The organism is Bradyrhizobium jicamae (assembly GCF_018130215.1).
Classification (GTDB): domain Bacteria; phylum Pseudomonadota; class Alphaproteobacteria; order Rhizobiales; family Xanthobacteraceae; genus Bradyrhizobium; species Bradyrhizobium jicamae_A.
Map to the genome: position 1 here is coordinate 55,437 of NZ_JAFCKQ010000024.1, position 52,647 is coordinate 108,083.

Genomic DNA, 52,647 nt, shown 5'->3' on the forward strand with positions numbered 1-52,647 from the left:
CGCCGCAATGATGCCGGCAGACTGACTCGTAGAGAACTCCCCCTCACCCGGATTGCATCTGGCGATGCAATCCGGCCTCTCCCCGCACGCGGGGCGAGGCGAAGCGGCGCTCACTGCCTCAGTTCGCGCTCACGACGAGAAATCGCGCGGGGTGAAGTCGAGATCGAGCACCTTCCATTCGCCGTAGCGATCCCGTGGCAGCATCGCGTAGGGCTGGCACGACTTCAGCGCGCTGATCGCGCTCTGGATCAACAACGGTCCCTTCGCCGATGCGGTCGCCTCGATCAGCTGCGGCGGGGCCGCGAGCTTGCCGTCGGTCGTCATGAACACCCTGAGCTTGATCTTGACGTCGTCGCCGCTGCTGACCGTGTCCGGAAGCTTCAGGCATGTCTTCAGGTGCCGGCGAAACTCGGCGACGACGCCGGAGCCGACCTTGGCCTCCTCGGTCGCCGCCGCATCGAAATTGTCCGTTCCCCCCTCGGTGGCTGCGTGCGGAGCGTTGGACGCCGTCGCGGACAAGTCCGGCGGCAGGCCCAGGATCACGCCGTATTTCACCGACAGATCCGGTTGCGGCTGCAGATAGGCCTGCTGCTGCTGCGGCGGCGCCGGCTGTTGCGGCTGTGACGTCTGTGGCTGTGGCTGTGGCTGCGGCTGTGGTTGTGGCGCCGGAGGCGGCTCGGCCTTGGCAGCATGTTGCGGGGTCGAGGTCGGCTGTGGCGCGGGCGTCGGCTTCTGTGCAGCCTGCTTCTGGACCGGCGGCTTCTGCGCAGGCTCCTTTTGTTCAGGCTGCTTCTCGGCAGGCTGGGGAACAGGCGCCTGCGAGGCCTCGGGCGTGGGCGGCTTGTCGAACGACGGCAGCTCCAGCTGCGGCGTAGGCGCGGGGCTCGGCGTCGGCTCAGGGGTGCTTTCTGCCATCTCCTGCGGCGTCACGATGTCGACCGGCACCGTGTCGGCGGCGACCTGATCGAACTGATGCACCTCCGAGAACAGGAAAATCAGCGCAAGCACCAGCACGTGCGCAAGCACCGACACCGTCAGGTCCGCATTTGGCCGGAACGTCATTCCATCAAATCAAGTCGTGATCTCACCCCGCCCCTTAGCATACCGGCCCGCCTTGCCTCGCCTCAATCCCAATTCGGGGCGAAACCGAAATCGGTCAGCCGGCCACCGGGGCTCGCCATCGCGGAGATCTCGCGCATATCCGGCTCGAACAGCTCGAAATCGAAGATGTTCATGTTCTCCTGCAGGCGCTCGAGCTTCGAGGTGCGCGGAATCGCGGAAACATTTTGTTGCACCAGCCAGCGCAGGCAGATCTGCGCCGCGGTCTTGCGATGGCGGTCGCCGATCCGCGCCAGCGCGCGGTCGTTCCTGATCCGGCCCTTCGCGATCGGGCTGTAGGCGACGAGCGCGAGGCCGTGGCGGGCGCAGGCTTCCATCACCCTGGCCTGGTCGAGATAGGGATGGTACTCGACCTGGTTGCAGGCGAGCGGCTCGGGGCACGCCGCCACCGCCTCCTCGATCAGCGCCACGGTGAAGTTCGAGACGCCGATATGGCGCGCCAGTCCCGCCTGCTTGACCCGCGCCAGCGCGCCGAGCGTATCCGCCAGCGGCACCTGCGGGTTGGGCCAGTGCAGCAGCAGCAGATCGACCTCGGTGAGGCGCAGCCGCGCCAGGCTCTCCCTGGCCGAGCGCTCCAGATCCTTCGGCAGGAACTGGCTGGGCCAGACCTTGGTGGTCAGGAACACCTCGTCGCGCTTGACGCCGGAGGCGCGCAGGCCGTCGCCGACCTCGCGCTCGTTCTCGTAGATCTGGGCGGTGTCGATATGGCGATAGCCGAGCCGCAGTGCCTGCTCGACGATGCGCGCGCAGGTGCGTCCGCGCAATTCCCAGGTGCCGAGCCCGATCGCCGGGATTTTCGCACCATTGCCTTGGATTGAAATCATCTGCCCATTATGGGCCGCCGGACCGGCGCTGCCAACTCACGCCGGCGTGGCCCGGCCAGCGAGATCGCGCCGGCTCAAGGTTCCGGATGGTAGCCGTCCGTCAGCGTCTTCAGGAAGGCGATGATGTCGGCCTCATCCTGTGCCGTCATCGCCGGCGTATCGCCGGCATGGCGGTCGAACGGCGGATCGCTGACGTCGACATTGCCGTGATACTTCGCCGGCAGGTCGTCGTATTTCCGCACCGTCCCGTCGGCCCCGCGCGGAAAGACCTTCTCCGGATTGATGTCGCGGAAATTATAGAAATCTAGCACCTCTTCGAGGCTGCGGAAGACACCGTTGTGGAAGAAGGCGCGGCGGGTCGCGCTGTTGCGCAAGGTCGGCGTCAGGAACATGCCGCAATATTGCGTCTGCTCCGACATGTCGGTGCGCTGCGGGCCGCAGACCCCGAGATCGAAATGATCGGGATCGCCGTTGCTCGCGAGCGCGGCGTTGCGCGGCGCGCCGAGCGCCTCATACTGATGGTCGGTGAACAGCGGCGGCAGGCCGTCACGGGTCGGCGCCGAGGTATGGCAGCCGGCGCAATTGGCCTTGTCGGGATCGTTGAACACGAGCAGGCCGCGCAGCTCGCTCTCGCTCAGGCGCGCCTTGCCCTCCAGCCAGTAGTCGTACTTGCTGGTATAGGGATGGAAGCTCGCCTCTTCCACCTGATAGCGCGCGACCGCGAACATCGCCTCCGCGACCAGCAGGCGCGAATTGTCGAAGATGCCGGCGCCGAACAGCTCGGCGAAGCGCGGGGCGTAGGACGCGTGCCGCAGCTTCTCGACCACCACCTCCACGCTGCCGCCATCCATCTCGCTGGGATCGAGCAGCGGGAACAGCGCCTGGTCCTGCAACGTGTCGGCGCGGCCGTCCCAGAACAGGCCGCCCTGCGGCACGATGTTCGCCGCGGCCGCGGCGGTCCCGGTCGCGATCTTCTTCGCGCGCGCCGTCTGCTGGCCGAGCGCAGCCATCTGCGCGAGGCTGACGACGTTGTCGTCGTCGTCCTTCTCGGGCCCGATGCTGAAATTCGGGTGGCGCTCGAGATAGGTCAGCGACGGAACGGCGCGCGCGCCCTGCCGTTTCAACGTGGCGCCGCCGAGCATGACCGGTCCGTCATTGGGCGGGCCGTAGGCGTGATCCGGGCTGTGGCAGGACGCACAGGACAGCGCGCCCGACGAGGACAGCGAGGCGTCATAGAAGATCAGCTTGCCGAGCTGCGCCATCGACGAGAGCGGCGCAACCGCGGGGCGCATCAAGTGGACCGGGTGCGGATTTGCATCCCCGAGCCGCCTGGCGTCGGCGAGTCCTTGATCAAGTCGCTGGGTTTCCACCGCCGCGACAGCGCCGGCCATGCAGAGCAGGCCGGCGCCGAGGAGCCACAGGATGCGGCCGTTCATGTTCGCTCGAACGGTTCAGTGACGAGAGTCCGGCGGACTGACGATCACGGTGCCGGCGGTCGGATCGAGGAACAGCCTGCTCTGCTGATCGTCGCGATCGTGACCGTGATCGAAGTCGAACATGTCCATGATCGACTCGACGCTGTCGTCGAACGAACCGCCGCCGAGGCGCTGGCCGTGCAGCCAGTTGTCCTCGATGAAGCGCACCACGGACGCCTGCGAAATGCGCGTGTGGCTGACGAAGTTCTTCTTCGCGAAGGGCGAGATCACGATGAAGGGCACGCGCGTGCCGGGACCGCAGCGGCCGTTCACCGGCAGATCGTTCAGCCCCTTCGGCTGCGGCTGCTTCGAAGCGCCGAGGCCGCACTGGCCGGGACCGTTGACCTGGTCGGCGGTTGGATCATAGGAGGCGCTGGTCGGCGTGGCGTAGGCGTGATCGTACCAGCCGTCGGAGTCGTCATACGTGATGATGATGGCGGTGTCGTGCCACTCCGGCTGCTTCTGGATGAAGTTGATCAGCTCGACATTGCCTGCCTGCTCGTCGAGCGGGTCGGAATAGCCGGCATGACCGTCCTGATAGGCCGGCATCTTGATGTAGGAGACGGCCGGGAAATTGCCGGCTTTGACCGCGGCGTAGAAGTCCTCCAGATCATAGGCGTGGTTGGCCGGGTCGACGGTCTTGCCGCCTTCGACATAGCTGTGGCCGATCGCTGCGACCGAGCTCGGCCGCGCATGGGTCGGGTTGGCGGTCGTCTTGTAATACTGGAACCAGGCGTGGTGCGGGATATAGTCCGCGGTGCTGGCGCCTACCACGCTTGTGAACGTGCTGCGGAGGCACTTCGTCGTGCCGTTGGTATTCGTGAGCGTGAGGTCGAACCCGCCCATGAAGCTGCCCCAGCTGATATGTTCGGCGTTGAGCAGGTCACCGATGTTCTTGCTGGTCATCAGCACCGTGCTTGTCGTGCTCGAGCACTGATCGTAGGCCGGATCGGTATCACCGTTCAGCGTCAGCCCGCCATGCCCGTCCGGGACCGTCGAGGAGGTGCCGACGATGTTGACGGCACCGTTGGTCTGGCCGGAGACCACCTCGAGCGCGCCCGGCGTCGACGGACCGTAGGTGTCGGTGTAGGCGTTGTCGTTCATCGCGAAGTTCTGGGCGTAATTCCAGAACCCGGTGACGGTGTTGCCATCGAAATAGCCCATCACCTGCCCGTTGGTGCCGAAGGCGCCGACGGTGCCGGCGGTGCCGCGGCCGGTGTATTTCGGAAACAGGTCGGCCTTGCCGTTGTCATAGGCCTGCTGCTCGGGCGTGTAGGCGTGGTTCTGCGACTTGGTGTTGGCCTGGGTGCGGTCGAGCCGGAACGGATTGGTGGCGCCGGTGCCGTTGGCCGGGTTGAGGTTGGGGTTGTTGGTCAGGAGGTTGGCGTTGGCGAGGTTGTTGACCTTCGGCGTATGCGGCTTCGGAACGAAAGGAATCGAGCCCGACGGGTTGCCCGCGTTCGGATAGGTCGCGAAATAATGATCGAACGAGCGGTTCTCGTTGAAGATCACGACGAGATGCTTGATCGGCGTATCCGTGTGGAAATGCTGATGATGATCCCGATCATTGTCGGCCTGGGCGACCACGCTGTACGCGGCAGCAGCAATCACGCAGATTCCGACAGTCGAAAGTAATTTGGCTTTCACCGTAATGCCCCCTGCTTTTGCAGATTTATGACGTCGACCCGCGACTAGTTAGCCGCCGCCGGTAACAGACTTGTGTCGGTTTTATGCAGGCGATGAAGAAGCGTGAGAGATCACGCGATCGGTTCGCGCGTCGGTTGCAGCTCGCGAACCTGGATGCTCGGTTCAATGCACAGCGGCAGGACGTCACGCAGCGGCGCGTGTTCGAAACACGATGATTGGAGGGCACAAACCGCGGCAACCGACGCAACGCATGAACGCGGGCCGCGTTCCTGCGTACACCGAGATTGACACTGCAGACGACAGGGTCTTTAATTCAGACTTCGGGGAAAGCGATCTCCCCGCGAGGCGACATGCCCAAGTATCGCGTCCTGTTTCACCAAGGGCGCAGCATGTCATCATACACCTCGATCTCATCCGAAAAACTCCTTCGTCTCATCGGTACAGCCAACGCGCCGTCGCTCATCGATGTGCGCATCGATGAGGATTTCGCCGCCGATCCGCGGTTGATTCCCGGCGCGGTGCGCCGCTCCCATCTCGACGTGCAGGACTGGGCCTCGCGCCTCACCGGTCAGTCCGCTGTCGTCATCTGCCAAAAAGGCCAGAAGCTCAGCGAGGGCACCGCGGCGTGGCTGCGCTGCGGCAGCGTCGCCGCCGAAGTCCTCGAAGGCGGCCATCTCGGCTGGACGGAAGCCGAACTGCCGACCGTGCCTGCCGACAAGATCCCAAAGCGTGACGGGCGCGGCCGCACCGTCTGGGTCACGCGCTCGCGTCCCAAGATCGACCGCATCGCGTGTCCTTGGCTAATCCGCCGCTTCGTCGATCCTGCGGCCGTCTTCCTGTTCGTCACGTCGGCCGAGGTCGAGGCGGTGGCCGAACGCTTCGCGGCGACGCCGTTCGACATCGAAAACGTGTTCTGGAGCCATCGCGGCGAACTCTGCACGTTCGACGTGATGGTCAGGGAGTTCGGCCTCTCGACGCCGGCGCTGCAACGCCTCGCCACCATGGTGCGCGCCGCCGACACTGCGCGGCTCGACCTCTCGCCGGAGGCGCCGGGCCTGCTTGCCGCCTCGCTCGGCCTGTCGCGGATGTACGACGACGACCTCGAACAGCTGAGCGCCGGCATGCTGCTGTACGACGCGTTCTACCGCTGGTGCCGCGACGCGACCAAGGAGACGCACAACTGGCCCACCAACAAGGCGAAGCCGTGAGCATCCGGAACGCGGGCATCGCCTGAGCGCGCGACCTGACCTGGGGCTGGGACAACACCAGGAGCCAACAGACATGATGATGAGATCGACGATGATTGCATTGGCGATCATCCTCTTGCCCACGGCCGTGGCCGCATCGCCCGCCCACGTCGACGAGCGGGCGCCTGAAAGCCGAAACGCCGCGCTGCTGAGCCAGGGCATCGCGGTCACCGGCTCGCCCGCGATCGAGACGCTGCGTGGTGTCATCGACAGCGTGGATCAGCGCGCCGACAGCATCGACATCCGTCTCTCCTCAAACCGGACGGAGCGATTCAGGGTGCAAGACGGGCTGATCTTCGATGCGGTCCGCTTCGGCGAGCCGGTCGAGATCTCGGTGCAGAACATCTCCGGCGCCCGGACCATCGTGCGCCTGCTGGAGGAGTAGGACGCAGGGTCAGGACAATCCACCGCGAACGCGACCACGAGACGTCATTCAACATCTGGAGAGCCCCGATGACCATCAACAACGAGCGTCGAAACTTCATCGCTGCGGCCGGCGCGGTCGCAGCATCAACCGTCATGGTCGGCGGCAACCAGGCGCTTGCCGAAACCAACCAACCGACAGGAGCAAGGGTGATGCCCTATCAGGCCAAACCGATGCCGTTCGATCCGAAAACGATCAGCGGCATCTCGGAAAAGATACTCGTCAGCCACTATGAGAACAATTACGTCGGCGCCGTGAAGCGGCTCAACGCGATTGGCACCCAGCTCGCCGAGCTGGATTTCGCCAAGGCACCGAACTTCATGATCAACGGGCTGAAGCGCGAAGAATTGATCGCGTCGAACTCTATGATCCTGCACGAGATCTATTTCGACGGGCTCGGCGGTGCCGGCAAGCCGGGCGGCGCGCTCGCCGAGGCTATCGTGCGCGACTTCGGCAGCATGGAGCGCTGGCGGACTGAATTCGCCGCCATGGGCAAGGCGGAAGGCGGCGGTTCGGGCTGGGTGATTCTGGCCTATTCGCCCCGCGACAAGCGGCTCGTCAATCAATGGGCCGCCGATCACACGACCACGCTCGCCGGCGGCCGTCCGGTCCTCGTGCTCGACATGTACGAGCACGCCTATCACATGGACTTCGGCGCTGCGGCCGCGCGCTATGTCGACATCTACATGGAGGCCATCCGCTGGCAGAACGCCGCCAAACTGTATGAGCAGTATTCGAAGGAAGCCTGAGCAGGGACGAAACGAGTGCGATGAGGCGGTGCGGACAGGCGAGCGTATTGAAGGGGTGCCATCCGGGCTGAGCTCGCAATCGACGGGATCGTCAAGCCCGGGGAGCAATCAAGGGGGAGACTGTGACGACCACAACGACCAGCGAGCGCGGCGGAATGGGCGAACTCGTGCGCTATTTCCTCAAACTCGGCTTCCTCGGCTTCGGCGGACCGGTCGCGCTCGTTGGCCAGATGGAGCGCGAGCTCGTCGACGGCAAGAAGTGGCTCTCCAAGGAGCAGATGCGCGAGGTCATCGCCATCTGCCAGTCGCTCCCCGGACCGCTCGCGATCCAGGTCGGCATCTACATTGCCTATCTGCGTTGCGGCTTCTGGGGGGCGTGGGCCGGCGGCTGGGCCTTCATCCTGCCGAACTTCGTCATCGTCGCCGCCCTTGGCGCGCTCTATGTCTATCTCGGAGACCTGCAACCGGTCACCAGCATCTTCTACGGCGTCAGCCCCGCCGTGATCGCCCTGATCCTGCATTCCTGCTACCGGCTCGCCAGGCTCGGCATGGAGGACTGGCTGCAGTGGATCATCGCGGGAATCTGCCTCGTCGTCACCGTCATCCTGCAAGCCGAGGTGGCACTGTTGTTCATCGGCGCCGGCATCGTCGGCATTGTCTATTACGGCAACGTCAGGCGCCCTCCCGTTGCGATGCAGCTTGCGGTGATACCGGCGGCGGCGCCCGCGGTCGCGCCTGCCGCCACCGGCTCGACGTTGGGCAAGCTGCTGCTGTTCTTTCTCAAGGCGGGCTCGCTGACCTTCGGCAGCGGCCTCGTCATCGTTCCCTTCCTCGAGCAGGGGCTGGTGCAGCAATATGGCTGGCTCAACGAGCGTGAATTCCTGGTCGCGGTCGCGATCGGCATGATGAGCCCGGGGCCGGTGGTGATCACGGCCACCTTCGTCGGCTACCTGGTGGCGGGGTTCTGGGGCTCGCTCGTCTCCACCATCGGCATCTTCCTGCCGTCTTTCCTGCTCGTGCTGATCGTCGCGCCCCTCCTGGCACGGCACCGCAAGAATCCCAACGTGCAGGGCTTTGTGAAAGGCGCTTATGCCGCGGCAATCGGAACCATTCTGGGTGCCTGCATCCTGCTCGGCAGGATCGCTGTCGGCGACTGGCTGACAGCGCTGGTGGCCGTCGTGTCGCTGGCCGTGCTGTTCCGCTGGAAGGTCAGCAATCCCCTGCTCATCGCCGTCACGGCAGTGATCGGGCTCATAGCCTATCCGATCCTGCAGCCGGCATGGGTGCTCACCGGGCTCAAATGAGGAGCGACAATGCGCACGCCGTTCAGGAATGAACTGCCGGGGCCGCGACTTGCGGCGACCGTTTTCATCGCCGCAAACCCGGCGCCCCCATTCTATCCAGATGGCCTATTGGTGATTCCGGCTCTTCGGATGAGCGCGCCAGTCGCGGCCGACGGTTTGGTGGTCGTCGTTCGGCGCGGCCTGGGCAGCGTGATGGCTCTTGCCGCCTTGCGCCCTCCAGTCGCGCCCGATCGTGACGTCGTCCGCACGGCCGCGATCCTGCCCGCGCGATTGTTCCGACTGCTGATGCGACTGAACTTGTTGGACGGAGCTGGACTGCGCCAGTGCCGCACCTCCACCGAACGTGAGAGCCAGTGCGAAAGTGGATAACAGGGCAACGGATGCGGAATTTCTCATGATGGTCTTCCTTCCTCGCTGGGCCTCTGCACCAACTCGCCGTGACCGGCTTTGTTCGTAGAGAATGCACATTTGCTTGCGCGAGCAGCGCAAGGAACCGAGGAGTTTTGTGCACGATTCATCGCCATGCATGAGGGAAGTGACGGTCCCATGGCCGTAGCGAACGCTACTACCTCGGGAAAGCTCTGCAAATTCTGGGGATCCGCGACCTCCCCACCAGATGGGTATCCATCCAAGCGCTCGCCTGCCTCGTTCGGGGGAACGCCCTATGGATGGACTTGTCTTTGCGGTATTTGCTCTCGCCGCTCTTGTCGGCGGTTTCGTCAGCGGATTTTCCGGATTTGCGATGGGCCTCGTCGTATCGGGCGTATGGCTGCACATCATCACTCCGATGCAGACCGCGACACTTATCGCCGGTTACGGCCTGCTGACGCAGGGCTACGGCATCTTCAAGCTCCGGCATGCTCTCGATCTGAGAAAGGCCTGGCCACTTGCACTTGGGACCGTCATCGGCATTCCCTTTGGCGTGAGCATCCTCACGTATCTGAACCCGACCTATCTCCGGTTCGGCGTAGCCTGCTTTTGATGATCTACTCGATCTACGGGCTTGCGCGTCCCGTGTTCGCCCCAGTGAAGATCGGAACCGGAGCCGACATCGCGATCGGTATCTCGAACGGCATGCTCGGCGGGTTGACCGGGCTGGGCGGCGTGATCTCCACCATCTCGTGCCAATGGCGCGGCTGGCCCAAGGACGTGCAACGCGCCGTGTTTCAGCCGGTGCTGTTTGTCGCATTCGTCGTAATCTCGATAACGCAGGCCATTGCCGGCAGCATCACCAGGGACACGCTGACGCTCTATGCGTGGGGCGTTCCTTTCATGGCCGCCGGTCTTTGGTCCGGCTTCAGGCTGTTCGGGAAAATCGATGACGAGACGTTCCGCAAGACAGTGCTGGTGCTGCTGCTTGCGGGAATGTCCCTGATCTTCACCGCGCCGACCGCGGCGGCTGATAGCCCCAATCACTGATTTGCCCGACGGCGCAAGTCCCCGTCACAAAAATAATTCGGTTTATCGTAACGACAAATCAGTGTATAGAATTTCCCGTCTCACCCGCTCGAGGGGCGCTCGCGATCGTCACGAACGTGGTGGTGGGATGCGGTGGACGCTGCATGCGTGACTGACGAGAGCGCATGAGGCGGACGGCGAAATCGTGCAGGCCTGACGCCCTAGTGGCAGGTGTCTCCCGCGAGATGCGAAAGCATCTTCGCGAGACGGTGACAAAAAAGCCCAGTCTCACCGGGGAGAGCACGTATAAGCCGTAACCCATCGCGCAGGGAAAGCCGGGTTGCTCCGGTTACACCTGTGGTCCTACCCCGGTGCTTTTTTGTTGCACCGGGCCCATGGGTGCGATCGGCACCCGGCTTTCCCTGCGCCCTCTTCACACAGAGCGGCGAAACGAGATGCAAGACTCGGACGATTCATGTCGCGAGAATGTAGAGTTGCGTCCGTAAGAGAAAGAGGGTCGTGCCGCCTCACGCCGGCGTCGGCGCGCTCGACAATGCGGCGAACACCGTCTCGGGCGAATGGGCGATGACGGCGAGCAGCGCACGGGCGGGGCCGCGTGGCGCGCGCTTGCCCTGCTCCCAGTTGCGGATGGTCTCGACGGGCACGCCGAGCCTGGCGGCGAATTCGGTCTGGGTCAGTTGCGCGCGGCGGCGCAGGTCACGCACGGCCGGCTTGACCGGGGCCGCCGTTGCCATCACGGGCAACGCCAGCGGGATTTCCTGGCCATCGCGAAGTTCGACGATCCGTCCGTCCGCCTTGAGCCGCAAGCGCTGCATGCTGTCCCCCTCTTGGGAATGGCAGCATCATCGGTGAAGGCGATTAAGGCCCGATTAAAGACAGGGCTCGCGCCCGACGCGCGCTCCTCGCGCGACATGCGGACTGGTTCGGCCGATCTATTTCAGGCCGAACCAGAGCGTGGCGATGCCGAGGAAGGAGAAGAAGCCGACCACGTCGGTGACGGTCGTGACGAAGGTGCCGGAGGCGACAGCAGGATCGGCCCGCACCCGCTCCAGCACGATCGGGATCAGGATGCCGCCCAGCGCGCCGGCGACCAGGTTGCAGATGATCGCAAGCCCGATCACCATGCCGAGGCCGGGGATCTTGAACCAGGCGAACGCGGCAATGCCGGTGATGATCGCAAAGGCAATGCCGTTCACCAGCCCGACCATGGTCTCGCGCAGCACCACCCGCAGCGCATTGAACGAGCCGAGTTCGCGGGTGGCGAGCGCACGTACCGCCACCGTCATGGTCTGGGTCGCCGCATTGCCGCCCTGGCTCGCCACGATCGGCGCCAGCACCGCGAGCGCCACCATCTTCTCGAGCTGGCCCTCGAACAGGCCGAGCACCGACGAGGCGAGGAAGGCGGTCGCGAGATTGACGAGCAGCCAGTTGAAGCGGCCGCGGGCGATGGTCCAGACCGTGTCGGAGAGTTCTTCCGGATGGGTGACGCCGCCGAGCGCCTTGAGGTCCTCGTCGGCCTCCTCCTCGATGACGTCGACGACGTCGTCGATCGTGATCACGCCGACCAGCCGGTCGGTGGTGTCGACCACGGGAGCTGCGACCAGATTGTACTTGCCGAACATCCGCGCGACCTGCTCCTGGTCCTCAAGCGCGGAGACGCGGCGGCGGTCCTCGTCGACGAGGTCGGTGATCGGCACCGGGCGGCGCGCGCGCAGGAGCACGTCCAGCGCGACCGCGCCGAGCCAATGCCGGTCGGCGTCGACCACGTAGATTTCGTAGAAGCGATCCGGCAAATCGGGGGTGTCGCGCATGTAGTCGATCGCCTGCCCGACGGTCCAGCCCGGCGTCACGGCGATGAACTCGGTCTGCATCCGCCGGCCGGCGGAGTTTTCCGGATAAAGCAGGCTGCGCTCGATGTCCTCACGCTCGGCCGGCGGCAGCTTCTCCAGGATCTCTTCCTGGTCCTCCTCGTCGAGACTCTCCAGCAGCTCGACGGCGTCGTCGGATTCGAGCTCGCGAACACCTTCAGCCACCGTCTCCGGCTCGAGTTCCTCGAGGATTTCCTCGCGGACCGCCTCGTCGACCTCGTTGAGGGCCGAGAAGTCGAAATCCGTGCCCGTGATCTCGACGAGGTTGACGCGGTCCTCGGGTGCCAGCGCCGCGATGAGGTCACCGAGATCGGCCTCGTGCAGTTCCGCCACCACCTCACACAGCAGCGGCCGGTCGGCAGCATGGATGGCGCGGGTCATCTCCTCGACAAATTCGGGGCGCAGCTGGCCCTCCTCGTCCCGCATCGGCACACGGTCCAGGAGCTCTGTCCCGGCCGGTCGGGCCACGTCGATTTCCTCGGCCATGCCGTATCTCGCCGGTTTGACAGGATTGGAGAATTGGTCTGAGTTGTAAGCAACGGAATACCCAACCGGCAACGGCTTGTGCAATGAGAAATATGTTCAACGGACGATCGGTCCGGAGTGCCGTTGCAATGCTCGCCGCGATCGCGCTTGCGCAGGTCGCCCTGACCGCGTCGGCGCGCGCTGCCGACTGCCCGCGCAAGGATGCGCTCGGCACCTCGCGCGTGCTGGAAGTGGATCCTGCGACCTACCCGCGCGTGGGCCTGAAGAGCTTTCCGCAGACCCTGCCGCTCGAGGACCACGAGGTCGTGCTGACCTTCGACGACGGGCCGACGCCGGGGAAGACGGACAAGGTGCTGACGGCTCTTGCCGCCGAATGCGTACGGGCCACCTTCTTCATGGTCGGCCTTAACGCGACCGAGTATCCCGACATGGTGCGCAAGGTCGCGCGCCTTGGCCATACCATCGGCTACCACAGCTGGGACCATCCGCACCTCAACAAGCCGACGACGGACGAGGCCGAAGCCAATATCAACCGCGGCATCGCGGCGGTCGAAAAGGCGCTGAATGGAACCGCGAGCACGATTCCGAGCACGCCGTTCTTCCGTTTCCCCTACTTCGAGCAGACCCCTCAGCTGCTGGACCGGCTGCAAAAGCGCGGAATCGCGGTGTTCGGGGCGGATTTCTGGGCCAGCGACTGGGTCAAGATGACCCCCGAGGAGGAGTTGAAACTGCTGACCGGGCGGCTCGAAGTCGCCCGCAAGGGAATTCTCCTGCTGCATGACCCGCAGCAGCGAACCGATGACATGCTGCCGGCCTTTTTGCGGTACCTGCACGATCACAATTATCGGATCGTCCACATCGTGCCGGCGTCGATGAAAACCGTGTCCGAACGGACACATTGAACCCGAGCCCGCAGCTGATTACAGACCGTTAAGGTGGCATTCATGGCGTCGCCGTTAAGGATTTTTCAGTGAATTTGAAATGCGGCCGAGGTTCCATGTTTGCCAGCGTTTTGGTTGACACCCGCAAGCGGTCCCGCGCCGTCATCGGCACGGCGCTGCTGGGCTGGGCGATGTTCCTGGGCAGCACCGCGCAGCCGGCCCGTGCCGCAGAATGCCCGGGCAATCCGAACGCGCTCGGTACCTCGCGCACCCTCGTCGTCGATCCGACCGAGCATCCGCGGATCGGCACCATGCAGTACCGGGAGACCCTTCCACTCGCCGATCATGAGGTGGTGCTGACCTTCGACGACGGCCCGCTGCCGAAATACAGCAACCAGGTGCTGGCTATTCTCGCCAGCCAGTGCATCAAGGCGACCTTCTTCACGATCGGCAACCAGGCCAGGGCCAACCCGGAGGGCGTGCGCAAGCTCGCGGCCGCCGGGCATACCATCGGCACGCATACCCAGACCCATCCGCTGACCATGAACAAGATGCCGATCGAGCGGGCGAGGCAGGAGATCGACGACGGCATCGCCTCGACCCTGGCCGCGCTGAACGGCGACAGGAGCAAGCTTGCGCCGTTCTTCCGGATTCCCGGATTGATGCGCGCCGAGGGCGTCGAGAATTACCTGGCCTCACGGGGCATCCAGACCTGGAGCGCCGACTTCCCGGCCGATGACTGGCGCCACATTTCGCCGCAGCGGGTCTACGACCTCGCGATCCAGCGCATCGAGGCGCATCACAAGGGCATCCTGCTGCTGCATGACATCCAGCCGCGCACGGTCGCGGCGCTGCCGCGGATCCTGAACGAATTGAAGGCGCGCGGCTACCGCATCGTCCATGTCGTGCCCGCGACGCCGGATCGCCCGGCAACGCCGACCGAGCCGCAGCAATGGTTCATGCATCCGCCGTCCGAGACGATCGCGGTCTCGCGCTGGCCGAGAATTCCGAACTTCGTCTACACCGCGCGTAAAACGCTGCCGGCTCCGGTGTTCTCGGCCCTCGACTGGCGCGACGCCGAGGCGCTCGATCACGCGCAGCGCGCCCGCATCGGCCAGCCCCATCAGGCGCTGTGGCCGCAGCCGCATGTCGCGCAGGGCAATCCTGTCTCGACCCTGGCAGTTCCGGCGGCGAGCGTGTTCCGGATTCCTGAAGGGGAAAGCCTGACGTTGCTCGCGACCAGGTCGCACGCCAATCACGGCGTCGCGCAGGCCGCGACAGCAACCGCGCGCCAGGCCAAGGGCGCCAGGCGAACCGCGCATCTGCCGCCGGGCGCAGGCCGCGGCAAGGCTCGCCCGGCACCTCAGCATGCCGAGCCGTCCGACAGGAGCGCAGGTGCGGTCCGCCTCGCCAGCCTGAAGAAACGCGCGCCGCGCGCCGAGGCCACGGCGATCCCCAAACGGGTGCCGGATTAGGGCATGACCCGAAAGAGGAGTGGCCGATTCTCCGAGCGAATCATGCCGCTCTCTAACTGGTCACGATCTTGGCTATGCAGAGCAGAATCACCAGTGCGAGGAAGAACAGATCGATATAGGCCTTGATCTCGCCGGCGTGGCGCAACTCGGTGACGTCGCCGAAGGCATGCATCGCGGCATAGACAAGGACAAGGATCGCGACCGTCGCGCGCTGCTCGTACCGCTCCAGGAAGTTGAGGCTGAAATAGACCAGGCCGAGGAACACGAAGTTGGAGGCGATACGGTAGGCGTAACTCAACAACGTCATCAGGCGCTCCGCCGAACGGGCATGACGCATCCGCTCCCGGCAGCGGCCGGGCAAGCCGAAATCGTGCTGTATGGCTGGTGCGCTCGGAGGGACTCGAACCCCCACGATGTTACTCACTGCCACCTCAAGGCAGCGCGTCTACCAATTCCGCCACGAGCGCTTGGGATACCGGGTGGAACCCATGGGGCGCCGCCGGATCGACGGCGCCATGTAACAAATCACGGATGCAGGGACAAGGCGCTTGGTGAGCGAATTAACTACCTGACATCGGGAGATTTCGGCAGCATTTGCTTGACCTCGACCGCAATCCGGTTGCGATCGACCAGAACGACGCCGCTGGCGACCGGGAGGTTGTTGGCGAGGATCTTGACCTCGTCGGCCTCGGTCGCGTCCAGCTCGATGATGGCACCGCGGGACAGCCGCATGACCTGGTGGATGGGCATGGTGGTCGTGCCGAGGACCACCATGAGATCAACGCTGACTTTATCGAGGGTGGCCACTTCTGAACCGCCGAACTGGAACTAAATTGTGGATTCACCTGACCACGTTAGAGTTAGCCAATGGTTAATGACCGCCAAAGCCTTGATTTGACGACCTTTGCCCTGCCCGCAGGCGTTGACGCGGTCGAATGGCGGATTTCGGACACCCCGGTCCCCTACCCCGATTCTGTTGCCGAGATGGATGCGCGCGTGACGGCGATCGCCGCGGGCTCGGCGCCGGAGCTGGTCTGGCTGCTCGAGCACCCGCCGCTCTATACCTCGGGAACGAGCGGTAAGGCCGGTGACCTGCTCGACCCGCGGTTTCCGACCTTCCAGACCGGCCGCGGCGGCCAGGTCACCTATCACGGCCCCGGCCAGCGGGTTGCCTATGTGATGCTCGACCTGAAGCGGCGCCGCCCTGATGTGCGCGCCTATGTCGCCTCGCTGGAAGAGTGGATCATCCGCACCCTCGCGGCCTTCAACGTTCGTGGCGAGCGCCGCGAGGACCGCGTCGGGGTCTGGGTCAGGCGCCCCGACAAGGGGCCGGGCTTCGAGGACAAGATCGCCGCAATCGGCGTCCGGCTGCGGCGCTGGGTCTCGTTCCACGGCATCGCCGTCAATGTCGAGCCGGACCTCTCGCATTTCCAGGCGATCGTCCCCTGCGGCGTGGTCGATCCCCGCTACGGCGTCACCTCGCTGGTCGACCTCGGGCTGCCCGTCACGATGGCTGACGTCGACGTTGCGCTGAGGCAGGCCTTCTCCGAGGTATTCGGGGCGGCGGCTGCGGGGACGCCGCACGAACAGCCCGCGCTTTGAGCTGATGCGAAAGCGTGCCCTGATCGCTATTGTCATCCTGGTCGTAGCCGGATTGTCATTTCACATGCTGGACACATCGATTGCCGAACGACGCGAAAGCGAGATCCTCCAGCACGTCAAGGATTTCATGGCGCAGCGGGGCGGTGAAAGACCGGTCGTGTTCGTCGGCGACAGCATCGTCCAGGACGCGCACTTCTCGCCGACCCTGTGTGGCCGGCCGGTGATCAATGCCGCCTATGGCGGCGCGGTCGCCGGCGGCGTGCTGCGGCTCGTCGAAGCGTTCGGGGACATCCGTCTAGCCCCGGCGGTTCTCGTGATCTCGGTCGGCGTCAACAACAGCATCCGCACCGACCACCGTCCGTTTGCCGAAACCTATCCGGAGATCGTGCGGCGCGCCGCGGGACTTGGCAGCAAGGTCTTCGTGGTCTCGCTGGCGCCGGTCGCAGCAAGCGGTGTGATGGCCGACGAGATCGACCGGGCACGCTTTTCGGATATCGACCGGGTGATCCGGCAGGCCGCCCGCGACGGATCCGCCGCGCTGATCGACGTCGGCACGCTGCAGACGAAGACCAGCCCGGTGGTCCCGGACGGCGTCCATCTGAGTGCCGATGGATACGCCGCCTGGACTGCCACGATCGAGGGCGCCATCAATGCGCAGTGCCCGTGAGCTTCGCGCCCGCCGCGGTCATGCGGCGGCCCGCTGTGGCGAGACCTCGAGCTTGCCGGCGATATAGCGGCGTTCCTGGGTCAGGCCGCCGAAGCCATAGGCGTCGCCCCTGACCTCGTCGACATGGGCATAGCTCTCGGTGTGCAGCGGACCGAGCAGTTCGCCCATCCGCCTGAACAGCGCGGCGAGATAGGCCGCCTTCTCGTCCTTGGTGTTGGTGCCTTCGGTGACGTGGATGTCGAGCCAGTAGCTCGCGAGATTCTGCTCGGCGAGCGACTTGCCGCCCGCGAACCAGTCGGCCGCATCGGCCGATTTGACGATGACAGCGGTGACCCTGGGATCCTTGTGCAGAATCCCTGCGGTGAGTTCCGACACCGCCGCCGCGATGTCCGCCTTCAGCGTCGGCGTCTGGCGGGAGGTGGCGTAGGTAATGGTGATGAGGGGCATGATCGTTCTCCTTGAAATTCCGTTGGCGCGAGCAGCCGCGCCTCCCCTAGCTAGACCTTCCCCCATCATATTGGTATCTTATCTATATCAATAGCAATGATAACCAACCTTGATCATGACCACGCTCGACATCGATACCGTGCAGGCCTTCCTCCTCGTGGCGGAATTGCAGGGCTTCACCCGCGCCGCCGAAGCGCTCGGCACCACGCAGGCGGCCGTCAGCATGAAATTGCAGCGGCTGGAAACGCTGCTCGGCAAGCGGCTGGTCGAACGATCACCGCGGGCCGTGCGGCTCACCGCCGACGGCTCGGCCTTCCTGCACCATGCCCGCGCGCTGATGGAGGCGCATGATCGCGCGCTGTCGGGCGAGAGGCCGGCGCGCCAGCGGCTCACGCTCGGGATCAGCGATCACGCCGCCGGCCCTGAACTGGTGCCGCTGCTGGAGCGGCTGCATGCGATGGCCTCGCGGCTGGCGCTCGCCGTGACCATCGGCTTCTCGCGCGAGGTGCTCGATGGCTATGATGCCGGCGAATTCGACGCCGTCATCGTGCGCCAGGAAGGCAGCCGGCGCGGCGGCGAGAAACTCGCGGAGGACGAGTTCGGCTGGTTCGCCACCAAGCGCTTCGTGTGGCGGCGCGGCGACGCGCTCCCGCTCGCCAGCCTCGCACCGCCCTGCGGCGTCCGCGCGCAGGTCGTGCGTGCGCTCGACAAGGCTGGCATCACCTGGACCGAAGGCTTCGTCGGCGGCGGCGTCACGGCGGTGGCCGCAGCTGCGCTCGCCGGCCTTGCGGTCGCGCCCCTCGCCCGCCGGATCGCGCCGCCGGGGTTGATCGACATCGGGCCAGCGCACAATCTGCCGCGGCTCGGCGCATCAAAGGTGATGCTGCATTCGAAAGTCGGCGATCCCGCCAAGCTGGCAGCGCTGCGCACGCTCGCCGCAACATTCCGGAGCGTCGCCGCAGCGGCGTGACACGACGCTCACAAGATCGCCTCGAACGCACTGCGCAGGGTCTCGTGGCGGAACACGAAGCCGTTGCTGAGCGCCTTGTTCGGCAGCACGCGCTGGCCGCCGAGCAGCAGTTCGTCGGCGAAGTCGCCACCGACCACGCGCAGCAGCACGGCGGGAACGCGGAAGATTGCAGGCCGATGCAGGCGGCGTCCGAGTTCCTCGGTGAACCTGGTGTTGGTCACCGGGATCGGCGCCGTCGCATTGATCGGCCCTGACAGTTCAGGCCTGGCGATGACATGCGCGATCAGGCGGACGAGATCGTCGCGCTCGATCCAGGACATCCACTGCTTGCCTGACCCGAGTGGACCGCCGAGACCGAACTCGAACGGGGTCAGCATCCGCGTGATGAAGCCACCGTCGGTCCCGATCACCAGGCCGATCCGCAGACAGGCCACGCGCACGCCATAATCGCCGGCGAGACGTGTCGCCCTCTCCCAGGCTTCGCAGAGCTCATGGCTGAAGCACGCGTGGGACTTGGCGGACTCGGTGAGCACCTGGTCCTGCCAGAGCCCGTACCATCCGATCGCCGAGCCGTTCACCAGCACGGAAGGCTTGCGGTCGAGCCGCGCGATCAGCCTGACCACGTCGCCGGTCATGTTGATGCGCGACGCCAGGATCTTGCGGCGCTTGGTTTCGGTCCACAGGCCGTTGCCGATCGGCTCGCCCGCCAGATTCACGATTGCGTCGATCCGCGCCTCGGCCGGCAGCTGGTCGAGGCTGGTGATCAGCGTGATCGGCTGCGGCAGCAGCTCGGCCTTGGCCGGATTGCGGATCAGCGCAATCACCTGATGACCCGATGCCACAAGTCCTGCCACCAACCGACTGCCGATGAAGCCGGTCGCGCCGGTCACGAGCACGGTCTGTCGCGCCGGCACCCTGTCGACGAGCGATCCCGCGTGCACGCTGGTCATCCGCCCGAGCCGCGCCGCGGCGGCAAGGTCACGCACGCCGCACAGCGCAGCACCGGCCGCCGAGGCGGCTGCGACGATGCTGAGCCATCCGGCATAAGCCAACGCAATCCCGGTCGGCCGCACCGCCCACCCGGTCAGGACCGGCAGCAACAGCACGAGGATCGCGCCATAATTGAGCGCGAGCAGCGTGTGATTGATGCGCTCGCTCGGCGGCAGCTTGCGGCTCAGATCCTCCTCGACGAAATCCATCAGCGTGACGACGACCTCGATCACCAGCACCGCGATGATCGCGATCGCGAAGATGCCGTGCACCTCGAGCCAGCCGAGCAACAGGAACAACAGCGCATAGAGCATGTTGCGCACGCCGTGCAGCCTGAGCTCGTAGCGTTGCGAGGGACGCCAGGCCAGCCGTTCGGTGAATTCGTGATGATAGAAGGTGTCGAACACGCCCATCGCGATCTGAATGGCGATCAGCGTCCAAAGCAGCGGCGTCATGACGAGGCCTCCCTGAACACGACCGACTGGCGGATCAGCCGGCCAAAACGCGGGTGGATGATCTCGAGCGTGAAGCGGAAGGCATCGCCGCCGAGATCGGAATGCGTGACGGTGAGATCGCCCGGTGACAGCCAGTCGGGCAGCCGCAATCGCAGCCGCCCGAGCTGCAGCGCATAGCCGACGCTGTGGAACGCCAGTGCCTCATGCTCGACCGCGATCCGCAGCGCCATGCTGACGCCGCAGCCGACATATTCCTCGAGCCCGGTCGGACCGGCAAAACGCTTGGCGGAGTGAATGACCTGAGGAAAACCGCCGCGCCGCGCACAGATTCGGGTCCAGATCTGGCCGCCGCTGGCCGTGTCCTCAGTGACCGTCACGATCATCGGCACGCCGGTGTCGCTGCCCGTCGGAAGCGGTCCGCCGACCAGGCGCGCCACCTGTGCCAACCACCAGCCGATCCGGCTGAAAGCGACCTCGTCCACCGCGCCGACATAGACGACGGTGCTGCCGTCCGCAAAGCGCTTGGTGAAGCGTCGCCAGATCGCGATCGGCAGGCGGCCCCAATCCTCGTCCGAGAGCAACGCGCGGAAGCGATGATCGTCGAGCAGTTTCGTGTTGGAAGCCGGCGATGTCCTGGATGTCCTTGCTGACGCCATCGCATACTCCCGTTACACCCTGCCCCTATTTGGCTCGGCCTGTAGGCAGGAAACTCACGATCTTCTCGCCGAGCTTGATCAGCGCGACCAGGCGCGGCCGCGGCACGTTCAGCATCTGCACGTACCAGCGGTCGACCAGTTCGGTGAACGCGAGCATCTCCTTCAGCCGCTTGCTCGCGACCGCACTGATGCTCGGATCATCGGCAGCGTCGGTGACGCAGGCGCGCAGCGCCGCGACCGCGGGATCGATCTCGCGCTCCTTGCGGCCGGCGGCGATCTTGGCCGCCACCTCCCAGATGTCGGTCTCGGCCTCGAAATGATCGCGGCGGTCGCCGAGGATCGGCACGCGCCGGATCAATCCCCAGGACAGCAATTCCTTGATCGAGTTGGAGACGTTGGAGCGCGCCATCCCGAGCGTGTCGGCGATGTCCTCGGCCGTCATCGGCGCTTCCGCCAGATAGAGCAGCCCGTGGATCTGGCTGACCGAGCGGTTCACGCCCCATTGGTCGCCCATGTCGCCCCAATGCAGGATGAAGCGCTCGACCACGGCGGGGAGTTTCTTCTTGGCGGTTATTTCTGTCATGACAGAAATATCAGATATTTCGGACTGGAAGTCAAGGACTGCTGCCGCACTTACGACAGCGGGGCTGCCGCGCGCTATTCGACGCATTGGCAGGGGTCGACCATCGGTTCATGCTTCGGGGACAGCCTTAGCCCGCGGCGGCCAGGATCGGCCACTCGCTCTTCGCAAAAGGAACGCATCATGACGGCGCCCTCCTCCGACAAGGTCTTCGCCGGATCGGTCCCGCAGCTTTACGACCGCCTCATGGTGCCGATGATCTTTGCGCCCTATGCCAGCGACCTCGCGCTGCGCATCAAGGGCCATCGGCCGCGCGACCTGCTGGAGATCGCGGCCGGCACCGGGGCCGTCACGACGGTGCTGGCCACCGAATTGCCCGAGACGCACATCACTGCGACCGATCTCAACGAGCCGATGCTGGCGCAGGCCAAGACCCATCTCGCGGGCAAGACGAACATCTCGTGGCAGCAGGCTGACGCACTATCGCTGCCCTTTGGTAATGCAAGGTTCGACGCGGTCGCCTGCCAGTTCGGCGCGATGTTCTTCCCCGACCGCGTCAAAGGTTATGTCGAGGCACGGCGCGTGCTCAGGCCCGGCGGGCGCTTCCTTTTCAACGTCTGGGATAAAATCGAGGAGAACGATTTCGCCGACGTCATGCAGCAGACGATGCACCTGGTGTTTCCCGGCGATCCGCCGCAATTCATGGCGCGGACGCCGCATGGCTATCACGATCCGGTCCGTATCCGCGACGACCTGACGGCCGCGGGCTTTCGCGACATTGACATCGAGACGGTCACTCACCGAAGTCCCGCGGCCTCGGCGCAGGACGCCGCCATCGCCTACTGCCAGGGCACGCCGATGCGCGGTGAGATCGAGGCGCGGGGTGAGCCGGGTCTCGAAGTCGCAACCCACCGCGTGGTAGAAGCGTTGGCGCGCCGCTTCGGCAACGGTCCTATCGATGGGAAGATTCAGGCTCTCGTGATCTCGGCGGCATAGGTCGCGTCAGACCGTCGGCAGAAATGCGAAGCGGTCGCCTGCCCCGCGCAGGCTCAACATGTCGGACGTACCAGCGTCCACCTGCACATTGTCGACGCGTGCCGATGACGGTCCGCGCCGGCAGGCGACGATCATCCCGGATACGGTATCTTCCGGTCCTGAAAACACCGCCTCGACGCTGCCGTCGCGGCGATTGCGGACCCAGCCTTCGAGGCCGAGCGACGTCGCCTGCGCCTCGACCCAGGCACGATAGCCGACGCCCTGCACGCGGCCGCTGATCATGACGTGGCGGATGACCTCGCTCACGTCTTGATGCCCAGCAACTCCGCGGTGCGCGCCTTGGTCTCTGCCTCGCGCATCACACAACTGGTGAGCTCGGAGGATGCGATCCCCTTGAGGCTCTTCGGCGAGGCACCCTCGCGCAACGCCTTCAGTGTCTCATAGACGGCCTGGGTCGCGGCCGCGAACGGCGCATGGCCCTGCAGCGCCACCCTGACGCGCTGACTTGCCAGGTAGTCCGGCGCAGTCATCTCCTCCGGCGCGCCGCCGAGCACGATCGGCAGTTTCGTTGCGGCCGAGAGGGCCTCCAGCTCGCCGCGCGACTTGATCCCGGTGAAGAACAGCCCGTCGACGCCGACCGCCTCATAGGCCCGGGCTCGCGCGACCGCATCGTCGAGACCCGAGATCGAGACGGCCCCAGTACGTCCCAGGATCACGAGCGAGGGATCACCGCGGCCATCGAGCGCGGCCTTCATCTTGCCGACGCCCTCCTCGAGCGGGATCAATTGCGTCTTCGCCTGGCCGAACGCCTGCGGCAGCAGCGTGTCCTCGATCGTCAGCCCCGCTGCGCCTGCAGCCTCGAGCTCTTGTACGGTACGACGGACGTTGAGCGCGTTGCCGTAACCATGGTCGGCATCGACAAGGAAAGGGAGCGCCGAGGCGCGCGACATCCGGCGCACCTGCTCGGCAAGCTCGGTCAGCGTGATCAGTGCGATGTCGGGATCGCCAAGCACCGCGAGCGACGCCACCGAGCCGCCGAACATGCCGAGCTCGAAGCCGAGATCCTCCGCGATCCGTATCGAGGTCGCATCGTAGACAGAGCCCGGGCGGATGCAGGTCGATCCGGACAGGATCGCCCGCAATGTTTCGCGACGTTTGCGGTAAGCCATGGTGCTACTCCATCCGCGTCATTGCGAGGAGCAAAGCGGCGAAGCCGTCCATTCTTCCTTCCAGGCGGCAAGATGGATTGCTTCGCTCCGCTCGCAATGACGAAGCTTTTTTACGCGAACTCCAGGATCAGCGCATCGACCGCGAGCGTGGCGCCGGCGGCGGCGTGGATCTTCTTCACGGTGCCGTCGCGCTCGGCGCGCAGCACGTTCTGCATCTTCATGGCTTCGATCACGGCCAGCGTCTCGCCGGCCTTGACCTCCTGACCTTCGGTCACCGCGATCGAAACCACGAGGCCGGGCATCGGGCACAGCAGCTTCTTGCCGGTGTCGGCCGCCGAGACCACCGGCATCAGCCGGGCCGAAGCCGCCTCGGTCTCGGTGAAGACGTAGACCGGAACCTCGAAACCCTGATGCGCGAGGCGGAAGCCATTGTTGATCGCGCGCACCTGCAACGCGACGAAGTTGCCGTCGATCGTACCCTGCCAGACCGCCTCGCCCGGCGCCCAGCTCGAGACCAGATTGTGCGGATTGCCCGGCAGGCCGTCGGCGCCGATGAAGCGCACCGCGATGGCGTCGGCCTCGCGCGCGACGTCGAGCGCGATCTCCTCGCGATCGAGCCACACCGCGCGGCGGCGCTCGCGCTGCACGACGCGGCCACCCATCTGGCCGGAAATCTGTCGCTTGCGCTCGCCCAGCACGTGATCAATGGCGGCGCCGACCGCCGCCAGCCGCCGTGCGATCTCGCCCTCCGGGGGACGCGCGGAAAATCCCTTCGGGAATTCCTCCGCAATGAAGCCGGTCGAGAGCCGTCCCTCGCGCCAGCGCGGATGGTTCATCAGAGCCGACAGGAACGGAATGTTGTGCCTGATGCCATCGACATAGAACGCGTCGAGCGCGGTGGCCTGCGCCTCGATCGCCGAGGCGCGCGACGGCCCGTGGGTGACGAGCTTGGCGATCATCGGATCATAGTAGATCGAGATCTCGCCACCCTCCTGCACGCCGGTGTCGTTGCGGATTGTAATGCCGTCATGGTTGGCTTCGGCGGGCGGCCGATACTTCACCAGGCGCCCGATCGACGGCAGGAAGTTGCGGAACGGATCCTCGGCATAGACGCGCGATTCGACCGCCCATCCGGTCAGGGTCACGTCCTTCTGCGTGATCGACAGCTTCTCGCCGGCTGCAACGCGGATCATCTGCTCCACGAGATCGACGCCGGTGATCAACTCGGTCACGGGGTGCTCGACCTGCAGGCGGGTGTTCATCTCGAGGAAGTAAAAGCTCTTGTCCTGGCCGGCGACGAATTCCACCGTGCCGGCCGAATCGTAGTGCACCGCCTTGGCGAGCGCGACCGCCTGCTCGCCCATCTTGCGGCGGGTCTGCTCGTCGAGCAGCGGCGACGGCGCCTCCTCGATGACCTTCTGGTTGCGGCGCTGGATCGAGCATTCGCGCTCGCCGAGATAGATCACATTGCCATGCTTGTCGCCGAGCACCTGGATCTCGATGTGGCGGGGATCGACGATGAACTTCTCGACGAAGACACGGTCGTCGCCGAACGAGGATTTGGCCTCGGCCTTGGCGAGGTTGAAGCCCTCGGCGACCTCCGCCTTCGAATGCGCAATCCGCATGCCCTTGCCGCCGCCGCCGGCGGAGGCCTTGATCATGACGGGATAGCCGATCTCCTCGGCGATCTGCACGGCGTGCTTGTCGTCCTCGATGACGCCGAGATGGCCCGGTACCGTCGAGACCTTGGCCTTGGCCGCGGCCTTCTTGGATTCGATCTTGTCGCCCATCGCCGCGATGGCGCCGGGGTTCGGGCCGATGAACACGATGCCGGCCGCCTCCAGCGCGCGCGGAAACGCCTCGCGCTCGGACAGGAAGCCGTAGCCGGGATGAACGGCCTCGGCGCCGGTCTTGCGGCAGGCCTCGACGATCCTGTCGATCAGAAGATAGCTCTCGGCCGCGGCCGGCGGGCCGATCAGCACGGCCTCGTCGGCCATCTCGACATGGAGCGCGTCGCGGTCCGCCTCGGAATAGACGGCGACCGTCTCAATCCCCATACGGCGCGCGGTCTTGATGACCCGACAGGCGATTTCGCCGCGGTTGGCGATCAGGATTCGTTTGAACATGCTCTTCTTGCTTGGGCTTTTGGGCTTGGATTGTTCGACTTGATTGTTCGACTTGATCGTTCGACTTGGCAGGATCCTCCCCGCCCAATCTCGCACGGGCGATTGGGCGTCACCCAACCGTGGTACAGCAAAACGCTGCGGAGGCAACGGTCTAATAGCACTCCAGCCCGACTTCCGGCGGTAGCCGGAGGGGATTTCAGCCCGAATAGGATTTGAAGCGGCCGCGCGCATAGGCGTGCGAGACCGCCTTCATCAGCTCGCTGACCTCATTCTCCAGGAATTCATTGGCCACGATCAACGCGCGGATGGTCGAACGCATGTCCCCGCCACAGGCTGCGATGGCCTGATCGACGGCGGCTTCCAGCCCGTCATCGTCGCCGGATTCGGGTTGGGCTGAAGTCATCGCGTATCCAGGATCAGTTGATCCCGTATGTTCCTATTTTGTTCTCTGCAAGTCAATCCGTCGTTTGACGGAGTACCGTCCCTCGGGACGCCGGTTTTCCTGCTCCAGCGCGAAGCCTTCGGCGGCCTCGACGACTGCATCGATGATGAGGGGTGTCCGCTCCGATGTCCGCAAATGGCCTCACGAATCAAGGCTTGGTTGGAGCGCAGTAGCCTGTGCTAGAAGGTCGTCTGCCCGCCAAGGACCTCAAGTGAAAAAGATGCGGTTTCGAAATCCGGTCGTCACGACGCTCCTCCTGACATGCCTGTTCGCGTTTCCCGGCCACGCTGCGACCGCGGTCGTCAAGGACGGCAGCACGATCCAGCTTGGCAGTGTGACCTATCGCCTCGACGGCATCGATGCGCCAGCAGTCGACCAGCCCTGCCTCGACGAGCACGCCGATCCCTGGAGCTGCGGTGTCGAGGCTCGCGACCAGTTGGCCAGGCTGATCGCCGGAAAGCAGATCCACTGCGACGACATCGGCGCTGATCCCACCTTCAAGAGGCGCCGCCTCGGCGTCTGCAAGATCGAGGGTGACCCCACCAGCCTGAGCGAAGTGCTCATCCGCCAAGGCTACGCGCTGAATGTCGAGACGTCGGCCACCGGGCGCTTCAAGCCGGATGAAGCCGCAGCCAAGGATGATCGCCAGGGTCTCTGGAAAGGCTGCTTCGTCGCGCCACACGATTTTCGTGTCGGCAGAAAGGACGGCCCGCTGCTCGGCAACGCCTGCCCGCCCGACCGCGACCAGCAGATCCGCGACGCACTGTTTCCGGGCGACCTCGCGATGCCCGCAAGCTGCAACATCAAGGGCAAATACGCCGTGCGCGCGCGCGTCACCGGCAATATCGGCATCTATCATTTGCAGGCCTGCCGCAGCTATCCGGGCCTGACCAATCCGGATCGCTGGTTCTGCTCCGAGGAGGATGCGCAGGCCGCCGGGTTCCGCAGGGCATATAACTGCCGTCCCCCGGCCAAGGGCAAGTGATCACAACGAAATCATCGCTGGCAAAGCCGCCTCATCCTGTGTGAGACTGTGGCCGCTTGAGGCTGCCCGGCGCGAATGACAACTCCCGATTCCTCAGATGTGCTCCCCGAAGCTGCGGCCGCGGAACGGCTGCGGCAGCACCTTGAGGAGATCGCGCACGAACGCGACCGCGCCCATCGTGCGCTGCAGGAACGCGAGGCCGAGCTGGCGCGGATCCAGCGCATCGCGCGGATCGGCGGGCTCGAGATCGACTTCCGCGACGGCGTCAGGAATCGTCGCTCCCCTGAATATCTCCTGGTTCACGGGCTGCCGCCCGAGGAGGCCAACGAGACCTACGAGAACTGGGTCGCGCGCATTCATCCCGAGGATCGCGAGCGGACAGTCAAGCACCTGTTCGGCGTGCTCAAGGGCGGCAGCGAGGATTACACCGCCGAATACCGGATCATCCGCCCGAATGACGGCGAGAGCCGCTGGATCCGCGTCGTCGCCAAGATCGAACGCGACCGCGGCGGCCGTGCGCTGCGCCTGGTCGGCGCCGATCTCGACGTCACCGACCAGATGCTGGCGCAGGAGACGCTGCGCGAGAGCGAGGAGCGTTTCCGACTGATCGCCGACAGCGCGCCGGTACCGATCTGGGTAACCAAGCTCGACCGCACGCGCTCCTTCGCCAACCAGGCCTATCTCGACTTCCTCGGCCTTCCCTTCGAGGAAGCCATCGTCTTCGACTGGCGCAAGGCGCTGCACCCGGACGATCTGCCGCGCATGCTGCAGCAGCAGATCACCGGCGAGCTCTCGCTCAAGCCGTTCGTGCTCGAGGCGCGCTACAGGAATGCGGCAGGCGATTGGCGCTGGCTGCGCTCGGAGTCGCAGCCGCGCTGGGACCCGAACGGCAAGCACATCGGCTTCATCGGCGTTGCCCACGACGTCACCGCGGCCAAGGAGGCCGAAATCGAGCTGCGCAAGCTCAACGAGTCGCTGGAGCGGCGCATCTCCGAGCGGACCGCGCAGCTGGAGTCAAACGAAGCGCAGATGCGCGCGATCTTCGAGACCAGCCATCAATACCAGGGGCTGCTCAGTCAGAATGGCGAGCTGCTCTATGCCAACAGGACCGCGCTGGCCGGCATTCGCGCCGACGCAGCCGACGTCATCGGCAAGCCGTTCTGGGATACGCCGTGGTTCAGCGCGAGCGAGGGCGTTGCGCAAGTCGTCCGAAGCGCCTTTGCCACCGCGATGCTTGGCGAGGACGTCAAGACCGAGATGCTCTTGCGGCTGCCGATCGGCGATCGCTACTTCGATTTCGAGATGCGGCCGCTGCACGACCAGCACGGCACCATCATCGGCGCCGTGCCCGAGGCGGTCGATATCACCGAGCGGCGCCGCGGCGAGGAAGCCCTGCGGCAGTCGCAGAAGATGGAGGCGGTCGGACAGCTCACCGGCGGCGTCGCGCACGATTTCAACAACCTGCTGACCATCATCCGCTCCGCGACCGATTTCCTGCGCCGCCGCGAACTGCCGGACGAGCGCCGGCGCCGCTACATCGACGCGATCTCCGAAACCGTGGAGCGCGCCTCCAAGCTGACGGCGCAGCTTCTGGCCTTCGCGCGCCGACAGCCGCTCAAGCCCGAAGTTTTCAACGTCGGCGCGCAGGTCGACAGCGTCGCACAGCTGATCCGGCCGCTGGTCGGCGGGCGGATCCATATCGAGGTCAGGATCGACGATCCCGATTGCTACGCGATCGCCGACATCGGGCAGTTCGAGACCGCGCTGATCAACCTCGCCGTCAATGGCCGTGACGCGATGAACGGCGAAGGCCAGTTGACGATCGGTGTCCGGAAGGTGGCCAACATCCCTGCGTTGCGCGCGCAGTCTGCGCGCAGCGGCGACTTCGTCGCGATCTCGATCCGGGATACCGGTGCCGGCATCTCGCCGGAGAATCTCGACGCGATCTTCGAGCCGTTCTTCACCACCAAGGAGGTCGGCAAGGGAACCGGACTTGGCCTGAGCCAGGCCTTCGGCTTCGTCAAGCAGTCCGACGGCGACATCGAGGTCACCAGCGTGCTCGGGCGCGGCGCGAGTTTCACCATCTATTTGCCGCAGGCCGCACCGCCTGCCGACCGGAAGGCCGGCGCGATCATCGGCAGCGAGCAAGCCTCGATCGGTCGAGGCTATCGCGTGCTCGTCGTGGAAGACAATGACGACGTCGGCCGCTTCTCGACCGAGCTGCTCGAGGACCTCGGCTATTCGGTCAAGCGCGCCGCCGATGCCAATGCAGCGCTCGCTATTCTCTCCGAGAACGAGTTCTCCGCCGACCTCGTGTTCTCAGACGTGATCATGCCCGGCATGAACGGGGTCGAGCTCGCCGGAATCATCCGCGACCGCTTTCCCGGCCTGCCCGTGGTGCTGACCAGCGGCTACAGCAACGTGCTCGCCGAGAGCGCCCATAGCGGCTTCGAACTGATCCAGAAGCCCTACTCGGTTGAGGCGTTGTCGCGCACGCTGCGCAAGGCGATCATCGAGCAACGGACGACCGCCTCGAAACCGTGAATCCGTAGACGCCGGGAGCGTTTTGGACTCCGGTTCGCGTCAAGAAAACGTATCAAAAACGGAATCTACTCGATCAGCACATGCGCGACGCCGAGCTGAATGATGCCGAGTGCGCGCGCTGCCGCGGTGGAGACGTCGATAATCCGTCCACGAATGAACGGGCCACGGTCGTTGACGCGACACTGGATGGATCGCCCTCGGTAGGACACCGTGATCATGCTGCCGAATGGCCTGGTGCGATGTGCACAGGTCATCTCGCCGCTTCTGCCGATGCCACGATAATAGGACGCAAGGCCGCTCTGAGCGTTTGCCGTGCAAGAGGCAAACAGCAGCACGGCCGCGCACGCTATTGCGGTTTTCATGAATCGCCTGCTGGTCGAGCCCCCGCAATGGAACTCGGTTCCAGCAATACGGTTCCCGCAGACGTCCTATGCAATAGCGACGGCTACAGGGTTTCCGGGCGAAGCGGATACCGGTTCGCGCCAAGAAAACGCGTCAAAACAGCGATCTGGCGCTCCGATCCGATTCCTTCGGGGCGGAAATAGCTCTGGCGGATCAGGCAGCGTTCTCGACCCCGTCGGCGGCCAGCAAGGTGCGCAGATCCCGCGCGGGAACCGGCCGACTGAACAGATAGCCCTGCATCTGCGTGCAACCGAGCATCTGTACCGTATCGCGCTGCTGGTCGGTCTCGACGCCTTCGGCGGTCGTGATCATGTTGCGGTCGGCTGCGATCGAGACCACCGCGCGGATGATCGAGGCCGAGCTGGTGTTACGGGTGACTTCCTTGACGAAGCTGCGGTCGATCTTGATCTTGTCGAACGGGAAGCGTTGCAGATATTGCAGCGACGAGTAGCCCGTTCCGAAATCGTCGAGCGCGATGTGGACGCCGAGCGCACGCAACTGGCCGAGCATCACCAGCGCTGCATCGTCGTCGGCAATCAGCACCGCCTCGGTGATCTCGAGCTCGAGCCGGCGCGGATCGAGCCCGCTCTCGGCGAGCGCGCCGGCGACCTTCAGCGCCAGGGTTTCCGACTTGAACTGGACCGGCGAGACGTTGACCGCGAGGCGCACATGCGCCGGCCAGGCCGCCGCCTCGATGCAGGCGGTGCGCAGAACCCACAGCCCGATGTCCTCGATCAGGCCGGTCTCCTCGGCCACCGGCACGAACTCCGCCGGCGAAATCATGCCGCGCACCGGATGCCGCCAGCGCAGCAGCGCCTCGCAGCCGGTCACCTCGTCGCTGCGCAGGTCGACCAGCGGCTGGTAATGCAGCTCGAAGGCGTTCTCGGCGAGCGCGGTCCGCAGATCCGCCTCCAGCTCGCGGCGCAGATTGGCATGCCGCTCCATTGCGGGATCGAAGAAGCGATGGGTCCTGCGGCCGGCCGCCTTGGCGGCATACATGGCAAGGTCGGCGCATTTGAGCAGGCCGAACAGATCGGAGGCGTGGCGCGGTGCAACCGCGATCCCGATGCTCGCATCGCTCGACAGGCGATGGCCATGGCAGTCGAACGGCGCGCGCAACGCCTGATAGATCCGCGCCACGAGGTCGCCGACGTTGTCGTCCGACGTGATGTCGTGCTGGACGATGGCGAACTCGTCGCCACCGAGACGCGCGATGAAGTCGTTCGGTCCGGCCGACTGACGGAGCTTCTCGGCAACCTGCCTCAGGAATTCGTCGCCGATCTGATGGCCCAGCGTGTCGTTGATCCGCTTGAACTCGTCGACATCGATATAGTGAATTGCGAACTCGCGCTGGGCGGTCGCCAGCAGCAGCTCTTCCGCATGACGCTGGAACAGCGTGCGGTTCGGCAGATTGGTCAAGGCATCATAATGCGCAAGATGCTCGATCTGCGCCTGCACGCGCCGCCCCTCGGTCACGTCTTCGAGCGTGGTCGCCCAGCCGCCATCGGGCGAGCGCTTGTAGATCAGGTGGATGTTGCGGCCGTCGGGCGTCGTGATCACGGTGTCCTGCACGTCGTCACCGTGACGATTGGTGAACCGCGCGCAATACTCGTCGACATCGCCGACGAAGGAGCCGGTCGCCTGCCGGTGCAGGATCAGGTCGCGCAGGTGGCATCCCGGCTTCGCCACCTCGGGCGAAATGCCGAACATGTCGATGTATTGCTGGTTGCAGATCACCAGTCGCGCGGAGGCATCGAACAGCAGCAGCCCCTGCGTCATGTTGTTGATGGCGGTGTCGAGGTGCTGGCTCTTCTCGGACAGGCGGCGCTGCGCCGCATCGTGCTGGCGCTGCAGCTGGCGCACGATCAGGAAGATCGTGACGATGACGATCAGCACGGCGAGAACCGCGGCGAAGAACTGCAGCTTGGTCTGGGCGCGCCAGTCCTCCAACGCACTGGACGTCCTCGTCGTCGCAACAATCAGGATCGGGAAGTGCGACAGCGACCGGACGGCACCGACCTTGTCCTCTCCCGATGCGGTGAGGAAACGGCCCGACGTGTTGCCGCCGAGCGCCAGCACTTTCCGGAATAGCGGCTGATCGACGATGTTGCGGCCTACGATGCCGGCATCCTGCGGATATCGGGCGAGGATGGTGCCGTCGCGATGAATCATCGAGATCGTGGTGTCGCCATCCAGCGCCAGCGACGCCACGAAGTCCTCGAAATGGCTCGGCTCGACACCGCGGCTGGCAAAACCGATGATCTCGCCATTGCGCCCCGTGATCTTGCGCGCGAAGATCGTGGTCCAGTTGCCGGTCACCCTGCTCATCGCGGGCTCGACGATCACCTGCGACGTGGACCGCCCGGAGGTGAACTCCTGGAAATAGCGCCGGTCGAAGATGTTGACATCGGGCACCGGCCACATCTCGGACGAGTTGATCAGCCATCCCTTGGCATTGAACAGATTGAGGCCACCGACGTGCGGCAAGGTCGCCAGGCGGGTGCGCAGCATCTCGTGCACACTCAGCAGCGACATGGCCTTCTCGAACTGATCGGCGGTCTCGATCCGGCCATCCTGCAGGTAGTTCACGACATCATCGTGGACACGCTGGAGATCACCGAGTTGCTGGTCGAAATGCCGCGACAGCAGCAGCGCCGTGTTGTCGAGCTCGCGTTCGGACACCTCCAGTGCGCGCTCGCGATACTGCAAGGCGAGATAGCCGGTGCCGAGCGCGATCGCCAGCACCAGCAGCGCAGCACTGAGCACGAGCCACTGGATGGCTCCCATCCGTGCGGCGCGTAGCACACCGTCTAGCGACGGCCACCGGTGATCCGGCATTTTGCCGTTCGTTGAACGAATTGACATTTTCCTGCCCTTGCGGGTGCCCTTCTAGGGCAAGACAACCCAAGGGTCGGTTAGGAAAACCAGTTATCGGACGGTTAAGCGCAATGCACAGGCCGGCGCGCAATCGGTCCGGCCCGATGCCGTCAGGAGGCCGCTGCTTTGGCGTCCTTCAGGCTGCACTCGATCAGCGCACCTTCGATGGTGAAGCGGGAAAACGGCGACAACGGCGTTTCGGCCTTGAGCGCCGCAAAGAATTGCGAGTCGCCCGGGCTCTTCAGGAAGAACCGGATATGGCTCGCCGCCAGTGCGTCCCGCGACAGCCAGACCACGCCGGAAAACAGCGCCACCAGCACCTGGGCGTAGTCACCGGCAGCGGCAAGGCCGAGGTCATAGATCGGGGAGACATTGACGAAGCGGGCGCTCAGCGCCGGCGTCGGATATTTGCTCATCAGCATGCGCCGGACCTGGCAGAGCGCGTGGACGCGCGCGGCGTCGGCCAGGTAGTAGAGGCCCTGGCTGTCGCCCTCCTTGGAGGTGAGCGCATCGATGACGGCGTTGCCGCCAAAGGTGGCAAATTCCTCGCCGACGCCTTCAGCGTCCTTCTTCCATTGTGCCTTGATGTTACGCCAGGACCGCTCGGGATCCTTGAGTGGCAAAAGCCGCATGGTGAACCGGCGGTTAGCGCGAGGCAGTGATCGCAGTGATATTATGTCGCAGCTCTTAAACGTTTGCTTACGGCGGTAGCCCGGTCCGATGATGCCTCATCGCCCCTCCGCGTTGGCACAGCGAACCGATTTATCGCGCCTTCGCTGCATGGCATCCGCACTGCTCGCATGACGCGAGATGGATGTTCCGATCCGGCCGTGGTCAGATGACAACGTGGTTAGGACGAAGGACCCGCCGTTCGATGGATGCACTCACGCTGTTTGGATTGTTCGCCGTCACCATGATGCTCGTGTGCTATGCGGCCGAAGATCGCAGCCCGTGGTTCATCCTGGCATTTTCGGCCGCATGCGCACTCGGCTCGGTCTACGGATTCCTGCAAGGCGCATGGCCGTTCGGCCTGGTCGAAGCGATCTGGGCCGTGATCGCCGCGCGCCGATGGCTCGCACGGCGCGGCGCGACGAGCGTATAACGTTATAGTATTCGCAGCGATGTCGTCGCGACCGCGCGCTTGAATGCGCATCGTCGCGGCGCTAATGAAGCCGCATGGACGCTTCGCCCGCCGCTCGTCGATCTTCCTCGCGCAAATCCGGATCGCGCCGTTGGCGCGGCCTGCTCGCGGGATTGATTTCACTGGCGCTGGTGTTGTCGTTCTTCCATGGCTGGACATCCGACGGCGACGACGATGCCGCACCCACCGTCTCCATCGCGCAGTCGATCGGCGACACGGGCGGCAAGGCTCCGGCCCATCCGGCGACACTGCACGGCGATCACTGCCTGACGCACGTCGCTTACCCGGTTCCGCAGGACACCGCATTCCCGATCGCGTATGCGCTCCACACCTATGGTGAAGTCAGCAAGCAGCTGCCTGCATCTGCCGACCGTCTCTCTCCGTTCAAGCCGCCCCGCGCCTGATCCGGGCGGCATGACCGTTCGCGTCGCGCTGTCGCGAGGCAGCGGACGCATTTCCGCACATATCGATGTTGCGACAGCGCAAGGCCTTCGCCGCGCGTTGTGGAGAGGCGCAGATGAAACGAATTGCTGTGTTTTTTGCTGGCGTTGCCGCCGGCGCCGGTTTGATCGTGCTTGTGGCCCGATGGATCGGCTGGCCGGTGTCATTCCCGGTCACGGTACAGCAGACTGCAACGCCGAGTGTCGCAAAGGCCGACGCCAAACACCCGGCCCCCGGACACATCGAACTGAGCGAGGATCAGCTTCGGGAAGCCGGCATCACGCTCGCGCAAGCCGGCGGCGGCATGCTGAAACGCCACTTCCTCGCGCCGGGATCGCTGATCCCCGACGCCGATCACATCGGCCGCGTCTCGGTCCGCGTGCTGGCGACGGTAACGGAGCTGCGCAAGCGCCTCGGCGACAGCGTCGAGAAGGGTGAGATCGTCGCGGCCATCGAAAGCCGCGAGGTGGCCGACGCCAAGAGCGAATACCTCGCCGCACGGCTGACCAACGACCTGCAACAGACGCTCTACGCGAGACAGATGACCCTGGTCGAGAGCCGCGCCGTCTCGGAGAACGAATTCCTGCGCACGCGGCTGAGTGCGAACGACGCCCAGATCAAGCTCGACGGCGCGCGGCAGAAGCTATTTGCGCTGGGCTTGTCGGAGGGCGAGATCGCCGACCTGCCGAACCAGCCCCCGGAGAGCCTGCGTACCCAGTTCCTGCGCTCACCGATCGCGGGCCGCGTCTCCGAACGGCGTGTCGATCTCGGCGGATTGATCGGCCGCGAGGGCCAGGAGAGCGAGCTGTTCGTCATCGTCAACCTCGACGACATCTGGGTCGATCTCGCGGTGTCTCCCGAAGACATCGGCGCCGTCCACGAAGGCGTCACGGTCAGGATTCGCGCGGTCGGAACCGAGAACGAGGCCAGCGCCAACGTCATTTTCGTCAGTCCCCTGCTCGACCGCGAAACGCGTAACGCGCGGGTGATCGCGACCCTGCCCAACATGGATCACCGCTGGAAACCCGGCACCTTCGTCACCGCGGAAGTCCCGCTTGGCGGGGCGCCGTCGACCGTGATCGTTCCCAAGAAGGCGCTGCAAACCATCAAGGGCGCACCGACCGTGTTCGTCCGCGATGCGGACGGCTTTGAAGCGAGGTCCGTGCGCACCGGCCGCGAGGACGACGACGATATCGAGATCCTGGCCGGCCTCGCCGGCGGCGAGACCATCGCGCTCGACAACACGTTCACGCTGAAGGCCGAACTCGAGAAGGATGACGCGGAGCACGACCATGATTGAGCGCATCATCGTCCTTGCGATCCAGCACCGCTGGGTCGTCGCGACGCTGGCCGTAGTGCTGATGCTGCTCGGCGGCATCGCATTGACGAAATTGCCGATCGACGCGGTGCCCGACATCACCAACAAGCAGGTCCAGATCAACACTGCGGCGCCGGCACTGTCGCCGGCGGAAATCGAGAAGCAGATCACCTTCCCGATCGAGACGGCACTTGCGGGCGCGCCCGGGCTGGAAAGCACGCGGTCGCTGTCGCGCAACGGCTTCTCGCAGATCACCGCCGTGTTCAGCGAGGCGACCGATATCTACTTCGCCCGCCAGCAGGTCGGCGAGCGCCTGACCGAGGTGCGCGCGCGCCTGCCCCAGGGCATCGAGCCGCAGATCGGCCCGACCTCGACCGGCCTTGGCGAGATCTACATGTGGACCGTTCACTTCTCCGGCCGCCTCGCACAGGGTGACGGCGCGCCGGGGCTGCAAACCGATGGCCGCTTCCTCACGACCGACGGCCAGATCCTGCAAAGCGAGGTCGAGAAGAACGCCTATCTGCGCACGGTGCAGGACTGGATCATCAAACCGCAGATCAAGATGGTGTCAGGCGTCGCCGGCGTCGATTCGATCGGCGGCTTCCTCAAGCAGTATCAGGTGCAGCCCGACGCCGCGAAGCTGATCGCGCTCGGCCTCACCTTTGCCGACGTCGCGAAAGCGATCGAAGCCAACAATGTCAGCCGTGGCGCACGCTATATCGAGCGCAACGGCGAAGGCTTTGTGGTGCGGTCTGGCGGCCGGCTCGAGAACATCGAGGAACTCGGCGCGGTGGTCGTCACCACCAGAGGCGGCGTTCCGGTCCGCATCAGCGACATCGCAACCGTCTCGATCGGCGGCGAGACCCGCACCGGCAGCGCCAGCGAGAACGGCCGCGAAATCGTGGTCGGCACCGCACTGATGCTGATCGGCGCCAACAGCCGGACGGTTTCGGCCGCGGTCGATGCAAAGCTCCGCGCCATCGCACCGACGCTGCCGCCAGGCGTCGAGGTCGAGACCGTGCTGGACCGCACCCAGCTCGTCGACGCGACGATCGGCACGGTGGCACGCAATCTCACCGAGGGCGCATTGCTCGTGATCGCGGTGTTGTTCACGCTGCTCGGTAACCTTCGCGCCGCGCTGATCACGGCGCTGGTGATCCCGATCGCGATGCTGATGACGGCGATCGGCATGTGGCAAGGGCGCATCAGCGCCAATCTGATGAGCCTCGGCGCGCTGGATTTCGGCCTGATCGTCGACGGCGCCGTGATCATCACCGAGAACAGCCTGCGGCACCTTGCCGGGAAGCAGCAGGCGCTCGGTCGCGCCCTCTCACGCGACGAGCGGCTGGCGACGGTGCGCGCCTCCGCGGTGGAAATGGTGCATCCGAGCCTCTACGGCCAGGCCATCATCCTCCTGGTCTACGTGCCGTTGCTCACCTTCACCGGCGTCGAGGGCAAGATGTTCGAGCCGATGGCACTGACCGTGATCCTCGCGCTCGCCGCGGCCTTCGTGCTGTCCCTGACGCTGGTGCCCGCGCTGATCGCGATCGCGATCACCGGCCGGGTGCAGGAGAAGGAAAATCGCCTCGTTGCGGATCTCAAGCGCTGGTACCAGCCGCTGCTGCGGCGCGCGGTGGCAACGCCGGCGCCCGTGATCGCGGTTGCGGTCGTGCTGTTCGCCGCTGCGCTGTTCGGATTCTCCCGCCTTGGCCAGGAGTTCATTCCCTCGCTCGACGAGAAGAACATTGCCATGCATGCGTTGCGGATCCCGAGCACCGCGCTGTCGCAGTCGCAGGCGATGCAGCTGTCGGTCGAGAAGACCGTCAGCCGCTTTCCGCAGGTCGCGTTCGTCTTCTCCAAGACCGGCACGGCGGAGGTGGCGAGCGATCCGATGCCGCCGAACGCCTCCGACACCTTCATCATCCTGAAGCCGCACGAAGCCTGGCCCGATCCGTCGATGACGAAGGAGCGGCTGATCGAGGAGATTTCGGCCGCAGTCGGACGGCTGCCGGGCAATGTCTACGAGTTCACCCAACCGATCCAGATGCGCTTCAACGAGTTGCTCGCCGGCGTTCGCGGCGACATCGCGGTCAAGGTGTTCGGCGACGAGTTCGAGCCGATGTTGAAGGCCGCCAATGAGATTGCGGCAGCGCTGCGTACCGTGCGCGGAGCTACCGACGTCAAGGTCGAACAGGCCGGCGGCCTGCCCGTGCTCGAGATCAGGGTCGACAAGGCGGCGATCGCGCGCAGGGGTCTCAGCGTTTCAGCCGTCCATGACGTCATCGGTGCCGCAGTCGGCGGCCAGGACGCCGGGGTCGTCTATGAAGGCGATCGCAGCTTCGACATCGTGGTGCGACTGCCGGAAAGCGTGCGCTCCGATCTGGAGGCGCTGAGCAATCTGCCGGTCGCGCTGCCGCAGGCCGCGCCGAATGCACCGGTGCAGAGCCTGCCGCTCAACCGTCTCGCGCAGTTCTCCTTCACCGAAGGACCGAACCAGATCAGCCGCGAGAACGGCAAGCGCCGCATCGTGGTTACCGCCAACGTCCGCGGCCGCGACCTCGGCTCGGTGGTCGAGGACGCCCAGGCCAGGGTGACGCAATCGGTGAAGCTGCCGCCGGGATGCTGGATCACATGGGGCGGCCAGTCCGAGAATCTCGCGGCGGCGCGCCAGCGGCTCGCGATCGTGGTGCCGGCCTGCTTTTCGATGATCTTGCTGCTGCTGTTGGCCGCGACGGGATCGGCGCGCGACGCGCTGCTGGTATTCAGCGCGGTACCTCTGGCGCTGACCGGCGGCGTCGCCGCGCTGTCGCTGCGCGGCATGCCGTTCTCGATCCCGGCCGCGGTCGGCTTCATCGCGCTGTCGGGTATCGCGGTGCTCAACGGGCTCGTGATGCTGAGCTCCATCCGCCAGCTGCGCGACCGGGGCGTGCCGATGCGGATAGCGATCGAGCAAGGCGCCCTCACCCGCTTCCGGCCCGTCGTGATGACCGCGCTGGTGGCCTCGCTGGGCTTCGTGCCGATGGCATTCGCCACCGGCACCGGTGCCGAGGTGCAGAAACCGCTCGCCACCGTCGTGATCGGCGGACTGATCAGCGCGACGCTGCTGACGCTCGCCGTGCTGCCCGCGCTGTACGCGCGGTATGTTCGAGCGGGCCACGTTGCGCGCGACGAGAGCGCGGCCCCGCAGCCCGCAGAATGATCGCTTACATCATCCCGATGTCGAACACGTTGGGCAGCTGCGCCGCGAGCGGCAGCGCGGTGGCGCCGACCAGCGTCGCAACCATTGCCGCCAGCGCGCGACCCGAGCGGCGCTTGCCGCGCATCTGGCTCGCGATCCACTCCAGCACCTTGCTGTCCATCTTGGTCGCCTGCGCCGGCGCCCAGTCCTCGAGATCGGTATCGGGCGACAGCGCCACGTCGCGCGGCGGAACCGGCAGGCCGGACTCCGAGGCCGCATGATGGGCAACCGCCTTGGCCAGCAGATCGTCGAACCGGCCCTCATCGCTGCGCTCGGCAGCGGCCTCGTTGATCTCGAACAGTGCCTCGACCTCGGCCCGGCTGACCGGCTGATGCGCCACCGCGGCCGCCATCAGGATCCGCGCGCACCAGGCGGCGTCATCGGCGTCGAGCGAGCGGGAGAAATGGATGCGGCCCCTTGTGGTCGGGCCTTCGCCGGTGATGACGCCGTCGCGCACGATGGTCAGCGCATGGGCGGCGGTCTTGCGGCAGGATGGTTGCAACGCACCGCTGAGAGCCTCAGCGGTCTTGGTACTTGGGGTAGACATAGTGGGGACTTTCAATTCCTATCTTAGGCCAGCTTTTCCATGCGGGCGTAAACGAGTGGTTACCGATTCGGAACTTGCGTTCCGAGATTTTTAGATGGTTGCTATTTAGTCGATGGGAACCCTGTCATGGTTCGGTCGTATAGCAGCCGGGCCGGCGTGATGGCGGTGATAAACGGCATTATCTGGGCATTTCCAGGCTTTTACCGTCGCATCCGATATTTCGTCGCAGGATCAAGGATCAAAACAAGTTGCGCGGAATTCCTTCCTCAAAGAGAATGATTTCGCCTTTTTTCTTAACCCTGTTCCCTTGCGCCTTGCCGCCTCCTATACTGAGGCGGACGCTAGACGCAAATTACTCAACAATTTCAACAACATGAGGTAGGATTATGCCCCTCCCGATCGGCGCGACCGCTCCCGACTTCGAAGCCCAGACCACCGAGGGAAAGATCAAGTTCCACGACTGGATCGGAAGCAGCTGGGCCCTGCTGTTCTCGCATCCCAAGGACTTCACCCCGGTCTGCACCACCGAGCTCGGCGCCCTGGCCAAGCTGAAGCCCGAATTCGACAAGCGTGGGGTCAAGCTCATGGGCCTGTCGGTCGATCCGGTCGACCGCCACGCCAAATGGTCCGATGACATCAAGGAAACCCAGGGCGCGGCGCCGAACTACCCGATGATCGGCGACACCGACTTCAACGTCTCGATGCTCTACGAGATGCTGCCGGCGTCGACCTCCGGTGATCCCCTCACCCGCACGCCGGCCGACAACCAGACGGTCCGCAACGTGTTCGTGATCGGCCCCGACAAGAAGATCAAGCTGGTGATGGTCTATCCGATGACCACGGGCCGGAACTTCCAGGAGATCCTGCGCTCGATCGACTCGCTGCAGATGACCGCCAAGCATCGCGTCGCCACCCCCGCCGACTGGAAGCAGGGCGAGGACGTGATCATCGCGGGCTCGGTCAGCGACGACGAGGCCAAGACCATCTACCCGCAGGGCTGGAAGGCACCGAAGCCGTACATTCGCATCGTGCCGCAGCCGAAATAGCACCGACCCGCAATCAACGGTCCGGCGGTCGACAACGCCGCCGGACTTTCGCGCCCCGTCGGGGCGCAACGTTACGCTGCGCGTACGCCGTCGAGGAATTTCCCGACCTCCGCTTTCAGATGCAGGCTCTCGCTCGATAGCGCCTGGGCCGACTCGAATATCCGGCTCGAGGCCTCGCCGGTTTCGGTCGCGCCCTGGGCCGCGTTGCGCACATTGGCGGCGACCTCGGAGGTTCCGCTCGCCGCAGCGCGGACGCTCTGGGCGATGTTGGCCGTTGCACCGCGCTGCTGCTCGACCGCGGCCGAGATCGAGGTCGCGATATCGCTGATCCGCTCGATGGTGCCGCCGATCGCCTTGATCGCGCCCACCGATTCCTCCGTCGCCGTCTGCATCTGGGCGATCTGGCTGGAAATCTCCTCGGTGGCCTTCGCGGTCTGGCCGGCCAGGGTCTTCACCTCCTGCGCCACGACCGCAAAACCGCGGCCGGCATCGCCGGCGCGCGCCGCCTCGATGGTGGCGTTGAGCGCCAGCAGGTTGGTCTGCTCGGCGATCGAGGTGATCAGCTTGACGACATCGCCGATCCGGGCGCCCGCCTCCGACAGTTCGGTGATCCGCGCGTCGGTCGCATTGGCCTGCCTCACCGCCTCGGCCGTAATCCCGTTGGACTCCTGCACGCGGCGGGTGATCTCGGCGATCGAGCTCGACAGTTCATCGGAAGCCGCAGCCGCGCTGCGCACGTGCTCGGATGCGAGTTCCGAGGCGCTTGCCGATTGCTGCGACAATCCGGCCGTGGTCCGCGCCGTCTCGGTCAACTGTCGCGCGACGCGCTCGAACTCGCTGGAGGAGTTCATCACGTGGTCGATGATGCCGCCGACACCGGCCTGGAATTCGTCGACGAAACTGCGGAGCTCGGCCTTGCGCTGCTCGGCTGCGGCCGCAGCGGCCGCGCTCTGCTCGTCACGCAGCCTGCGCCGCTCGAGCGAATTGCTCTTGAACACCGCCACCGTGCGCGCGATCTCGCCGATCTCGTCGACACGGTCGTCACAGGAGATCGCGACGTCGTTGTTGCCGTTGGCGATCGCCGTCAGGGATGCCGTGACCGAGGTCAGCGGCTTCGTCACCCGACGCACCAGCAGCATGGTCAGGAGCAACACCAGCAGCACGGCGACGCCGGCGGCGATCGCCATGTTGCGCAGCGCTTCCGTGAGCATGGCGTCAAGCTGCTCCATCGCGATGCCGACATAGAGCACCCCGATCACCTTCCCGGCCGGATCGACCACCGGGTAATAGGCCGTCATAAACGACTTGCCGAACAGATTGGCTGGTCCCCTGTAGGCCTCGCCGCGCCGCAACGCCGCCTGGCCGGGGTGGTCGGACGCAAGCTGGGTTCCGACGGCGCGGTCGCCGTTCTCCTTCCTGACGTTGGTGGAACGGCGCACGAACTGGCCGCTCGCATCGTCATAGACGAACAGCGTCGCATTGCCGCCGACATAGGAGACCGCCCGATCCACGATCGCATGGTCCTTGAACTCAGGCATCCGCGGCGCTTCGGCACGAACGACGACGCCATCCTTCAGCGTGATCCTGGCATCGGCAAAGCTCTCGCCGAACGCCAGCGCCAGCGTGCGGAGGTTGACCTCGACGTCGCGCCGCGCCCGGTCGGCGAATTCCAGCGACAACGACCAGTAGGCCGCCCCCACCACCAGCGCGGTGTTGACCGCGATCAGGAGAAAGGCGCTTACCACTGCCTTGGTGCCGAGCCGGAGCTGCAGCGAAGGCAGGTATTTCCCAATCGACTTTGCGGTCATGAAGAAAGCCCCGTAAAAACCTGATACATGGCTGGTTTTCTTTACGATGGCATTAACGGTATTCGGTTCGGGGTAACCCTTGCCGAAACGAAACGCTGAATGGCGCAGACTTCCCCCATCATCGTCTGGTTCCGCGATGACCTGCGGCTGTCGGATCATCCGGCGCTGCACGAGGCCGCAAGCAGCGGTGCTCGGGTCGTCTGCCTTTATGTGCTGGACGAGCAGAGCCGTGCCCTGAAGCCGCCAGCGGCGCGCCCCCTCGGGGGCGCGGCACGCTGGTGGCTGGCGCAATCGCTGCGCGCACTTGGCGACAGCCTCACCGCCATCGGCGGCACGCTGGTGCTGCGCAAGGGCGCGGCCGCCGACGTGGTTGCGGGACTGGCGCGCGAGGTCAACGCACGGGCCGTGTTCTGGAACGACATCGCGCAGGCGCCGCATCAGGCGGTTGCCGGCGATCTTGAAGCGGCCCTCGCAAGGGACGGCATTGCTTCGCAAATCTTCTCCGGCGATCTGCTCGTCGAACCCAGTGCGATCCGCAACAAGGAGAACCGGGGCCTGCGCGTGTTCACGCCGTTCTGGCGGCGCGTGCTGGGGCTTGGCGATCCGCCAAGGCCATTGCCGGCTCCGAAGAAGCTCAGTTCGATCGCGAGCATCCCGAGCGAATCCCTCGACGATTGGGATCTCGAGCCGACGCGGCCCGATTGGGCCGGCGGCCTGCGCGAGAGCTGGACTCCGGGAGAAGCCGCAGCGCAGGCGCGGTTGAAGACGTTTCTCGACGACATCGGCGGCTATGCCGACGACCGCGACCGTCCCGACCGCGACGGCACCTCGCGCCTCTCGCCACATGTCCGCTTCGGCGAGATAAGCCCGCGCCAGGTCTGGCACGCCGCGCACTTCGCCGCGGCCCAGCACCCGCGCCTTGCCGGCGACATCGACAAGTTCCTGAGCGAGCTCGGCTGGCGCGAATTCTGCCGTCATCTCCTGTTCGACGTCCCGGATATGGCCGAGCGGAACTTGCAGCAGCAGTTCGACGCCTTTCCCTGGAAGCGCGATGTCCGGGCGCTGAAGGCCTGGCAGCGCGGCCATACCGGCTACCCGATCGTCGATGCCGGCATGCGCGAACTCTGGCACTCCGGCGTGATGCACAACCGGGTGCGCATGGTCGTCGCGTCGTTCCTGGTCAAGCACCTCCTGATCGACTGGCGCGCCGGCGAGCAATGGTTCTGGGATACGCTTGTCGATGCCGACGCGGGGTCCAATCCCGCCAACTGGCAATGGGTGGCGGGCTCCGGTGCCGATGCCGCGCCCTATTTCCGGGTGTTCAATCCGATCCTGCAAGGCGAGAAGTTCGACCCCGACGGTGCCTATGTCAGGCGCTGGGTGCCGGAACTGGCCCGCCTGCCCGACGACCTGATCCATCAGCCCTGGACCGCGACGCCGATCGAGCTGGCCGGCGCCGGCATCGAGCTCGGCAAGACCTATCCGCAGCCGATCGTCGAGCACAAGCAGGGCCGCGAACGCGCGCTTGCGGCCTACGCGAAGATCCGCGGCAAGGATTAGCGCCGGTTGACCAGCAGCACCGCGGCCGCACAGGCTGCCATGCCCGCGATCGCCACACCGTCCAGTCGCTCGTTGAACAGCATATAGGCCATCAGCGCGGTCACCGCCGGCACCAGGTAGAACAGGCTCGCGACCGAGGTCGCGGCATGGTGGCGGATCAGCCAGTACAGCAGCGAAATCGAGCCGATCGACAGCGCGAACACCAGCCAGGCCAGCGCCAGCACGAACTCGCCGGTCCAGTGCACGACGTTGGTCTCGAACAGCCATGCGCCTGTCCCGAAGAAGATCGTCACCGCGATGTATTGCACGAGATTGCCGGCGCGCCAGTCGATCCGGTTGCAGTAGCGCCGCTGATAGAGCGTGCCGAGTGTGATGCTGATCAGCGAGACGCCGGAGGCGAGCCAGCCCCACCCCGCCTCGCCCGTCATCGGCCGATCGTGCAGGATCAGCACGACACCGACGAGGCCAAGCACCAGCCCACCCCATTGCAGCGGCGTGACACGCTCGCCAAGCCAGCGGTTGGCGATGGTCGAGGTCAGGATCGGTTGCAGGCCCGGGATCAGCGCCGAAAGCCCGGCGGGGATCGAATGCGCGATCGCTATCGCAGTTCCGCCGAGATAGAAGCCGTGCACCAGGATGCCGGCAACCGCGCTGTGCATCACGCCGATCCTGTCGGGCCATTTCGGCCGCGCGGCCGCAGCGATGACCGCCATCACCACGACCACGAACGCCATCCGGATCGCCAGATAGGTCAGCGGCTCGGCATTGTTGATGACGTATTTGGTGCCGATGAATCCCGTGCTCCACAGCACGACAAAGATCGCAGGCGCCAGACGAGCGGCACTTTCCTCGAGACTCTTGTTCATTTGGGGCTGTCATTGCCTGAAGACGGCGCGATGGGCAATCGCGATTTTCTGCGGACTTGCCGCGCCTTGTTCGGTTTCATCACCCGCGCAGGCGGTTGATCCAGTATTGCAGAGGCGGCTGTGCTTGAGCCGAGCGGCCGCGGCGTACTGGATCGCCCGGTCGAGCCGGGCGATGACAGCTGCGGTGAGGACGTAGCTCTGCATTCTCGCGACATGAATCGTCCGAGTCTTGCATCTCGTTTCACCCTCTTCTCTCGGAGGGCGCAGGGAAAGCCGGGTGCCGATCGCACCCATGGGCCCCGTGCAGTGTAGAAAGCACGGGGGTAGGACCACAGGTGTAACCGGGAACAACCCGGCTTTCCCTGCGCGATGGGTTACGGCTTATACGTGCTCTCCCCGGTGAGACTGGGCTTTTTTGTCACCGTCCATCGCAAAGATGCTTTCGCACGCTTCACGAGGAGACACCTGCCACTAGGGCGTCAGGCCTGCACGATTTCGCCGTCCGCTACATGCGCTCTCGTCAGTCACGCATGCAGCGTCCACCGCATCCCACCACAACGTTCGTGACGATCGCGAGCGCCCCTCGAGCGGGTGAGACGGGAACTCTATACACTGATTTGCCGTTACGATAAACCGAAATATTTTTCGTTTCGGGGCTTGCGCCGTCGGGCAAATCAATGATTTGCATTTCGCGTCGTCCGGCCGCGACGAGGTTGAAAACGGCGCCGTGACGATTATTGTCGCGGGCGTCGACGGCCGATACGCCGGCAAGAAGAGGAAAAATGGACCAAGTGACATTGGTCGTGGTTCGCGCGATCGAGAGTGGCGCAACGACGACGAAGAAGATTGTCGACGCGACAGGACTGTCCCGGCTCAAGGTCGAACGCGCGTTGGGCACGCTCGAGAAGCAGAATCTGGCGTTTCGCGAAAGCCAGGGATCATGGGCGCTCGGCGTCCCGGTCATGCCCACGGTCCGTCAGTGCGGCTCATGCACGCTCTGCTGCAAGGTGCTTGAAATCACCGACCTCAAGAAACCGGTGAACACCGCATGCAGCCACATCATGGCCGGCGGCGGATGCAACATTTACAGCGAGCGCCCGCGCCAGTGCCGGACCTTCAGCTGCGCCTGGCTCCAGGGCCATCTCGATGACGACTGGTTTCCCGCGACCTCGGGCATGGTGCCGCATTTCAGCCTCGATGCACTGAACATCCAGGTCGACCTCGATTGTCGCGACCGCTGGCGCGAAGAGCCGTATTTCAGCAAATTGTGCGAACTGTCGCTCAATGGCCTCCTGGCAAGCAGCAAGCGCAACTATGCCACGCTCGTGATCGTCGGCTCCGACAAGTATCTCCTGCTCGGGCGAACCATCGTGCCTGATCCGACGCTGTTCGGCACAGCGTTCGTGCCCAACGGGCGCGAAACCTTCCACTACTGGAAGGCCACATCGCTGGAGCATCTGCAGCGGTTGAACGAACGCGTCATGGAGATTCACCGCATCCAGCAGGAGTTCGGCCATTGCGCGATTCCTCTCGACGATGATCCTCGTCCGCCATACCGGCCTGCCCTGCTCGAACTGTCCAGGCAGCACGGCGGTGCGCCCACGCAATAGAGCCGGCGCACTACCCAAGGCGCGATCGAGAACAGGCCGGGTTGTCGTCGCGCTTCAGCTTCTTGCTTTGACACGCTTTTTTCGCGCGGACCGGTATCACCTTCGCTTGAAAACGCTCCAGGAACAGTCGCCTTGCGCAGGCGTTCTCGATTGGTCAGGTGCGACGCCGCGCCGCTGAGGACCGTCATGCCCTTTGCACTGTTCGACCGTGACAAGCAGATCGACCAGGCCTTTCCGACCGAAAGCGAAGCCTGGGAGCACGCGCTGGTCTGCGGCCTCGTGCTCGATGTACCAATCGCGGATGAAGCACCCGGCGAGGCGCTGCCGACCGGCTATCACATGAAACAGGTTTCCGGCGAAGACCTGTTCGATGCGGCGCCCGAATGGAAGCTGCCGAAACAGATTTCGTGACGGCACGTCAGAGTGCACGTGACGCGCCGGCCAATGACAGGAATGACGGCATGTTCGAAACCGGCAAAATTGTTCGCGTCCGTTGTGTCGACAATACGCTGCAGCGGGACATCCTCTCGGTGGGGGCCATCTACGAGGTGACCGGAGAACGAGACGATTACTATGAGCTGAGCGGATTGGGCCGCTTCAGCCGGTCGAGGTTTGAGATCGTCGATCAGCAAGACGCCGCCAATGATGCCGCCAATGATGACGTGGCCCGACGGATGTCACGATCGGGATAGACAGGAGATCGCAATGCCCAGAGGCGACAAGTCCGCCTATACCGACAAGCAGAAGCGGCAGGCCGAGCACATCGAGGAGGGCTACGAGCAACGCGGCGTCGGCGAGCGCGAGGCTGAGCGCCGCGCCTGGGCCACCGTCAACAAGGAAACGCACGGCGGCAAGAAAAGCGGCTCGGGGCGCGGCAAGACCGAGAATCACGCGCCGTCGCGCAAGGGCGGCAAACTCGGCGGCAAGGCAGCCGCAAGCCGCCCCGCGGCAGCGCGATCGCGCTCGGCGAAGAAGGCAGCCCGCACCCGCAAACGCCGCGCGGCGTGACCTGATCCGGCCAAACGCGCAGGGTTGGTGCGCAGGGTCGCCGTCAAATCTCTCCGACACTCGTCGTGCCCGGGCTTGTCCCGGGTGTCCGCGTGCCGAAACCCGCATGCGCAAGGGCCTCTCCGGTTCCGGTGGATCGCCTCGGGAACCTGCGCGTTGATCTGACAGACGAAACGCGCAGGGCCGATCGCCTGCGGGCAAAAGCGGGAATTGGAGTTCCGATGGTCATCCGCTGGGCGCGGCTTCAGCCGACGATCTGGACGGCCGTGATCACCCTGATCGCATGCCTGACCGTGGCCCACGCAGAGGGCCGCGACGCCGCCAAGCCTTCCGAATTCGTCCTGCTCGCCCAGATCGTGCTGCTGATCGCAGTCGGGCGCGGCCTGGGCGAGCTGATGCAGCGCATCGGGCAGCCCTCCGTCATCGGTGAGCTCCTCGGTGGCCTCCTGCTCGGCCCATCCCTGTTCGGCTGGCTCTGGCCTTCGGCGCAAGGCGTGATCTTTCCGTCGTCGGGCGAGCAGAAGGCACTGCTCGACGGCATCGCGCAATTCGGCATCCTGCTGCTGTTGCTGCTGACCGGAATGGAGACCGACCTCAAGCTGGTGCGCAAGGTCGGCCGTGCCGCCGTGACGATCTCGATCGCAGGCATTGCAGTGCCGTTCGTTTGCGGCTTTGCACTCGGCGAATTCCTGCCGCAAGACCTGCTGCCGCATCCCGAGGCGCGGCTGATCGCTTCGCTCTTTCTCGGCACTGCGTTGTCGATCTCGTCGGTCAAGATCGTCGCCGTCGTGGTGCGCGAGATGAACTTCATGCGGCGCAACGTCGGCCAGATCATCGTCGCCTCCGCGATCCTCGACGACACGATCGGCTGGATCATCATTGCCATGATCTTCAGCCTCGCCTCGCACGGCAGGCTCGACCTGGCGTCCGTCGCGCAGGCGCTGTTCGGCACCCTCGCCTTCCTTGCGGTCAGCTTCACGATCGGCAGGCGGCTGGTGTTCCGGCTGATCCGCTGGGCCAACGACGCTCTGGTGAGCTCGGCCGCCGTCATCACCGTGATCCTGCTGCTTATGAGCGTGATGGCGATGATCACGCATCTGATCGGCGTCAACACCGTACTCGGCGCCTTCGTCGCCGGCATGCTGGTCGGGGAATCCCCGATCCTCACCCGGCAGATCGACGAGCGGCTGCGCGGGCTGATCTCGAGCCTGTTCATGCCGGTGTTCTTCGGTCTCGCCGGGCTGAGCGCCGATCTGACCGTGCTGAAGGACCCTTCGCTGCTACGGCTGACCGCGGCGCTGGTGCTGATCGCAAGCGTCGGCAAGTTCGGGGGCGCGTTCGTCGGCGGTGCGCTCGGCGGGCTGAGCCGACGGGAATCCTACGCGCTCGCCAGCGGCATGAATGCGCGCGGCTCGACCGAGGTGATCATCGCGACGATCGGACTGTCGATGGGCGTGCTCAGCCAGACCATGTTCTCGATGATCGTGACCATGGCGATCCTGACCACGATGGCGATGCCGCCGATGCTGCGCGCGGCGCTGGCGCGGCTGCCGCTTGGCGAGGAAGAAAAGGAACGGCTGGCGCGCGAGGAGTTCGAGGAGCGTGGCTTCGTCGCCAATCTCGAACGCCTGCTGCTGGCCGTCGACGAGAGCGCCAACGCGATATTCGCGGCGCATCTCGCGGGCCTTCTCGCCGGCGGTCGTGGCCTTCCGATCACCGTGCTGCATGTCGGTGCGCGCGCCCGGCTGCAGGAGAAGAAGCGCGCATCGGCGGAGAGTCACGAGGCCGCGATCATCAGCGCGGCGAGGACCAGTGCGGAGGTGGAGCCCGACGGCGGCGGCCGGGTCGAGGTCCTCAGCCGGGCGCAGGAGAAGACCGCCGAGGAGGCGATCGCCGAGGAGGCCAAGAAAGGTTTCGATCTGCTCGTCGTCGGGATGGACAAGGTTGCCGGCGGCGACGGCGGCTTCGACAGGCAGATCGACGACCTGACCTCAGGCTTCGACGGCCCTCTTGCGATCGTTGCCGCCAAGGGCATTCACCGCAAGGAGCCGACCGCCAGGGCGCGAAAAATCCTCGTTCCGGTGTCCGGCAGCAACGTCTCGCGGCGCGGCGCCGAGGTTGCGATCGCGCTGGCCCGGCTCAGCCCCGAGCCGCTCCAGGTCGTGTACGTCTCGACCACGCGCGACCGGGGCGCGCGCCGCAGCAGCGCGAGCATGTCGCTGGCGCGGGAAGAAGCTATCCTGAAGGACATGGCGGCCAACGCCGCGCGCTATGACGTGCATGTCGGCACGACGTTGCGCGCCAATACCGCGCCGGAGGTGGCGATCCTGCAGGAGATCTCGGCAAGCGGCGCCGATCTCGTCGTCGTCGGGGTCGACCGCATCCGGGGCGACAGCCTGAATTTCGGCAGCGTCGCCGCCGCCGTGCTCGGCAAGTCCACGGCCTCGGTCCTGCTGGTCTCGGATGGTGAGGTCAGGCCGAAGACCTGACGCTGTCCGCGCAAGGGGTGAACATCGGAAGAGGCCGGGCTTGAAACGCCGTCACTCGTATCGCGGCAGCACGTTCACAGGGATGCAACGTTGGATGCTCGGGATGCTTGGCCGCTATCAAAGTCAGCAGGATTGACCCATCGTATCGGCGCGTAACGCGCATCGGGCACGCCGATGACATTAGGAAACGCCCGATCACATCGACATTGCCTGACATCAGGTGTTCAATGCCGGACAAGGGACCCGGAAGAGATCCTTCGAAGCCATACGACACATACTTTATTTCATTTGGGAGAAACGAGATGCTTTTCGTCGCTCGACGGCTGGCCGCGTTTTCGACCGCCATTGCTTTACTCGCTGCCTTCGAAACCTCTGCGCTTGCGCAAAAGACATACGACACCGGCGCGACCGATACCGAGATCAGAATCGGCAACATCGTGCCCTACAGCGGCCCCGCATCGGCCTGGGGCACGATCGGAAGGACCGAAGCCGCCTATTTCAAGAGGCTCAACGCCGAGGGCGGCGTCAACGGACGCAAGATCAACTTCATCAGCTATGACGACGGCTACAGTCCGGCCAAAACCGTCGAGCAGGCGCGCAAACTGGTCGAGAGCGACGAGGTCCTGCTGATCTTCAGCGCGCTCGGCACACCGACGAACTCCGCGATCCACAAATACATGAACAGCAAGAAGGTGCCGCAACTGTTCGTCGCGAGCGGCGCCACCAAATGGGATGATCCGACCGAATTCCCGTGGACGATGGGCTGGATCCCGAGCTACCAGAGCGAAGGCCAGATCTACGCGAAATACATCCTGAAGAGCATTCCGAATGCCAGGATTGCGGTGCTCTATCAGAACGACGATCTGGGGAAGGACTATCTCAAGGGCCTGAGGGACGGCCTCGGCGACATGGCGAAGTCGATGATCGTCATCGAGGAGAGCTATGAGGTCGCCGATCCCACCGTCGACGCCCACATCGTCAAGATGAAGTCACTCAACGCCAACGTCTTCGTCGACATCACCGGACCCAAATTCGCCGCGCAGGCCATCCGGAAAGCGGCCGAAATCGGCTGGAAGCCCGTGCACATGCTCGCGAGCGTCAGCGCCTCCACCGGCGCCGTTCTCCAGCCGGCGGGCCTTGAAAACTCACGGGGTGTGATTTCAGTCGCCTACATGATGGACGCGCTGGATCCGCAGTGGAAGGACAATCCCGAAATGAAGGCGTTCGACACGTTTCTTGCGCGAGATTTCCCGGAAGGCAATCGCGCCGACAGCATGATTGCGAATGGCTACACGCTCGCCAAGGCGCTGGTTCAGGTACTCAAGCAGTGCGGCGACGATCTCACGCGCGAGAACGTAATGCGGCAGGCCGCAAATCTGAAGGACCTCAAGGTCGGGATGTTGCTGCCCGGCATCACCGTGAGCACCAGCCCATCCGATTTTGCGCCGGTGAAGCAGATGCAACTGAGAAGGTTCGACGGCGCAAGGTGGGAGTTGTTTGGACCCGTCATCAGCGGCGCAAGGAGTTGAGGCCCGGGACCGAAGACCTGAGACCGAAGACCCTACCACTCGTCCGGGCAGGGATCGACGATCTTCCAGAGATCGGGGCCGTTCTTGATCTTCTTCATCTCGGTGGTGAGTCCGCCATTGCGGCGGATCCAGTCCTTCACCGTGGTGGGATAATAGGACATCAGGTCGGAGGTGCCTTCGAGGCTCGTGACCTTGATGCCGAAGGTGAAGGCCTTGTCGTAATAGGCCTGGTGGAAGCCGAGGCTGGCTTTCGGGGTGACGCAGATCTTGTTCATCGGCACGATGCCGAACACCAGCGTGCAGGCCGAGTTGCAGATGCCGTCGATGATGACGCGCTCGCCGCGGTCGCGGATCTTCTTGTACTTGGCCTTGTACTCCTCGACATAGCCGCCATGGTCGCGGGTGATGTGCAGATCCGCCCGCGCAGGCGCGGCAGCCAGGACGAGGAGCAGCAGGGCAAGGGGCGTGATGCGCATGAAACGTTCGGACCGAGGAACCTGGAGGGGGTCGGCAGGACGGACCTGACAGCAAGACTCTGGCCGGACTGTGTTGGCAATCGGTTAAGCATCCCCAAAAAGGCAGAATTTGGCGTGCTGTGACCGATTTCCCGCAGCTTTCCGCCGGATTCCGGGCTAAATGAACCCGGAATCGACCAAAAGCATCGATTCGAGCGTGACCGGAGGCCGCCAATGACCAAGATCAAGCTTTTCGCCGCTACCGCCCTTGCCGCTTCGGCCCTTGCCGTCATGGCCATTGCGCCTGCGATCGCAGCCGACCTCACCGGCTATCCGCACCACCGCCACCACCACCATTACCGGCACGCTTACTGGAGCCTGCCCTACCCGATCAGCTATATGCACAATTACGGCCCCGGCCTGATGCCCGGCAGCTTCGCCTATTACGACGGCTCGACACGCAACAAATGCTACCAGGGCTCGGCCGCCTATATCGGCCAGGACGGCCGCCGCCATCCCTGCTTCTAAGCGACGCCAGATCATCGGAACACGCGTCGCTGCTGGCCCTGTCAGGCCAAGTCTGATAATCGACGCTACCAACGCGCTCGTAGCTCAGCTGGATAGAGCATCGGATTTCGATTCCGAGGGTCGGGAGTTCGAATCTCTCCGAGCGCGCCAGGCATCCGGCTGTCCAGCCCGGACACATAGGTAACGGAACGTACCTAAGACATGGGTGACAACCTCGTGCCGAACGGATTGTCGAGG

General features: G+C 64.9%; 52 protein-coding genes and 2 tRNA genes. 29 read left to right on the plus strand and 25 right to left on the minus strand.

Annotation, left to right across the window (positions count from 1 at the left end):
- Positions 1 to 129 precede the first annotated feature (129 nt).
- The 4 genes from JQ586_RS23845 to JQ586_RS23860 form a co-directional block, all read right to left on the minus strand.
- Positions 130 to 1,062 (minus strand): hypothetical protein, encoded by a 933-nt coding sequence (locus JQ586_RS23845; RefSeq protein ID WP_212397054.1) that lies wholly within the window; start codon positions 1,060 to 1,062, stop codon positions 130 to 132.
- Between the two features lie 62 nt (positions 1,063 to 1,124).
- Entirely contained in the window at positions 1,125 to 1,943 is an 819-nt protein-coding gene (locus JQ586_RS23850) for an aldo/keto reductase (RefSeq protein ID WP_212397055.1), read from the minus strand.
- Positions 1,944 to 2,017: 74 nt separating this feature from the next.
- On the minus strand, positions 2,018 to 3,379 hold the full coding sequence (locus tag JQ586_RS23855) for a cytochrome-c peroxidase (RefSeq protein ID WP_212397056.1): 1,362 nt from the start codon (positions 3,377 to 3,379) through the stop codon (positions 2,018 to 2,020).
- 15 nt (positions 3,380 to 3,394) lie between these two features.
- Positions 3,395 to 5,065 (minus strand): alkaline phosphatase family protein, encoded by a 1,671-nt coding sequence (locus tag JQ586_RS23860; protein ID WP_212397057.1) that lies wholly within the window; start codon positions 5,063 to 5,065, stop codon positions 3,395 to 3,397.
- 389 nt (positions 5,066 to 5,454) lie between these two features.
- Between JQ586_RS23860 and JQ586_RS23865 the strand changes: the two genes are divergently transcribed.
- From JQ586_RS23865 to JQ586_RS40620, 7 genes are all read left to right on the plus strand, one after another.
- Positions 5,455 to 6,273: a sulfurtransferase/chromate resistance protein gene (locus JQ586_RS23865; RefSeq protein ID WP_212397058.1), complete on the plus strand. Its 819-nt coding sequence runs from the start codon at positions 5,455 to 5,457 to the stop codon at positions 6,271 to 6,273.
- 100 nt (positions 6,274 to 6,373) lie between these two features.
- Positions 6,374 to 6,697 carry a hypothetical protein gene (locus JQ586_RS23870; protein WP_249148025.1) on the plus strand — a complete coding sequence of 108 codons (324 nt, stop codon included), beginning with the start codon at positions 6,374 to 6,376 and terminating at the stop codon, positions 6,695 to 6,697.
- A gap of 191 nt (positions 6,698 to 6,888) precedes the next feature.
- Positions 6,889 to 7,485, plus strand: a complete 597-nt coding sequence (locus tag JQ586_RS23875) for a superoxide dismutase (RefSeq protein WP_212397108.1) — start codon at positions 6,889 to 6,891, stop codon at positions 7,483 to 7,485.
- Positions 7,486 to 7,607: 122 nt separating this feature from the next.
- On the plus strand, positions 7,608 to 8,789 hold the full coding sequence (gene chrA, locus JQ586_RS23880) for a chromate efflux transporter (RefSeq protein WP_212397059.1): 1,182 nt from the start codon (positions 7,608 to 7,610) through the stop codon (positions 8,787 to 8,789).
- A gap of 9 nt (positions 8,790 to 8,798) precedes the next feature.
- Entirely contained in the window at positions 8,799 to 9,158 is a 360-nt protein-coding gene (locus JQ586_RS23885) for a hypothetical protein (RefSeq protein WP_212397060.1), read from the plus strand.
- Between the two features lie 295 nt (positions 9,159 to 9,453).
- A complete protein-coding gene (locus JQ586_RS40615; protein ID WP_249148027.1) occupies positions 9,454 to 9,771 on the plus strand; it encodes a TSUP family transporter in 318 nt (105 codons plus the stop codon).
- Positions 9,771 to 10,208, plus strand: a complete 438-nt coding sequence (locus JQ586_RS40620) for a TSUP family transporter (RefSeq protein WP_249148028.1) — start codon at positions 9,771 to 9,773, stop codon at positions 10,206 to 10,208. Before JQ586_RS40615 ends, JQ586_RS40620 begins: the two co-directional genes overlap by 1 nt.
- A 506-nt stretch (positions 10,209 to 10,714) precedes the next feature.
- Here JQ586_RS40620 and JQ586_RS23895 read toward each other — a convergent pair.
- Both JQ586_RS23895 and mgtE read right to left on the minus strand, forming a co-directional pair.
- A complete protein-coding gene (locus JQ586_RS23895; RefSeq protein ID WP_212397061.1) occupies positions 10,715 to 11,023 on the minus strand; it encodes a DNA-binding transcriptional regulator in 309 nt (102 codons plus the stop codon).
- Positions 11,024 to 11,140: 117 nt separating this feature from the next.
- Positions 11,141 to 12,562, minus strand: coding sequence for a magnesium transporter (mgtE, locus tag JQ586_RS23900; protein WP_212397062.1), 1,422 nt, complete (start codon positions 12,560 to 12,562; stop codon positions 11,141 to 11,143).
- Positions 12,563 to 12,690: 128 nt separating this feature from the next.
- Between mgtE and JQ586_RS23905 the strand changes: the two genes are divergently transcribed.
- Together JQ586_RS23905 and JQ586_RS23910 are read left to right on the plus strand one after the other, a co-directional pair.
- Complete coding sequence (locus JQ586_RS23905; protein ID WP_212397063.1) at positions 12,691 to 13,464, plus strand: polysaccharide deacetylase family protein; 774 nt, start codon at positions 12,691 to 12,693, stop codon at positions 13,462 to 13,464.
- A gap of 95 nt (positions 13,465 to 13,559) precedes the next feature.
- Positions 13,560 to 14,918 (plus strand): polysaccharide deacetylase family protein, encoded by a 1,359-nt coding sequence (locus tag JQ586_RS23910; protein WP_212397064.1) that lies wholly within the window; start codon positions 13,560 to 13,562, stop codon positions 14,916 to 14,918.
- A gap of 52 nt (positions 14,919 to 14,970) precedes the next feature.
- Here the strand turns inward: JQ586_RS23910 and JQ586_RS23915 are convergent, their stop codons facing one another.
- The 3 genes from JQ586_RS23915 to JQ586_RS23925 all read right to left on the minus strand — a co-directional run bounded on the left by JQ586_RS23915 (position 14,971) and on the right by JQ586_RS23925 (position 15,725).
- Positions 14,971 to 15,225, minus strand: a complete 255-nt coding sequence (locus JQ586_RS23915; protein WP_212397065.1) for a hypothetical protein — start codon at positions 15,223 to 15,225, stop codon at positions 14,971 to 14,973.
- Positions 15,226 to 15,300: 75 nt separating this feature from the next.
- Positions 15,301 to 15,385: transfer RNA gene (locus JQ586_RS23920), tRNA-Leu, on the minus strand.
- 97 nt (positions 15,386 to 15,482) lie between these two features.
- The gene (locus tag JQ586_RS23925; RefSeq protein WP_066505938.1) at positions 15,483 to 15,725 is read right to left on the minus strand and encodes a FliM/FliN family flagellar motor switch protein; all 243 of its coding nucleotides are present in this window, start codon (positions 15,723 to 15,725) and stop codon (positions 15,483 to 15,485) included.
- Between the two features lie 60 nt (positions 15,726 to 15,785).
- Here JQ586_RS23925 and lipB point away from each other — a divergent pair, with 60 nt between their 5' ends.
- Together lipB and JQ586_RS23935 are read left to right on the plus strand one after the other, a co-directional pair.
- Positions 15,786 to 16,520 carry a lipoyl(octanoyl) transferase LipB gene (lipB, locus tag JQ586_RS23930; protein WP_212397066.1) on the plus strand — a complete coding sequence of 245 codons (735 nt, stop codon included), beginning with the start codon at positions 15,786 to 15,788 and terminating at the stop codon, positions 16,518 to 16,520.
- 64 nt (positions 16,521 to 16,584) lie between these two features.
- Positions 16,585 to 17,187: a GDSL-type esterase/lipase family protein gene (locus tag JQ586_RS23935; protein WP_212397067.1), complete on the plus strand. Its 603-nt coding sequence runs from the start codon at positions 16,585 to 16,587 to the stop codon at positions 17,185 to 17,187.
- A gap of 18 nt (positions 17,188 to 17,205) precedes the next feature.
- On the opposite strand, the gene JQ586_RS23940 is transcribed toward JQ586_RS23935, so the two are convergent.
- The gene (locus JQ586_RS23940; protein ID WP_212397068.1) at positions 17,206 to 17,634 is read right to left on the minus strand and encodes a 4-oxalocrotonate tautomerase family protein; all 429 of its coding nucleotides are present in this window, start codon (positions 17,632 to 17,634) and stop codon (positions 17,206 to 17,208) included.
- 112 nt (positions 17,635 to 17,746) lie between these two features.
- Here JQ586_RS23940 and JQ586_RS23945 point away from each other — a divergent pair, with 112 nt between their 5' ends.
- Positions 17,747 to 18,604: a LysR family transcriptional regulator gene (locus JQ586_RS23945; protein WP_212397109.1), complete on the plus strand. Its 858-nt coding sequence runs from the start codon at positions 17,747 to 17,749 to the stop codon at positions 18,602 to 18,604.
- 8 nt (positions 18,605 to 18,612) lie between these two features.
- Here the strand turns inward: JQ586_RS23945 and JQ586_RS23950 are convergent, their stop codons facing one another.
- Genes JQ586_RS23950 through JQ586_RS23960 form a run of 3 tightly spaced genes read right to left on the minus strand, consistent with a single transcriptional unit; the run spans position 18,613 to position 21,288 of the window.
- Complete coding sequence (locus JQ586_RS23950) at positions 18,613 to 20,049, minus strand: TIGR01777 family oxidoreductase (RefSeq protein ID WP_212397069.1); 1,437 nt, start codon at positions 20,047 to 20,049, stop codon at positions 18,613 to 18,615.
- On the minus strand, positions 20,046 to 20,705 hold the full coding sequence (locus JQ586_RS23955; protein ID WP_212397070.1) for a DUF4166 domain-containing protein: 660 nt from the start codon (positions 20,703 to 20,705) through the stop codon (positions 20,046 to 20,048). The genes JQ586_RS23950 and JQ586_RS23955 overlap by 4 nt, the downstream gene beginning before the upstream one ends.
- A 25-nt stretch (positions 20,706 to 20,730) precedes the next feature.
- Complete coding sequence (locus tag JQ586_RS23960; RefSeq protein WP_212397071.1) at positions 20,731 to 21,288, minus strand: GbsR/MarR family transcriptional regulator; 558 nt, start codon at positions 21,286 to 21,288, stop codon at positions 20,731 to 20,733.
- A 180-nt stretch (positions 21,289 to 21,468) separates the two neighbouring features.
- Between JQ586_RS23960 and JQ586_RS23965 the strand changes: the two genes are divergently transcribed.
- Positions 21,469 to 22,281 carry a class I SAM-dependent methyltransferase gene (locus JQ586_RS23965; protein WP_212397072.1) on the plus strand — a complete coding sequence of 271 codons (813 nt, stop codon included), beginning with the start codon at positions 21,469 to 21,471 and terminating at the stop codon, positions 22,279 to 22,281.
- A 6-nt stretch (positions 22,282 to 22,287) separates the two neighbouring features.
- Here JQ586_RS23965 and JQ586_RS23970 read toward each other — a convergent pair whose 3' ends face one another.
- The 4 genes from JQ586_RS23970 to JQ586_RS23985 all read right to left on the minus strand — a co-directional run bounded on the left by JQ586_RS23970 (position 22,288) and on the right by JQ586_RS23985 (position 25,979).
- The gene (locus JQ586_RS23970) at positions 22,288 to 22,587 is read right to left on the minus strand and encodes an acylphosphatase (RefSeq protein ID WP_212397073.1); all 300 of its coding nucleotides are present in this window, start codon (positions 22,585 to 22,587) and stop codon (positions 22,288 to 22,290) included.
- A complete protein-coding gene (locus JQ586_RS23975) occupies positions 22,584 to 23,450 on the minus strand; it encodes an oxaloacetate decarboxylase (protein WP_212397074.1) in 867 nt (288 codons plus the stop codon). Before JQ586_RS23975 ends, JQ586_RS23970 begins: the two co-directional genes overlap by 4 nt.
- A 110-nt stretch (positions 23,451 to 23,560) precedes the next feature.
- Entirely contained in the window at positions 23,561 to 25,576 is a 2,016-nt protein-coding gene (locus JQ586_RS23980; protein WP_212397075.1) for an acetyl/propionyl/methylcrotonyl-CoA carboxylase subunit alpha, read from the minus strand.
- A gap of 196 nt (positions 25,577 to 25,772) precedes the next feature.
- Positions 25,773 to 25,979, minus strand: coding sequence for a hypothetical protein (locus JQ586_RS23985; protein WP_212397076.1), 207 nt, complete (start codon positions 25,977 to 25,979; stop codon positions 25,773 to 25,775).
- A 259-nt stretch (positions 25,980 to 26,238) separates the two neighbouring features.
- Between JQ586_RS23985 and JQ586_RS23990 the strand changes: the two genes are divergently transcribed.
- Both JQ586_RS23990 and JQ586_RS23995 read left to right on the plus strand, forming a co-directional pair.
- Entirely contained in the window at positions 26,239 to 27,003 is a 765-nt protein-coding gene (locus tag JQ586_RS23990) for a thermonuclease family protein (RefSeq protein ID WP_212397077.1), read from the plus strand.
- Positions 27,004 to 27,078: 75 nt separating this feature from the next.
- The gene (locus JQ586_RS23995) at positions 27,079 to 29,547 is read left to right on the plus strand and encodes a PAS domain-containing protein (RefSeq protein ID WP_212397078.1); all 2,469 of its coding nucleotides are present in this window, start codon (positions 27,079 to 27,081) and stop codon (positions 29,545 to 29,547) included.
- A gap of 65 nt (positions 29,548 to 29,612) precedes the next feature.
- Here JQ586_RS23995 and JQ586_RS24000 read toward each other — a convergent pair whose 3' ends face one another.
- From JQ586_RS24000 to JQ586_RS24010, 3 genes are all read right to left on the minus strand, one after another.
- Positions 29,613 to 29,909 carry a septal ring lytic transglycosylase RlpA family protein gene (locus tag JQ586_RS24000; protein WP_212397079.1) on the minus strand — a complete coding sequence of 99 codons (297 nt, stop codon included), beginning with the start codon at positions 29,907 to 29,909 and terminating at the stop codon, positions 29,613 to 29,615.
- Between the two features lie 193 nt (positions 29,910 to 30,102).
- A complete protein-coding gene (locus tag JQ586_RS24005) occupies positions 30,103 to 32,736 on the minus strand; it encodes an EAL domain-containing protein (RefSeq protein ID WP_249148029.1) in 2,634 nt (877 codons plus the stop codon).
- A 200-nt stretch (positions 32,737 to 32,936) separates the two neighbouring features.
- Positions 32,937 to 33,458: a hypothetical protein gene (locus tag JQ586_RS24010; protein ID WP_212397081.1), complete on the minus strand. Its 522-nt coding sequence runs from the start codon at positions 33,456 to 33,458 to the stop codon at positions 32,937 to 32,939.
- 242 nt (positions 33,459 to 33,700) lie between these two features.
- Here JQ586_RS24010 and JQ586_RS24015 point away from each other — a divergent pair, with 242 nt between their 5' ends.
- From JQ586_RS24015 to JQ586_RS24030, 4 genes are all read left to right on the plus strand, one after another.
- Positions 33,701 to 33,928: a hypothetical protein gene (locus tag JQ586_RS24015; protein WP_212397082.1), complete on the plus strand. Its 228-nt coding sequence runs from the start codon at positions 33,701 to 33,703 to the stop codon at positions 33,926 to 33,928.
- 74 nt (positions 33,929 to 34,002) lie between these two features.
- Positions 34,003 to 34,371, plus strand: coding sequence for a hypothetical protein (locus tag JQ586_RS24020; protein WP_212397083.1), 369 nt, complete (start codon positions 34,003 to 34,005; stop codon positions 34,369 to 34,371).
- A gap of 113 nt (positions 34,372 to 34,484) precedes the next feature.
- Positions 34,485 to 35,708: an efflux RND transporter periplasmic adaptor subunit gene (locus tag JQ586_RS24025; RefSeq protein WP_212397084.1), complete on the plus strand. Its 1,224-nt coding sequence runs from the start codon at positions 34,485 to 34,487 to the stop codon at positions 35,706 to 35,708.
- A complete protein-coding gene (locus JQ586_RS24030) occupies positions 35,701 to 38,925 on the plus strand; it encodes an efflux RND transporter permease subunit (protein WP_212397085.1) in 3,225 nt (1,074 codons plus the stop codon). The genes JQ586_RS24025 and JQ586_RS24030 overlap by 8 nt, the downstream gene beginning before the upstream one ends.
- A 4-nt stretch (positions 38,926 to 38,929) precedes the next feature.
- Here the strand turns inward: JQ586_RS24030 and JQ586_RS24035 are convergent, their stop codons facing one another.
- Positions 38,930 to 39,511, minus strand: coding sequence for a hypothetical protein (locus JQ586_RS24035; RefSeq protein ID WP_212397086.1), 582 nt, complete (start codon positions 39,509 to 39,511; stop codon positions 38,930 to 38,932).
- Positions 39,512 to 39,897: 386 nt separating this feature from the next.
- Between JQ586_RS24035 and JQ586_RS24040 the strand changes: the two genes are divergently transcribed.
- Entirely contained in the window at positions 39,898 to 40,557 is a 660-nt protein-coding gene (locus JQ586_RS24040) for a peroxiredoxin (protein ID WP_212397087.1), read from the plus strand.
- 71 nt (positions 40,558 to 40,628) lie between these two features.
- Here JQ586_RS24040 and JQ586_RS24045 read toward each other — a convergent pair whose 3' ends face one another.
- A complete protein-coding gene (locus JQ586_RS24045) occupies positions 40,629 to 42,365 on the minus strand; it encodes a methyl-accepting chemotaxis protein (RefSeq protein ID WP_212397088.1) in 1,737 nt (578 codons plus the stop codon).
- Between the two features lie 99 nt (positions 42,366 to 42,464).
- Here JQ586_RS24045 and JQ586_RS24050 point away from each other — a divergent pair, with 99 nt between their 5' ends.
- Complete coding sequence (locus tag JQ586_RS24050) at positions 42,465 to 43,925, plus strand: deoxyribodipyrimidine photo-lyase (RefSeq protein ID WP_212397089.1); 1,461 nt, start codon at positions 42,465 to 42,467, stop codon at positions 43,923 to 43,925.
- Here JQ586_RS24050 and JQ586_RS24055 read toward each other — a convergent pair.
- Together JQ586_RS24055 and JQ586_RS24060 are read right to left on the minus strand one after the other, a co-directional pair.
- Positions 43,922 to 44,791 carry a DMT family transporter gene (locus JQ586_RS24055; protein ID WP_212397090.1) on the minus strand — a complete coding sequence of 290 codons (870 nt, stop codon included), beginning with the start codon at positions 44,789 to 44,791 and terminating at the stop codon, positions 43,922 to 43,924. The genes JQ586_RS24050 and JQ586_RS24055 overlap by 4 nt on opposite strands.
- 9 nt (positions 44,792 to 44,800) lie before the next feature.
- The gene (locus JQ586_RS24060; RefSeq protein WP_212397091.1) at positions 44,801 to 44,995 is read right to left on the minus strand and encodes a hypothetical protein; all 195 of its coding nucleotides are present in this window, start codon (positions 44,993 to 44,995) and stop codon (positions 44,801 to 44,803) included.
- A 578-nt stretch (positions 44,996 to 45,573) separates the two neighbouring features.
- Between JQ586_RS24060 and JQ586_RS24065 the strand changes: the two genes are divergently transcribed.
- From JQ586_RS24065 to JQ586_RS24090, 6 genes are all read left to right on the plus strand, one after another.
- Positions 45,574 to 46,401 (plus strand): YkgJ family cysteine cluster protein, encoded by an 828-nt coding sequence (locus JQ586_RS24065; RefSeq protein ID WP_212397092.1) that lies wholly within the window; start codon positions 45,574 to 45,576, stop codon positions 46,399 to 46,401.
- 186 nt (positions 46,402 to 46,587) lie between these two features.
- Entirely contained in the window at positions 46,588 to 46,812 is a 225-nt protein-coding gene (locus JQ586_RS24070; protein ID WP_212397093.1) for a hypothetical protein, read from the plus strand.
- A complete protein-coding gene (locus JQ586_RS24075) occupies positions 46,785 to 47,093 on the plus strand; it encodes a hypothetical protein (RefSeq protein ID WP_212397110.1) in 309 nt (102 codons plus the stop codon). Before JQ586_RS24070 ends, JQ586_RS24075 begins: the two co-directional genes overlap by 28 nt.
- A gap of 13 nt (positions 47,094 to 47,106) precedes the next feature.
- Positions 47,107 to 47,409, plus strand: a complete 303-nt coding sequence (locus JQ586_RS24080; protein ID WP_212397094.1) for a plasmid stabilization protein — start codon at positions 47,107 to 47,109, stop codon at positions 47,407 to 47,409.
- Between the two features lie 221 nt (positions 47,410 to 47,630).
- Entirely contained in the window at positions 47,631 to 49,898 is a 2,268-nt protein-coding gene (locus JQ586_RS24085) for a cation:proton antiporter (RefSeq protein WP_212397095.1), read from the plus strand.
- Positions 49,899 to 50,200: 302 nt separating this feature from the next.
- Complete coding sequence (locus JQ586_RS24090; RefSeq protein ID WP_212397096.1) at positions 50,201 to 51,427, plus strand: ABC transporter substrate-binding protein; 1,227 nt, start codon at positions 50,201 to 50,203, stop codon at positions 51,425 to 51,427.
- Positions 51,428 to 51,459: 32 nt separating this feature from the next.
- On the opposite strand, the gene JQ586_RS24095 is transcribed toward JQ586_RS24090, so the two are convergent.
- Entirely contained in the window at positions 51,460 to 51,903 is a 444-nt protein-coding gene (locus tag JQ586_RS24095; RefSeq protein ID WP_212397097.1) for a hypothetical protein, read from the minus strand.
- A 213-nt stretch (positions 51,904 to 52,116) separates the two neighbouring features.
- Between JQ586_RS24095 and JQ586_RS24100 the strand changes: the two genes are divergently transcribed.
- A complete protein-coding gene (locus tag JQ586_RS24100; protein ID WP_212397098.1) occupies positions 52,117 to 52,410 on the plus strand; it encodes a hypothetical protein in 294 nt (97 codons plus the stop codon).
- A 73-nt stretch (positions 52,411 to 52,483) separates the two neighbouring features.
- Positions 52,484 to 52,560, plus strand: a tRNA-Arg gene (locus JQ586_RS24105).
- Positions 52,561 to 52,647 lie beyond the last annotated feature (87 nt).

Bases quoted from the DNA above. Each gene is read 5' to 3' on its own strand.
- JQ586_RS24055 (WP_212397090.1), bottom strand. From the start codon at position 44,791: ATGAACAAGAGTCTCGAGGAAAGTGCCGCTCGTCTGGCGCCTGCGATC.
- JQ586_RS24085 (WP_212397095.1), top strand. From the start codon at position 47,631: ATGGTCATCCGCTGGGCGCGGCTTCAGCCGACGATCTGGACGGCCGTG.
- JQ586_RS23990 (WP_212397077.1), top strand. From the start codon at position 26,239: ATGCGGTTTCGAAATCCGGTCGTCACGACGCTCCTCCTGACATGCCTG.
- JQ586_RS23935 (WP_212397067.1), top strand. From the start codon at position 16,585: ATGCTGGACACATCGATTGCCGAACGACGCGAAAGCGAGATCCTCCAG.
- JQ586_RS23915 (WP_212397065.1), bottom strand. From the start codon at position 15,225: ATGACGTTGTTGAGTTACGCCTACCGTATCGCCTCCAACTTCGTGTTC.
- JQ586_RS24075 (WP_212397110.1), top strand. From the start codon at position 46,785: ATGGAAGCTGCCGAAACAGATTTCGTGACGGCACGTCAGAGTGCACGT.
- JQ586_RS23975 (WP_212397074.1), bottom strand. From the start codon at position 23,450: ATGGCTTACCGCAAACGTCGCGAAACATTGCGGGCGATCCTGTCCGGA.
- JQ586_RS40620 (WP_249148028.1), top strand. From the start codon at position 9,771: ATGATCTACTCGATCTACGGGCTTGCGCGTCCCGTGTTCGCCCCAGTG.
- mgtE (WP_212397062.1), bottom strand. From the start codon at position 12,562: ATGGCCGAGGAAATCGACGTGGCCCGACCGGCCGGGACAGAGCTCCTG.
- JQ586_RS24100 (WP_212397098.1), top strand. From the start codon at position 52,117: ATGACCAAGATCAAGCTTTTCGCCGCTACCGCCCTTGCCGCTTCGGCC.
- JQ586_RS24095 (WP_212397097.1), bottom strand. From the start codon at position 51,903: ATGCGCATCACGCCCCTTGCCCTGCTGCTCCTCGTCCTGGCTGCCGCG.
- JQ586_RS24035 (WP_212397086.1), bottom strand. From the start codon at position 39,511: ATGTCTACCCCAAGTACCAAGACCGCTGAGGCTCTCAGCGGTGCGTTG.
- JQ586_RS24050 (WP_212397089.1), top strand. From the start codon at position 42,465: ATGGCGCAGACTTCCCCCATCATCGTCTGGTTCCGCGATGACCTGCGG.
- JQ586_RS23960 (WP_212397071.1), bottom strand. From the start codon at position 21,288: ATGACAGAAATAACCGCCAAGAAGAAACTCCCCGCCGTGGTCGAGCGC.
- JQ586_RS24045 (WP_212397088.1), bottom strand. From the start codon at position 42,365: ATGACCGCAAAGTCGATTGGGAAATACCTGCCTTCGCTGCAGCTCCGG.
- JQ586_RS40615 (WP_249148027.1), top strand. From the start codon at position 9,454: ATGGATGGACTTGTCTTTGCGGTATTTGCTCTCGCCGCTCTTGTCGGC.
- JQ586_RS24070 (WP_212397093.1), top strand. From the start codon at position 46,588: ATGCCCTTTGCACTGTTCGACCGTGACAAGCAGATCGACCAGGCCTTT.
- JQ586_RS23955 (WP_212397070.1), bottom strand. From the start codon at position 20,705: ATGGCGTCAGCAAGGACATCCAGGACATCGCCGGCTTCCAACACGAAA.
- JQ586_RS23850 (WP_212397055.1), bottom strand. From the start codon at position 1,943: ATGATTTCAATCCAAGGCAATGGTGCGAAAATCCCGGCGATCGGGCTC.
- JQ586_RS24060 (WP_212397091.1), bottom strand. From the start codon at position 44,995: ATGCAGAGCTACGTCCTCACCGCAGCTGTCATCGCCCGGCTCGACCGG.
- JQ586_RS23940 (WP_212397068.1), bottom strand. From the start codon at position 17,634: ATGCCCCTCATCACCATTACCTACGCCACCTCCCGCCAGACGCCGACG.
- JQ586_RS23845 (WP_212397054.1), bottom strand. From the start codon at position 1,062: ATGACGTTCCGGCCAAATGCGGACCTGACGGTGTCGGTGCTTGCGCAC.
- JQ586_RS24020 (WP_212397083.1), top strand. From the start codon at position 34,003: ATGGACGCTTCGCCCGCCGCTCGTCGATCTTCCTCGCGCAAATCCGGA.
- JQ586_RS23895 (WP_212397061.1), bottom strand. From the start codon at position 11,023: ATGCAGCGCTTGCGGCTCAAGGCGGACGGACGGATCGTCGAACTTCGC.
- JQ586_RS24065 (WP_212397092.1), top strand. From the start codon at position 45,574: ATGGACCAAGTGACATTGGTCGTGGTTCGCGCGATCGAGAGTGGCGCA.
- JQ586_RS24040 (WP_212397087.1), top strand. From the start codon at position 39,898: ATGCCCCTCCCGATCGGCGCGACCGCTCCCGACTTCGAAGCCCAGACC.
- JQ586_RS24030 (WP_212397085.1), top strand. From the start codon at position 35,701: ATGATTGAGCGCATCATCGTCCTTGCGATCCAGCACCGCTGGGTCGTC.
- JQ586_RS23985 (WP_212397076.1), bottom strand. From the start codon at position 25,979: ATGACTTCAGCCCAACCCGAATCCGGCGACGATGACGGGCTGGAAGCC.
- JQ586_RS23905 (WP_212397063.1), top strand. From the start codon at position 12,691: ATGCTCGCCGCGATCGCGCTTGCGCAGGTCGCCCTGACCGCGTCGGCG.
- JQ586_RS23950 (WP_212397069.1), bottom strand. From the start codon at position 20,049: ATGACGCCGCTGCTTTGGACGCTGATCGCCATTCAGATCGCGATGGGC.
- JQ586_RS24000 (WP_212397079.1), bottom strand. From the start codon at position 29,909: ATGAAAACCGCAATAGCGTGCGCGGCCGTGCTGCTGTTTGCCTCTTGC.
- JQ586_RS24005 (WP_249148029.1), bottom strand. From the start codon at position 32,736: ATGGGAGCCATCCAGTGGCTCGTGCTCAGTGCTGCGCTGCTGGTGCTG.
- JQ586_RS24080 (WP_212397094.1), top strand. From the start codon at position 47,107: ATGCCCAGAGGCGACAAGTCCGCCTATACCGACAAGCAGAAGCGGCAG.
- JQ586_RS23865 (WP_212397058.1), top strand. From the start codon at position 5,455: ATGTCATCATACACCTCGATCTCATCCGAAAAACTCCTTCGTCTCATC.
- JQ586_RS24025 (WP_212397084.1), top strand. From the start codon at position 34,485: ATGAAACGAATTGCTGTGTTTTTTGCTGGCGTTGCCGCCGGCGCCGGT.
- JQ586_RS24015 (WP_212397082.1), top strand. From the start codon at position 33,701: ATGGATGCACTCACGCTGTTTGGATTGTTCGCCGTCACCATGATGCTC.
- JQ586_RS23980 (WP_212397075.1), bottom strand. From the start codon at position 25,576: ATGTTCAAACGAATCCTGATCGCCAACCGCGGCGAAATCGCCTGTCGG.
- JQ586_RS23965 (WP_212397072.1), top strand. From the start codon at position 21,469: ATGACGGCGCCCTCCTCCGACAAGGTCTTCGCCGGATCGGTCCCGCAG.
- JQ586_RS24090 (WP_212397096.1), top strand. From the start codon at position 50,201: ATGCTTTTCGTCGCTCGACGGCTGGCCGCGTTTTCGACCGCCATTGCT.
- lipB (WP_212397066.1), top strand. From the start codon at position 15,786: ATGGTTAATGACCGCCAAAGCCTTGATTTGACGACCTTTGCCCTGCCC.
- JQ586_RS23875 (WP_212397108.1), top strand. From the start codon at position 6,889: ATGCCCTATCAGGCCAAACCGATGCCGTTCGATCCGAAAACGATCAGC.
- JQ586_RS24010 (WP_212397081.1), bottom strand. From the start codon at position 33,458: ATGCGGCTTTTGCCACTCAAGGATCCCGAGCGGTCCTGGCGTAACATC.
- JQ586_RS23910 (WP_212397064.1), top strand. From the start codon at position 13,560: ATGTTTGCCAGCGTTTTGGTTGACACCCGCAAGCGGTCCCGCGCCGTC.
- JQ586_RS23855 (WP_212397056.1), bottom strand. From the start codon at position 3,379: ATGAACGGCCGCATCCTGTGGCTCCTCGGCGCCGGCCTGCTCTGCATG.
- JQ586_RS23995 (WP_212397078.1), top strand. From the start codon at position 27,079: ATGACAACTCCCGATTCCTCAGATGTGCTCCCCGAAGCTGCGGCCGCG.
- JQ586_RS23885 (WP_212397060.1), top strand. From the start codon at position 8,799: ATGCGCACGCCGTTCAGGAATGAACTGCCGGGGCCGCGACTTGCGGCG.